The sequence below is a fragment of the Streptomyces sp. NPDC001828 genome (assembly GCF_042892175.1).
Taxonomy (GTDB): Bacteria; Actinomycetota; Actinomycetes; order Streptomycetales; family Streptomycetaceae; genus Streptomyces.
This window is the reverse complement of record NZ_JBIATV010000002.1, coordinates 856,720-913,064: the sequence shown is the minus strand read 5'-3', so window position 1 is coordinate 913,064 and position 56,345 is coordinate 856,720. Positions and strand designations below refer to the sequence as shown.

The 56,345-nt window shown below is 71.4% G+C and carries 51 protein-coding genes (2 of these 51 only partly in view); 26 read left to right on the top strand and 25 right to left on the bottom strand.

Features of this window, described 5'->3' with window-relative positions; genetic code table 11:
- Positions 1-289: the start of a c-type cytochrome gene (locus tag ACFYZA_RS11055; protein WP_382596544.1), read on the bottom strand. The gene continues 521 nt to the left of window position 1, outside the view; only the first 289 of its 810 coding nucleotides appear in the window; it begins with the start codon at positions 287-289; the stop codon falls past the left edge of the window.
- A 64-nt stretch (positions 290-353) separates the two neighbouring features.
- Positions 354-974, bottom strand: coding sequence for a heme-copper oxidase subunit III (locus tag ACFYZA_RS11050; protein ID WP_053727713.1), 621 nt, complete (start codon positions 972-974; stop codon positions 354-356).
- Between the two features lie 187 nt (positions 975-1,161).
- Here ACFYZA_RS11050 and ACFYZA_RS11045 point away from each other — a divergent pair, with 187 nt between their 5' ends.
- Positions 1,162-1,563, top strand: coding sequence for a hypothetical protein (locus tag ACFYZA_RS11045; protein WP_382596547.1), 402 nt, complete (start codon positions 1,162-1,164; stop codon positions 1,561-1,563).
- A gap of 2 nt (positions 1,564-1,565) precedes the next feature.
- On the opposite strand, the gene ACFYZA_RS11040 is transcribed toward ACFYZA_RS11045, so the two are convergent.
- The 4 genes from ACFYZA_RS11040 to coxB all read right to left on the bottom strand — a co-directional run bounded on the left by ACFYZA_RS11040 (position 1,566) and on the right by coxB (position 6,033).
- A complete protein-coding gene (locus ACFYZA_RS11040) occupies positions 1,566-2,819 on the bottom strand; it encodes an Ig-like domain-containing protein (RefSeq protein ID WP_382596549.1) in 1,254 nt (417 codons plus the stop codon).
- Positions 2,820-2,933: 114 nt separating this feature from the next.
- Positions 2,934-3,332 (bottom strand): cytochrome c oxidase subunit 4, encoded by a 399-nt coding sequence (locus tag ACFYZA_RS11035; protein WP_382596551.1) that lies wholly within the window; start codon positions 3,330-3,332, stop codon positions 2,934-2,936.
- On the bottom strand, positions 3,329-5,071 hold the full coding sequence (gene ctaD, locus ACFYZA_RS11030) for a cytochrome c oxidase subunit I (protein ID WP_100574650.1): 1,743 nt from the start codon (positions 5,069-5,071) through the stop codon (positions 3,329-3,331). The genes ACFYZA_RS11035 and ctaD overlap by 4 nt, the downstream gene beginning before the upstream one ends.
- A complete protein-coding gene (coxB, locus tag ACFYZA_RS11025) occupies positions 5,068-6,033 on the bottom strand; it encodes a cytochrome c oxidase subunit II (RefSeq protein ID WP_382596553.1) in 966 nt (321 codons plus the stop codon). The genes ctaD and coxB overlap by 4 nt, the downstream gene beginning before the upstream one ends.
- Before the next feature lie 273 nt (positions 6,034-6,306).
- Here coxB and ACFYZA_RS11020 point away from each other — a divergent pair, with 273 nt between their 5' ends.
- Entirely contained in the window at positions 6,307-7,686 is a 1,380-nt protein-coding gene (locus ACFYZA_RS11020) for a cysteine desulfurase/sulfurtransferase TusA family protein (RefSeq protein WP_388489285.1), read from the top strand.
- 3 nt (positions 7,687-7,689) lie between these two features.
- Here the strand turns inward: ACFYZA_RS11020 and ACFYZA_RS11015 are convergent, their stop codons facing one another.
- Entirely contained in the window at positions 7,690-8,664 is a 975-nt protein-coding gene (locus tag ACFYZA_RS11015) for a carbohydrate kinase family protein (RefSeq protein WP_388489283.1), read from the bottom strand.
- Positions 8,665-8,846: 182 nt separating this feature from the next.
- Here ACFYZA_RS11015 and ACFYZA_RS11010 point away from each other — a divergent pair, with 182 nt between their 5' ends.
- Entirely contained in the window at positions 8,847-9,053 is a 207-nt protein-coding gene (locus tag ACFYZA_RS11010) for a hypothetical protein (protein WP_382596559.1), read from the top strand.
- A gap of 115 nt (positions 9,054-9,168) precedes the next feature.
- On the top strand, positions 9,169-10,665 hold the full coding sequence (locus ACFYZA_RS11005) for a hypothetical protein (protein ID WP_388489280.1): 1,497 nt from the start codon (positions 9,169-9,171) through the stop codon (positions 10,663-10,665).
- An 89-nt stretch (positions 10,666-10,754) separates the two neighbouring features.
- On the opposite strand, the gene ACFYZA_RS11000 is transcribed toward ACFYZA_RS11005, so the two are convergent.
- Entirely contained in the window at positions 10,755-11,111 is a 357-nt protein-coding gene (locus ACFYZA_RS11000; RefSeq protein WP_030933606.1) for an iron-sulfur cluster assembly accessory protein, read from the bottom strand.
- 311 nt (positions 11,112-11,422) lie between these two features.
- Between ACFYZA_RS11000 and nadA the strand changes: the two genes are divergently transcribed.
- Positions 11,423-12,649: a quinolinate synthase NadA gene (gene nadA / locus ACFYZA_RS10995; RefSeq protein ID WP_382600038.1), complete on the top strand. Its 1,227-nt coding sequence runs from the start codon at positions 11,423-11,425 to the stop codon at positions 12,647-12,649.
- Positions 12,650-12,721: 72 nt separating this feature from the next.
- On the opposite strand, the gene ACFYZA_RS10990 is transcribed toward nadA, so the two are convergent.
- The 5 genes from ACFYZA_RS10990 to ACFYZA_RS10970 form a co-directional block, all read right to left on the bottom strand.
- Positions 12,722-15,841 (bottom strand): efflux RND transporter permease subunit, encoded by a 3,120-nt coding sequence (locus tag ACFYZA_RS10990; protein ID WP_388489277.1) that lies wholly within the window; start codon positions 15,839-15,841, stop codon positions 12,722-12,724.
- A gap of 205 nt (positions 15,842-16,046) precedes the next feature.
- Positions 16,047-16,736 carry a response regulator gene (locus ACFYZA_RS10985; protein ID WP_382600042.1) on the bottom strand — a complete coding sequence of 230 codons (690 nt, stop codon included), beginning with the start codon at positions 16,734-16,736 and terminating at the stop codon, positions 16,047-16,049.
- Positions 16,733-17,956, bottom strand: a complete 1,224-nt coding sequence (locus tag ACFYZA_RS10980) for a sensor histidine kinase (protein ID WP_382600044.1) — start codon at positions 17,954-17,956, stop codon at positions 16,733-16,735. Before ACFYZA_RS10980 ends, ACFYZA_RS10985 begins: the two co-directional genes overlap by 4 nt.
- 103 nt (positions 17,957-18,059) lie before the next feature.
- The gene (locus tag ACFYZA_RS10975; protein WP_382600046.1) at positions 18,060-18,338 is read right to left on the bottom strand and encodes a hypothetical protein; all 279 of its coding nucleotides are present in this window, start codon (positions 18,336-18,338) and stop codon (positions 18,060-18,062) included.
- 19 nt (positions 18,339-18,357) lie between these two features.
- On the bottom strand, positions 18,358-19,152 hold the full coding sequence (locus ACFYZA_RS10970) for a PspA/IM30 family protein (protein ID WP_382600048.1): 795 nt from the start codon (positions 19,150-19,152) through the stop codon (positions 18,358-18,360).
- Positions 19,153-19,416: 264 nt separating this feature from the next.
- Between ACFYZA_RS10970 and ACFYZA_RS10965 the strand changes: the two genes are divergently transcribed.
- From ACFYZA_RS10965 to ACFYZA_RS10955, 3 genes are all read left to right on the top strand, one after another.
- Positions 19,417-20,013 (top strand): DUF3043 domain-containing protein, encoded by a 597-nt coding sequence (locus ACFYZA_RS10965; RefSeq protein ID WP_388489274.1) that lies wholly within the window; start codon positions 19,417-19,419, stop codon positions 20,011-20,013.
- Between the two features lie 86 nt (positions 20,014-20,099).
- Positions 20,100-20,807 (top strand): class I SAM-dependent methyltransferase, encoded by a 708-nt coding sequence (locus ACFYZA_RS10960; RefSeq protein WP_382600078.1) that lies wholly within the window; start codon positions 20,100-20,102, stop codon positions 20,805-20,807.
- 142 nt (positions 20,808-20,949) lie between these two features.
- On the top strand, positions 20,950-22,047 hold the full coding sequence (locus tag ACFYZA_RS10955) for a S1C family serine protease (RefSeq protein WP_388489271.1): 1,098 nt from the start codon (positions 20,950-20,952) through the stop codon (positions 22,045-22,047).
- A 39-nt stretch (positions 22,048-22,086) separates the two neighbouring features.
- Here the strand turns inward: ACFYZA_RS10955 and ACFYZA_RS10950 are convergent, their stop codons facing one another.
- Positions 22,087-22,296 carry a hypothetical protein gene (locus ACFYZA_RS10950; protein ID WP_267053613.1) on the bottom strand — a complete coding sequence of 70 codons (210 nt, stop codon included), beginning with the start codon at positions 22,294-22,296 and terminating at the stop codon, positions 22,087-22,089.
- Positions 22,297-22,375: 79 nt separating this feature from the next.
- Between ACFYZA_RS10950 and ACFYZA_RS10945 the strand changes: the two genes are divergently transcribed.
- The 4 genes from ACFYZA_RS10945 to ACFYZA_RS10930 all read left to right on the top strand — a co-directional run bounded on the left by ACFYZA_RS10945 (position 22,376) and on the right by ACFYZA_RS10930 (position 27,267).
- Positions 22,376-23,572 carry a bifunctional adenosylcobinamide kinase/adenosylcobinamide-phosphate guanylyltransferase gene (locus ACFYZA_RS10945; RefSeq protein ID WP_388489269.1) on the top strand — a complete coding sequence of 399 codons (1,197 nt, stop codon included), beginning with the start codon at positions 22,376-22,378 and terminating at the stop codon, positions 23,570-23,572.
- 30 nt (positions 23,573-23,602) lie between these two features.
- Entirely contained in the window at positions 23,603-24,688 is a 1,086-nt protein-coding gene (gene cobT, locus ACFYZA_RS10940) for a nicotinate-nucleotide--dimethylbenzimidazole phosphoribosyltransferase (protein ID WP_382600055.1), read from the top strand.
- Between the two features lie 81 nt (positions 24,689-24,769).
- Positions 24,770-26,539, top strand: coding sequence for a phosphatidylglycerol lysyltransferase domain-containing protein (locus tag ACFYZA_RS10935; RefSeq protein ID WP_382600057.1), 1,770 nt, complete (start codon positions 24,770-24,772; stop codon positions 26,537-26,539).
- Complete coding sequence (locus ACFYZA_RS10930; protein ID WP_388489266.1) at positions 26,536-27,267, top strand: hypothetical protein; 732 nt, start codon at positions 26,536-26,538, stop codon at positions 27,265-27,267. The genes ACFYZA_RS10935 and ACFYZA_RS10930 overlap by 4 nt, the downstream gene beginning before the upstream one ends.
- Here ACFYZA_RS10930 and ACFYZA_RS10925 read toward each other — a convergent pair.
- Positions 27,216-27,971 (bottom strand): hypothetical protein, encoded by a 756-nt coding sequence (locus ACFYZA_RS10925; protein WP_382600061.1) that lies wholly within the window; start codon positions 27,969-27,971, stop codon positions 27,216-27,218. The two genes, ACFYZA_RS10930 and ACFYZA_RS10925, sit on opposite strands and share 52 nt — an antisense overlap.
- Positions 27,972-28,048: 77 nt before the next feature.
- Here ACFYZA_RS10925 and ACFYZA_RS10920 point away from each other — a divergent pair, with 77 nt between their 5' ends.
- Positions 28,049-28,834, top strand: a complete 786-nt coding sequence (locus ACFYZA_RS10920) for an adenosylcobinamide-GDP ribazoletransferase (protein WP_382600063.1) — start codon at positions 28,049-28,051, stop codon at positions 28,832-28,834.
- Between the two features lie 13 nt (positions 28,835-28,847).
- Here the strand turns inward: ACFYZA_RS10920 and ACFYZA_RS10915 are convergent, their stop codons facing one another.
- The 5 genes from ACFYZA_RS10915 to ACFYZA_RS10895 are packed head-to-tail and all read right to left on the bottom strand — an operon-like array spanning position 28,848 to position 35,347.
- Positions 28,848-29,669, bottom strand: coding sequence for an endo alpha-1,4 polygalactosaminidase (locus tag ACFYZA_RS10915; RefSeq protein ID WP_388489264.1), 822 nt, complete (start codon positions 29,667-29,669; stop codon positions 28,848-28,850).
- A complete protein-coding gene (locus tag ACFYZA_RS10910) occupies positions 29,666-30,283 on the bottom strand; it encodes a spherulation-specific family 4 protein (RefSeq protein WP_388489261.1) in 618 nt (205 codons plus the stop codon). Before ACFYZA_RS10910 ends, ACFYZA_RS10915 begins: the two co-directional genes overlap by 4 nt.
- A gap of 49 nt (positions 30,284-30,332) precedes the next feature.
- Positions 30,333-31,769, bottom strand: coding sequence for a hypothetical protein (locus tag ACFYZA_RS10905; protein WP_388489259.1), 1,437 nt, complete (start codon positions 31,767-31,769; stop codon positions 30,333-30,335).
- Positions 31,766-33,316, bottom strand: coding sequence for a GT4 family glycosyltransferase PelF (pelF, locus tag ACFYZA_RS10900; RefSeq protein WP_382600071.1), 1,551 nt, complete (start codon positions 33,314-33,316; stop codon positions 31,766-31,768). The genes ACFYZA_RS10905 and pelF overlap by 4 nt, the downstream gene beginning before the upstream one ends.
- A gap of 51 nt (positions 33,317-33,367) precedes the next feature.
- Positions 33,368-35,347 (bottom strand): hypothetical protein, encoded by a 1,980-nt coding sequence (locus ACFYZA_RS10895; protein ID WP_382600080.1) that lies wholly within the window; start codon positions 35,345-35,347, stop codon positions 33,368-33,370.
- 365 nt (positions 35,348-35,712) lie between these two features.
- Between ACFYZA_RS10895 and ACFYZA_RS10890 the strand changes: the two genes are divergently transcribed.
- From ACFYZA_RS10890 to ACFYZA_RS10855, 8 genes are all read left to right on the top strand, one after another.
- Positions 35,713-37,233, top strand: a complete 1,521-nt coding sequence (locus ACFYZA_RS10890) for a leucyl aminopeptidase (protein ID WP_382600073.1) — start codon at positions 35,713-35,715, stop codon at positions 37,231-37,233.
- Positions 37,234-37,566: 333 nt separating this feature from the next.
- Positions 37,567-38,955: a dihydrolipoyl dehydrogenase gene (gene lpdA, locus ACFYZA_RS10885; protein WP_199846390.1), complete on the top strand. Its 1,389-nt coding sequence runs from the start codon at positions 37,567-37,569 to the stop codon at positions 38,953-38,955.
- 55 nt (positions 38,956-39,010) lie between these two features.
- Complete coding sequence (gene sucB / locus ACFYZA_RS10880; RefSeq protein WP_388489255.1) at positions 39,011-40,798, top strand: 2-oxoglutarate dehydrogenase, E2 component, dihydrolipoamide succinyltransferase; 1,788 nt, start codon at positions 39,011-39,013, stop codon at positions 40,796-40,798.
- A 153-nt stretch (positions 40,799-40,951) separates the two neighbouring features.
- The gene (locus ACFYZA_RS10875) at positions 40,952-41,578 is read left to right on the top strand and encodes a GntR family transcriptional regulator (RefSeq protein ID WP_114035636.1); all 627 of its coding nucleotides are present in this window, start codon (positions 40,952-40,954) and stop codon (positions 41,576-41,578) included.
- A gap of 226 nt (positions 41,579-41,804) precedes the next feature.
- Positions 41,805-44,501 (top strand): pyruvate dehydrogenase (acetyl-transferring), homodimeric type, encoded by a 2,697-nt coding sequence (gene aceE / locus ACFYZA_RS10870; RefSeq protein WP_388489252.1) that lies wholly within the window; start codon positions 41,805-41,807, stop codon positions 44,499-44,501.
- A gap of 155 nt (positions 44,502-44,656) precedes the next feature.
- On the top strand, positions 44,657-45,430 hold the full coding sequence (locus ACFYZA_RS10865) for a VOC family protein (protein ID WP_388489250.1): 774 nt from the start codon (positions 44,657-44,659) through the stop codon (positions 45,428-45,430).
- A gap of 156 nt (positions 45,431-45,586) precedes the next feature.
- Positions 45,587-46,567: a helix-turn-helix transcriptional regulator gene (locus ACFYZA_RS10860; protein ID WP_388489247.1), complete on the top strand. Its 981-nt coding sequence runs from the start codon at positions 45,587-45,589 to the stop codon at positions 46,565-46,567.
- Positions 46,568-46,643: 76 nt separating this feature from the next.
- Complete coding sequence (locus ACFYZA_RS10855) at positions 46,644-47,555, top strand: FadR/GntR family transcriptional regulator (protein WP_382582639.1); 912 nt, start codon at positions 46,644-46,646, stop codon at positions 47,553-47,555.
- A 40-nt stretch (positions 47,556-47,595) separates the two neighbouring features.
- Here ACFYZA_RS10855 and ACFYZA_RS10850 read toward each other — a convergent pair whose 3' ends face one another.
- Entirely contained in the window at positions 47,596-47,823 is a 228-nt protein-coding gene (locus tag ACFYZA_RS10850) for a hypothetical protein (RefSeq protein ID WP_382582637.1), read from the bottom strand.
- 259 nt (positions 47,824-48,082) lie between these two features.
- Here ACFYZA_RS10850 and ACFYZA_RS10845 point away from each other — a divergent pair, with 259 nt between their 5' ends.
- Both ACFYZA_RS10845 and ACFYZA_RS10840 read left to right on the top strand, forming a co-directional pair.
- Positions 48,083-48,955: a winged helix-turn-helix domain-containing protein gene (locus ACFYZA_RS10845; RefSeq protein ID WP_382582634.1), complete on the top strand. Its 873-nt coding sequence runs from the start codon at positions 48,083-48,085 to the stop codon at positions 48,953-48,955.
- A 131-nt stretch (positions 48,956-49,086) separates the two neighbouring features.
- Positions 49,087-49,608, top strand: a complete 522-nt coding sequence (locus ACFYZA_RS10840; protein ID WP_382582718.1) for a DUF4240 domain-containing protein — start codon at positions 49,087-49,089, stop codon at positions 49,606-49,608.
- Positions 49,609-49,646: 38 nt separating this feature from the next.
- On the opposite strand, the gene ACFYZA_RS10835 is transcribed toward ACFYZA_RS10840, so the two are convergent.
- Positions 49,647-50,450 (bottom strand): SDR family NAD(P)-dependent oxidoreductase, encoded by an 804-nt coding sequence (locus tag ACFYZA_RS10835; protein ID WP_388489443.1) that lies wholly within the window; start codon positions 50,448-50,450, stop codon positions 49,647-49,649.
- Between the two features lie 111 nt (positions 50,451-50,561).
- Here ACFYZA_RS10835 and ACFYZA_RS10830 point away from each other — a divergent pair, with 111 nt between their 5' ends.
- The gene (locus ACFYZA_RS10830) at positions 50,562-51,248 is read left to right on the top strand and encodes a TetR/AcrR family transcriptional regulator (protein ID WP_388489244.1); all 687 of its coding nucleotides are present in this window, start codon (positions 50,562-50,564) and stop codon (positions 51,246-51,248) included.
- 9 nt (positions 51,249-51,257) lie between these two features.
- On the opposite strand, the gene ACFYZA_RS10825 is transcribed toward ACFYZA_RS10830, so the two are convergent.
- Both ACFYZA_RS10825 and ACFYZA_RS10820 read right to left on the bottom strand, forming a co-directional pair.
- The gene (locus ACFYZA_RS10825) at positions 51,258-52,523 is read right to left on the bottom strand and encodes an amidohydrolase (protein WP_388489241.1); all 1,266 of its coding nucleotides are present in this window, start codon (positions 52,521-52,523) and stop codon (positions 51,258-51,260) included.
- 44 nt (positions 52,524-52,567) lie between these two features.
- The gene (locus tag ACFYZA_RS10820) at positions 52,568-53,095 is read right to left on the bottom strand and encodes a GNAT family N-acetyltransferase (protein WP_388489239.1); all 528 of its coding nucleotides are present in this window, start codon (positions 53,093-53,095) and stop codon (positions 52,568-52,570) included.
- A 36-nt stretch (positions 53,096-53,131) separates the two neighbouring features.
- On the opposite strand from ACFYZA_RS10820, the gene ACFYZA_RS10815 reads away from it, so the two are divergent.
- Both ACFYZA_RS10815 and ACFYZA_RS10810 read left to right on the top strand, forming a co-directional pair.
- Positions 53,132-54,031 (top strand): TIGR01777 family oxidoreductase, encoded by a 900-nt coding sequence (locus ACFYZA_RS10815; protein WP_382582623.1) that lies wholly within the window; start codon positions 53,132-53,134, stop codon positions 54,029-54,031.
- A gap of 446 nt (positions 54,032-54,477) precedes the next feature.
- Positions 54,478-55,794: an NAD(P)/FAD-dependent oxidoreductase gene (locus ACFYZA_RS10810; RefSeq protein WP_382582620.1), complete on the top strand. Its 1,317-nt coding sequence runs from the start codon at positions 54,478-54,480 to the stop codon at positions 55,792-55,794.
- A 12-nt stretch (positions 55,795-55,806) separates the two neighbouring features.
- On the opposite strand, the gene ACFYZA_RS10805 is transcribed toward ACFYZA_RS10810, so the two are convergent.
- Positions 55,807-56,345, bottom strand: the 3' portion of a protein-coding gene (locus tag ACFYZA_RS10805; protein WP_382582617.1) for a regulator. 910 nt of this gene lie beyond the right edge of the window; the window shows 539 of its 1,449 coding nt (coding positions 911-1,449); its start codon lies off the right edge, out of view — the gene reads right to left on this strand; the stop codon is at positions 55,807-55,809.

Here is a 56,345-nt window from a genome sequence, read left to right as displayed (position 1 = left end):
GCGCCGGCATACGGCCGGTGCCGACCTGGAAGTCCACCGCTGCGGCGCCGACGCCGACCAGGGAGGGGCCGTCAGAGGTTCCCTGACCGCCGGTTCCGTGGCAGCTGGCGCAGCCGACGGAGTAGAGCTTCTTGCCCTCGTCAATGGCGAGGGACTGGGCGGTTTCGTCAGCCTGAGCCTTGCCCGCGGGCGCGAACGCGGCGTACAGCCCCCCGGTGGCCGCCAGCGCGAGGAGTAGGACGACGACCGCCGCCAGCGGATGGCGTCGTCGTGCGGAGAGCTTTTTCACGGATTACCCCGGTGTCAGGATCTTCTGCGTCGATGCTGGATGTGGTGCGGACCTACGGGCCCGGTTACTGGATCAGGTAGATCGTGGCGAAGAGGCCGATCCACACGACATCGACGAAGTGCCAGTAATAGGACACGACGATGGCCGCGGTCGCCTGCTCGTGGGTGAACCTCTTGGCCGCGTACGTCCTGCCCAGAACCAGCAGGAAGGCGATCAGGCCGCCCGTCACATGCAGTCCGTGGAAGCCCGTGGTCAGGTAGAACACCGAGCCGTAAGGATCCGAGGACAGCGAGAGGCCGTCCTTCTTCACCAGCTCGGTGTACTCGAAGACCTGGCCGCCGATGAAGATCGCACCCATCACGAACGTGATGATGAACCAGGTGCGGAGCTTCTTCACATCGCCGCGCTCCGCGGCGAAGACGCCGAGCTGGCAGGTGAGAGAAGAGAGCACCAGGATCGTGGTGTTGGTCGCCGAGAACGGAAGGTTCAGGGACGAGGCCATTTCGGACCAGTGCGCGGCACCCGTTACCGATCGCAGAGTGAAGTACATCGCGAAGAGGGCCGCGAAGAACATCAGCTCGGAACTCAACCAGATGATGGTTCCGACGCTGGTGAGGTTCGGCCGATTGACCGACGGGTGCGCGTGCCCGGTTTCTACTGTCGTTGCTGTCGCCACGACCGACATTATGTCGGTCGCTTATCCCGCCCTCACTCCGGGGGGTGCCGTTCGGTGTGTCAGCGGCGTATGCAGGGCCCGAACGGCCCATCGAAGGGCTGGCCGAACCGGTGTTGACGGGCAGTCGGACGGAGTAGCATCCGCGCATCGGTTCATGACCCAACGTCGGCGAAAGCGCCGGACTTTCGGAGGATCCATGCAGTCGAGCGCCACGGTTCTGGTCTACAGCGACGACGCGAACACCCGTGCCCAGGTGCGGCTCGCGGCCGGGCGCAGGCCCGCATCCGACGTGCCCCCCGTGGAGTTCCTGGAGTGCGCGACTCTGCCGGCGGTCCTCAAGGAGCTGGACCGCGGCGGCATCGACGTCTGTGTGTTCGACGGAGAGGCCGCCCCGGCGGGCGGCATGGGGGTCTGCCGCCAGATCAAGGACGAGGTCTTCCAGTGCCCGCCGGTGCTGCTCCTCATCGGCCGCCCGCAGGACGCCTGGCTGGCCACGTGGAGCCGTGCGGACGCCGCGGTGACCCTGCCGGTCGAGCCGGTCGAGTTCGCGGACGCCCTGGCCTCCCTGCTGCGCAAGCGGCTTGCCGTGGGTGCCTGACCTCACACTCCCGGCCGCAGCCGGGCGGAGTTGACCTTGCTCTGCCCGGCCTTGAGGTCGGCCTGCAGGACACTGCCCTCACGCCACTCGTCCCACGACACGTTCCAGTCGCCGAACCCGTTGTCGAAGGGCGTCATGTCCTCGCCGATGCTGTTGACGACCTTGACGATGTCGCCCTCGTTGATGTTCTCGAAGAACCAGGCGGCGTTGCCGGTGCTCATGCCCGTGCAGCCGTGGCTGACGTTCTCGGACCCCTGCGAGCCCACCGACCACGGCGCGGCGTGCACGTATTCACCACTCCAGGTGACCCGGGTGGCGTAGTAGACGGGCAGGTCGTACCCGTCGGAGCTGCTGGACGAGATGCCGACGGTCTCCCCGCGCATGCGTACGAAGTACTGCTTGCCCAGGACCACCTTGACGCCGTTGCGGGTGGAGAAGCCCGGCTTCCCGGTGGTGACCGGAATGGTGTTGATCACTTCTCCGTTGCGCTTGACCGTCATGTAGTGCCCGGCGGCGTCCGTGATGGCCTCGACGCGGTCGCCCGTGGTGATCCTCAGGGGCTTGCCGGGGCCGCCGTACAGCTTGTCGGCGATCTTCACGCCCTCCAGGTTGGAGTGCACGTCGATGGTGGCGTGGGCGGGCCAGTACTCCTTCGGGCGGTAGTGCAGGACCTTGTCGTTCACCCAGTACCAGGCGCCCTCCACCGAGGGCGTGGACTGGACCTTGAGGGCCCGCTCGACGACCGAGCGGGCCGCCTTGTCCTTGACCGGCTTGCTGAGCTGGGCCGTGATGGGCTGCCCGACGCCGTACTTGCCCGCGTCCGGGCCGAATTCGACCTCCACGGCGTCCTTGGCCGCCGCCGTGTCGAACGTCAGCGTGCGCAGCCCTGGAGAGCCGTCCTCGTTCTCCGTGGAGACCTTGACGGTGTAGTGCGCTCCGGCGACCAGAGGGGCCGTGGAGTGCCAGCGGCTGCCGTCGGCGGTCAGTTCGCCCGCCAGGTAGCGCCCGTTGCCGTCGACGGCCGTGACGTCCGTGAGACGGCCGTCCTTGCTCTTGGCGGTGATCTCCAGGGGCTTGTCGGGATCGGCCTTCTGACTGCCCGCCGGGCCGTTGTACGCGACCTGTCCGGCCGCGTCGTAGGGCTTCGCCGAAAGGGGATTGCCGTCGGACCCGCCGCACCCCGTGGCCCCCACACCGAGGGACAGGACAAGGAGGGTGCAGCTCACTACGGTGCGGATGCGCGGTGCGTGGCTCATGTTCACACGGTATGAAGACTCGTCAGATTCGGCGCGCGGTGTGACTGCAAACGAGGGGCCCTCCGTCTCTGAACGAGACGAAGGGCCCCTCTTGGCGCAGTGCGGCGTGCGGAACTACTGGTTCTGGTTCTCGCCGCGGTAGTACTCGAAGACCCAGCCGTAGAGACCGACCAGGATCAGCGGCGCCGAGAAGTACAGCAGCCACCAGCCCATCGCGATCGCGAGGAAGGCCAGCGCGCCGCCGATGCCGAGCGAGAGCGGCTGCCAGGAGTGCGGCGAGAAGAAGCCGACCTCACCGGCGTCGTCCGCGACATCGGCCTCCTTGTTGTCCTGGGCGCCGACGTCGACCCGCCGGGCCGTGAAGGCCAGGTAGAAGCCGATCATGACGCTCAGGCCGAAGGCCATGACGAGCGCGGTGGTGCCCGCCGCTTCCTTCGACCACACGCCGTAGACGATGGCCATCACGAGGATGAAGGCGGACAGCCACAGGAACATCTTGCCCTGGATCTTCACTTCCCGGCCTCCTTGCCACCGGACAGCATGTGGTCACCGTGGACGTCGCCGTGGTTCTCGAGCTGGTCGAGAGCCGCGATCTCCGGGTGGTGGAGGTCGAAGGCCGGCGATTCGGAGCGGATGCGCGGCATGGTGACGAAGTTGTGCCGGGGCGGCGGGCAGGACGTCGCCCACTCGAGCGAACGGCCGTAGCCCCACGGGTCGTCGACCTCGATCTTCTTGCCGTACTTGGCGGTCTTCCAGACGTTGTAGAAGAACGGCAGGATCGACAGACCGAGCAGGAACGAGGAGATCGTCGAGATCGTGTTGAGGGCGGTGAAGCCGTCCGCCGCCAGGTAGTCGGCGTAACGACGCGGCATGCCCTCGACACCCAGCCAGTGCTGCACCAGGAACGTGCCGTGGAAGCCCACGAACAGCGTCCAGAAGGTGATCTTGCCGAGCCGCTCGTCCAGCATCTTTCCGGTGAACTTCGGCCACCAGAAGTGGAATCCGGAGAACATCGCGAAGACCACGGTGCCGAAGATGACGTAGTGGAAGTGCGCGACGACGAAGTACGAGTCGGAGACGTGGAAGTCCATCGGCGGCGAGGCCAGGATGACGCCGGTCAGACCACCGAAGGTGAAGGTGATCAGGAAGCCGATGGCCCACAGCATGGGTGTTTCGAAGGACAGTGAGCCCTTCCACATCGTGCCGATCCAGTTGAAGAACTTCACGCCCGTCGGTACGGCGATGAGGAACGTCATGAAGGAGAAGAACGGCAGGAGCACGCCACCGGTGACGTACATGTGGTGCGCCCACACGGTCACGGACAGGCCCGCGATCGCGATGGTGGCGCCGATCAGACCGCTGTAGCCGAACATCGGCTTGCGACTGAACACTGGGATCACTTCGGAAATGATTCCGAAGAATGGCAACGCGATGATGTACACCTCTGGATGGCCGAAGAACCAGAAGAGGTGTTGCCACAGCAAGGCGCCGCCATTACTGGCGTCGAAGACATGGGCACCGAACTTGCGGTCCGCCTCCAGGGCGAACAGCGCGGCCGCGAGGACCGGGAAGGCCAGCAGGACCAGCACACCGGTCAGCAGGACGTTCCACACGAAGATCGGCATCCGGAACATCGTCATGCCGGGAGCGCGCATGCAGATGATCGTGGTGATGAAGTTGACCGAGCCGAGGATCGTGCCGAAGCCGGAGAAGGCCAGACCCATGATCCACATGTCGGCGCCGACGCCCGGCGAGCGGACCGCGTCCGACAGCGGGGAGTAGGCGAACCAGCCGAAGTCGGCCGCGCCCTGCGGGGTGAGGAAGCCACCGACCGCGATGGTCGAGCCGAACAGGTAGAGCCAGTAGGCGAACATGTTCAGCCGCGGGAACGCCACGTCGGGCGCGCCGATCTGCAGCGGCATGATCCAGTTCGCGAATCCGGCGAACAGCGGCGTCGCGAACATCAGCAGCATGATCGTGCCGTGCATCGTGAACGCCTGGTTGAACTGCTCGTTCGACATGATCTGCGTGCCGGGACGGGCGAGTTCGGCGCGCATGAAGAGCGCCATGATGCCGCCGATGCAGAAGAACGCGAACGACGTGACCAGGTACATCGTGCCGATCGTCTTGTGATCAGTGGTGGTCAGCCACTTGATGACGACGTTTCCCGGCTGCTTGCGCCGGACCGGCAGCTCGTTCTCGTACGAGTCGTCTGCTGCCGCGGCACCCTGAGATTCGTTGAGGATGCTCACAGTTTGTTCGTCTCCGCGTTCTTGGCGGGGTCGGTCTGGGCGATGCCCGCCGGCACGTAGCCGGACTGGCCCTTCGCCGCCAGCTCCTTGAGGTGCTGCTGATAGCGCTCCGGGGAGACGACCTTCACGTTGAAGAGCATGCGCGAGTGGTCGACGCCGCAGAGTTCGGCGCACTTGCCCAGGAAGGTGCCTTCCTGGTTCGGCGTGACCTCGAACGAGTTGGTGTGCCCCGGGACGACGTCCTGCTTCATCAGGAACGGCACGATCCAGAAGGAGTGGATGACGTCGCGCGAGGTCAGCACGAAGCGGACCTTCTCGCCCTTCGGCAGCCACAGGGTCGGGCCCGGGTTTCCGGTCTGCGGGTTACGGGTGCCGGGGATGCCGACGTCGTAGACACCGCCCGCGTTCGCGGGGAAGTCCTTCTTGAACCGGTCCGGAATCGCTTCCAGGTTCGGGTCCGTCTTGGCGTTGCCCTTCACACCGGGCACGTCCTCGACGTAGTTGAAGCCCCAGCTCCACTGATAGCCGACCACGTTGACCGTGTGAGCGGGCTTCGGGGTGAGGGCCAGGAGCTTCGATTCGTCGCGTGCCGTGAAGTAGAAGAGCACGGAGACGATGATGAGCGGGACCACGGTGTACAGCGCCTCGATGGGCATGTTGTACCGGGTCTGCGGGGGTACCTCGACCTTGGTGCGGCTGCGCCGGTGGAAGATGACGCTCCACAGGATCAGGCCCCAGACCAGCACGCCCGTGGCGAGCGCAGCCGCCCACGAGCCCTGCCAGAGGGACAGGATCCTGGGAGCCTCTTCCGTCACCGGAGTGGGCATACCAAGTCGAGGGAAGTCTTTCCAGTTGTACGAGCAACCGGATGCTGTCGCCAGGACCAGGCCCGCAGTCAGCACCTGCGGCAGCTTCCGCCGCATCGGGCGCCGCGACGAGCGGTCGGAGCCGTTGGGACTCACGTAGCGCCTTCCCGAGAGTCTCGCCCGCGGTGGTCGGCTACGGCCGTCTCGCTGGTCGGTCGCCGCCCTGGCACACGGGCAGGGGTTTGGATGTTTATGCGGACCAAACCCTACTGGACGCTATTTGGGGTCGCGCGGGGAGGGTGCCCAACGCGCCGTCCGAGTCCCCGAAGGGGTGGAGTCGCGGTGGAATCCCGCCCTCCGGGCGTCATCTGACGGCCCCTCGCCCCGTCACCCGCCGCTCGTGCGCCGCGCCGGGGTTAGCGTGGCCGCGTGCCCTATTTCGACGCCGCCTCCTCGGCCCCCCTGCACCCCGTCGCCCGCCAGGCGCTGCAAGCCTCCTTGGACGAGGGCTGGGCCGATCCGGCCCGCCTCTACCGGGAGGGAAGGCGGGCCCGGCTGCTGCTCGACGCGGCGCGCGAGGCCGCCGCGGAGGCCGTCGGCTGCCGCCCGGACGAGCTCAGCTTCACCGGTTCGGGGACCCAGGCGGTGCACTCCGGAATTTACGGATCCTTGTCCGGGCGTCGGCGTGTCGGCCGGCACCTGGCGGTGTCCGCGGTCGAACACTCCTCGGTCCTCCATTCGGCCGCCTCGCACGAGGCGGCCGGCGGTTCGCTGACCGAGGTCGCGGTGGACCGTACGGGCCGGGTCTCCCCCGAGGCGTACGCCGGGGCCCTGCGTCCCGACACGGCCCTCGCCTGTCTCCAGTCCGCCAACCACGAGGTGGGCACGCTCCAGCCGGTGGCCGAGGTCGCCGAGCTGTGCCGGGCGGCGGAGGTGCCCCTGTTCGTGGACGCGGCCCAGTCGCTGGCGTGGGGGCCGGTCGAGGGTGCCTGGTCGATCCTTGCGGCGAGTGCGCACAAATGGGGCGGTCCGGCAGGAGTCGGGCTGCTCGCGGTGCGCAAGGGTGTCCGGTTCGCGCCCCAAGGGCCGCCGGACGAGCGGGAGTCGGGGCGGGCGCCCGGCTTCGAGAACATCCCGGCGATCGTGGCGGCGGCCGCCTCGCTGCGGGCCGTACGGGCCGAGGCGGAGGCCGAATCGGTGCGGCTGCGGGCCCTGGTGGACCTGATCCGCGCCCGGGTCGTGGAGCTGGTGCCGGATGTGGAGGTGGTCGGCGATCCGGTGCGGCGGCTGCCGCATCTGGTCACCTTCTCCTGTCTCTATGTCGACGGAGAGACCCTGCTGCACGAACTCGACCGGGCGGAATTCTCGGTTTCATCCGGTTCGTCCTGTACGAGCAGCACCCTGACGCCCAGCCATGTGCTGCGCGCGATGGGGGTGCTGAGCGAAGGGAACGTCCGGGTGTCGCTGCCGTTCGGCACCCCGGCGGAGGACGTCGACCGGTTCCTCGACGTGCTGTCCTGGGTGGTCACGGCCGTACGGACCAAGCTGGGGGCGCCCGTCGCCGTCGCCGGGCCGGGCGACGCCGAGGAGTTCACGGTGGACTCGCTGGGGAAGCTCTGCCCGGTCCCGGTCATCGAACTCGCCAAGGCGATCGGGAGCGTGCCGGTCGGCGGGGTCGTGACGGTCCTCGCCGACGACGAGGCGGCCCGCCTCGACATCCCCGCGTGGTGCGAGATGCGGGACCAGGAGTACCTGGGCGAGCACCCGGTGGACGGCGGGACCGCCTACCGGGTGCGCCGCAGCGGCTGAGCCCTACCGCAGGTGGGCCCGCACCTCGGCCGCGGCCTCGTCGCCGTACGCCTTGGTGAAGCGGTCCATGAAGTTGACCCGGCGCAGGGTGTACTCCTGGGTGCCCAGGGTCTCGATGACCAGGGTGGCCAGCATGCAGCCGAGCTGGGCCGCGCGCTCGTGGCCGACGCCCCAGGACAGGCCGGTCAGGAAGCCGGCCCGGAAGGCGTCGCCGACGCCCGTCGGGTCGACCTTGGCGTCCTCCTCGGGGCAGCCCACGACGATCGGCTCGGCGCCCACCTTGTCGATGCGCACGCCGCGCGAGCCGAGGGTGGTGACCCGGTAGTCGACCTTGGCGAGGATCTCCTCGTCGCTCCAGCCGGTCTTGCTCTCGATGAGCCCCTTCTCGTACTCGTTGGAGAAGAGGTACGTCGCGCCTTCGAGCAGGGTGCGGATGTCGTCGCCGGACATGCGGGCGATCTGCTGCGAGAAGTCGGCCGCGAAGGGGATGCTCCGCGCCTTGCACTCCTCGGTGTGGCGGAGCATCGCCTCGGGGTCGTCGGCGCCGATCAGCACGAGGTCGAGGCCGCCCACCCGGTCGGCCACCGACTTCAGCTCGATCTGGCGGGCCTCGCTCATCGCGCCCGTGTAGAAGGAGCCGATCTGGTTGTGGTCGGAGTCGGTGGTGCACACGAAGCGGGCCGTGTGCAGGACCTCGGAGATCCGCACCGAGCCGGTGTCGACGCCGTGCCGGTCGAGCCAGGCGCGGTACTCGTCGAAGTCGGAGCCGGCCGCGCCGACCAGGATCGGCCGGCCGCCGAGCTGGCCCATGCCGAAGCAGATGTTGGGACCGACACCGCCACGGCGCACGTCGAGGTTGTCGACCAGGAAGGAGAGGGAGACCGTGTGCAGCTGGTCGGCGACCAGCTGGTCGGCGAAGCGGCCGGGGAAGGTCATGAGGTGGTCGGTGGCGATGGAGCCGGTGACTGCGATACGCACGGCGAGGGCGCTCCTGATGAGAAAGAGGAGGGGCGCGCAAAGCGCTCCGATAAGGGTGGTGGCGGGAGACGGGTGGGCGTTGACAGTTCACGCTACCGGGTCGGCCCTGCTGGGCCGACCGGCGGAAACTACCCAATAGTAGGTCTTACTGCGCATGCTTCCTGATGCGTACGGTGCGAAGCATGGAAACCAAGCTGAACAGCGGGCACGGGGTGGCGGCGGGTCAGGGTCTGGAGGAGCTGCGGGGCGACTGCGCGCGGATGGCACCGCACTGGGTCGTCCCCGCGACGAGCCGTCCGGAACCCGTGCCGCCGTCCCTGATCCACGGTGTGACGATTCCGTCCGCATCGGTACGGCTGATCGCGGACATGTCCGATTACGGAGACTGAAAAGGCCTGATCGCGCGGGTGCGGCGCACGGGATGGAACCGTGCGCTCCCCCGCTCCGTCCAACCGGCGTCCCTCGTAAGGGGGATGCGGGATACGACTGGACAGGAGCGATCTGGTGAGCAGCGAGCACACGCAGGACGAGCCCCGGCAGCGGCGTTCGCGTCGGACTCCCTTGATCCTCGCCGCGGCGACCCTGGCCGTACTGGCCGTGGGGGGCGGTGGGGCTTACTGGGCCACGACGGCGTCCTCGGGCGGCGACGGCAAGCCCGGCGCGGACGGCGCACCTCCGCCGCTCGCCCTCGACAGCGCCGCCGGCACCCCGGGCGCCCCGACCGGCGGCAGTGGCGGCAGCGGCGGCGGCAACGGGATCGCCCCGGGCGAGCCCGACCCCAACGGGGTGGTCTACCGGGCGTCGGTCAAGCTGCCCGAGGGCCCCGGCAAGGCGGCCGTCCATCAGCCGCGCGGCACGGTGAGCGAGGCCGATGTGAACCGGCTCGCCCGGGCGCTGGGCATCGACGGGGCCGCGCGTCTGGAGGGCGACAGCTGGAAGGCCGGCGCCACGAAGGACGGCTCGGGTCCGACTCTGACGGTCACTCAGAAGGCGCCCGGCACCTGGACGTTCGCCCGTTTCGGCAGTGGCGGCACGGACAACTGCCCCAAGGGCAAGATGTGTCCGATGCACACCACCGGCGCGGACACCGGCGCCGGAGCCGGGGCGAGCGGCCCGATCGGCGAGCAGGCGGCGAAGGCGGCCGCGGCCCCGGTCCTCAAGGCGCTCGGCCAGGACGACGCCAAGCTGGACGCCTCGGAGATCCTCGCCTCGGCCCGGGTGGTGAACGCCGACCCGGTCGTCGACGGGCTTCCCACGTACGGCTGGACGACCGGCATCCAGGTCGGCTCCGACGGCCAAGTGGTGGGCGGCAGCGGCCAGTTGAAGACGCCGGACAAGGGCGACACCTATCCGGTGATCAGCGCGGACAAGACGCTGGCCCAGCTCAACAGCCACCGCGTGCGGCCGAGGACGAAGGACTGCACCGGCCCGGTGCCGCTCGACGGACAGCCCACCAAGGGGCGGCTGCCGAGCGATCCGCAGGGCAACATCAAGCCCTGCGGGCAGCCCACCCCCTCGACCGTGACGATCGACGGGGCCACCTTCGGGCTCGCCACGCAGTTCGTCGGCGGCACGCCGGCCCTGGTGCCGTCGTGGCTGTTCCAGGTGAAGCCGGACGCGGGGCAGCCGTTCACCATCACCGCCCCGGCGCTGGCCCCCGAGTACATCGCCAAGCCGCCGAGCGGCGCGCCCGTACCGACACCGTCGGGCTCGGCCACCGCGCCGGGCGCGCACGGGCAGTCGCTCGAGTCGTACGCCCTGGCGCCGGACGGGCGGACCCTGAACGTGACGTTCTGGGGCGGGGTGTGCAGCACGTACACGGCGACCGCCGACGAGAGCGGCGACGGCGTACGGGTCAAGGTGACCGGGCAGGTCACCGACCCGAAGAAGATGTGCGTCGCCCTGGCCAAGCAGCAGACGGTCTCCGTGGAGCTGCACCAGGCGCTCGGGGCCCGCAAGGTGCTTGACGCGGACACCGGCAGGGAGCTGCCGAAGAAGTAGCGGCCCCGCGCGGGCCGCGAGGCGGCGGACATGACGAAGGCGGGCGCCCCCGGTGATCACCGGGGGCGCCCGCCTTTCGGCCGCGCGGCTTAGCTGAAGGAGTCGCCGCAGGCGCAGGAGCCCGTCGCGTTCGGGTTGTCGATCGTGAAGCCCTGCTTCTCGATGGTGTCGACGAAGTCGATCGAGGCGCCGCCCAGGTACGGGGCGCTCATGCGGTCGGTGACGACCTTGACGCCGTCGAAGTCCTTCACGACGTCGCCGTCGAGCGAGCGCTCGTCGAAGAACAGCTGGTAGCGCAGGCCGGAGCAGCCGCCGGGCTGAACGGCGACGCGCAGCGCCAGGTCGTCCCGGCCTTCCTGCTCAAGGAGGCCCTTGACCTTGGCCGCGGCGGCGTCGGACAGGAGGATGCCGTCGCTCACGGTGGTGGTCTCGTCCGATACGGACATCTGCTTCTCTCCCGGGTTGTACGGAGACTGCTTGCCGACGGTTGCAACCGGCGGGGCCCCGGAATCATTCCGGGTTCTTCCTCTTTCATGCTCGCACACACGGGGCCGGGCGGGAAAAGGCCTGTGGACAACTCCGGGCGGGGACGGGCACCGAGCGGACGCGGACCGGGTGCGTCACATCGACGCTATGGCCATCGTCAAAGTGACGTGAAGCGGTTATGATAGATAGCGTCATTTAGACGAAAACCCCCGCGTGCAAGCACCTGGGGCCACTGGAGCGGCTCCGCCGCACCGCTCAGGAAACAGAAAGGGTGCGTGACGTGACCACCGCCCAGCCCCGTCAGGACCTCGCCGGCCGCGTCGAGCTCGACGTACAGCCGACGCCGCTCGCGCTGCTCCTGCTCGGCCGCGAGGCCGACCCCAAGAGCGAGCGCGGCGTGGAGTGCCCCGGCGACCTTCCTTCGCCCTCCGACCCCGACCTGGTGGCGCGGGCCCGCGCGGCCAAGGAGAAGCTCGGGGACAAGGTCTTCATCCTCGGGCACCACTACCAGCGCGACGAGGTCATCGAGTTCGCCGATGTGACGGGCGACTCGTTCAAGCTGGCCAAGGACGCGGCCGCCAGGCCCGAGGCCGAGTACATCGTGTTCTGCGGTGTGCACTTCATGGCCGAGTCGGCGGACATCCTGACCGGCGACGACCAGAAGGTCGTCCTTCCGGACCTCGCCGCCGGCTGCTCCATGGCCGACATGGCCACCGCCGAGCAGGTCGCCGAGTGCTGGGACGTACTGACCGAGGCCGGCATCGCCGAGCAGGTCGTGCCCGTCTCGTACATGAACTCCTCGGCCGACATCAAGGCGTTCACCGGCAAGCACGGCGGCACCATCTGCACCTCCTCCAACGCCGAGCGCGCCCTGAACTGGGCCTTCGAGCAGGGGGAGCCCAATTCAACAAAGGTGCTCTTCCTGCCCGACCAGCACCTGGGCCGCAACACCGCCGTGCGCGACCTCGGCATGTCTCTCGAGGACTGCGTGCTCTACAACCCGCACAAGCCCAACGGCGGCCTCACCGTCGAGGAGCTGCGGAACGCCAAGATGATCCTGTGGCGCGGCCACTGCTCGGTGCACGGGCGCTTCTCGCTCGACTCGGTGAACGACGTGCGCGAGCGCATCCCGGGCGTGAACGTCCTGGTGCACCCCGAGTGCAAGCACGAGGTCGTGGCCGCGGCGGACTACGTGGGCTCGACGGAGTACATCATCAAGGCCCTTGAGGCCGCCCCGCGCGGCTCGAAGTGGGCGATCGGCACCGAGCTGAACCTGGTGCGCCGCCTGGCCAACCGGTTCGCCGCCGAGGACAAGGAGATCGTCTTCCTCGACAAGACGGTCTGCTTCTGCTCGACCATGAACCGCATCGACCTGCCGCACCTGGTGTGGACCCTGGAGTCGCTCGCCGAGGGCAAGCTGATCAACCAGATCCAGGTCGACCGCGAGACCGAGAGCTTCGCGAAGCTCGCCCTGGAGCGGATGCTGGCGCTGCCGTAGCCGCTCCCCGCCGGAACGACGGAAGGCCGCCCCCTGTGGAGGGGGCGGCCTTCGTCGTACCTGCGGGCCGGGTCAGGCGTTGGCGGGCTCCCGCTCGTCGGAGTCGTCCGACGTCGTGGGCCCGTCCGCCTTCTTGGCGCGCTTGGCCGCCTTCTTCCTGGCCTTGCGCTCCTTGCGGAGCTCGACCATCGCGTAGAGGGTCGGGACCAGGAGCAGGGTGAGCAGCGTCGACGTCACCAGACCGCCGATCACCACGACCGCGAGCGGCTGGGCGATGAAGCCGCCCTCGCCCGTGACGCCGAGCGCCATCGGGAGCAGCGCGAAGATCGTCGCGAGTGCCGTCATCAGGATCGGGCGCAGGCGGTGGCGGCCACCCTCGACGACCGCCTCGACCACGCCGAGGCCCTGCTTGCGGTACTGGTTGATCAGGTCGATCAGGACGATCGCGTTGGTCACCACGATGCCGATCAGCATCAGCATGCCGATCATCGCCGGAACGCCCATCGGGGTGCCGGTGATGATGAGCAGGCCGATCGCGCCGGTGGCCGCGAACGGGATGGCGACCAGCAGGATCAGCGGCTGGATCAGGGACTTGAACGTCGCGACCAGGAGCATGAAGACGATCGCGATCGCCGCCAGCATGGCCAGACCCAGGTTCTTGAACGCGTCCGACTGGTCCGAGGAGACACCGCCGATGGAGGCGGTGGCGCCGGACGGCAGCTTCAGGTCCTTGATCTTGGCCTGGAGGTCGGTGCTGACCTTGCCGGTGTTGTCGCCGACCGGCTTGGCGGTGATGGTCGCCGAGCGGGCGCCGTCGATCCGGGTCATCGAGACCGGGCCCGCCACCAGCTTCACATCGGCGATGTCACCGAGCTTGACCGGGCCGAGCGGGAGGTTCTTGAGCTGGTCCACGGTGGTGGCCGGGTCGGGCGAGGTGATGTACACATCGCGCTCGGAGTCGCCCATGATCGCCTTGGTGACCTGGGTGCCGTGCACCTGCTGGGCGACGGCCATGCCGAGCGTGGTCTGGTTGAAGCCCGCGTCGGCCGCCTTGTCGTTGGGCTGCACCGAGACCCGGGGCACGCTCTGCGCCAGGTCGCTCTGGACGTCGCTGACGTCCTTCAGGCCCCCGACGGCCTGGCGCACCTGCTCCGCGGCCTTCTTCAGGACGTCCCCGTCGGCCGCCTTGACGACCACGCTCAGGTCCTGGCTGCCGAAGCCGCCGTTGGACGAGATCGCGGGGTGGCCCGGCTGGTTCTTGAGGGCCGCCTCAAGACGGTCGTGCGCCTTGTCGTAGTCGCCCGCACTCTTGAGCGTCACCGTGTACGAGGCCTGGTTGGCGCCGGTGCCGCCGCCGAAGGCCGCCATGAAGCCGGAGGAGCCGACGGTGACCTGGTAGCTCTTGACCGCCGGGTCGGCGGCGAGGATCTGCTCGACCTTCTTGGAGGCGGCGTCCGCCGCGTCCAGGCTGGTGCCGGGCTCCAGCTCCTGCTTGATCGACAGGGTGTCCTGCTCGCCCTGGTCGAAGAAGTTGGTCTTCAGGAGACCGGCCATGCCGAAGGTGCCGATCAGGATGACGACCGCGATCAGCACGCTGGTGAGGCGGCGCCGGGTCGCGAAGCGGAGCACCGGGACGTACAGGCGCTGGAGGCGGGACTTGTTCTCCTTCTCCTCCGCCTTGCGGCGCGCCTCGTCCGGGTCGATGCCCGCGATCGACTTGGGCGCGCGCAGGAACCAGTACGAGAGCACCGGGACGACGGTCAGGGAGACGAGCAGCGAGGCGAGCAGGGCCGCGGTGACGGTGAGGCTGAACGAGCCGAACAGCTCGCCGACCATGCCGTTCACGAAGGCGATCGGCAGGAAGACCGCGACGGTGGTGAGCGTCGAGGCGGTCACCGCGCCGGCGACCTCCTTGACCGCCGCCAGGATCGCGGAGTGGCGCTCCTCGCCGTAGCCGAGGTGGCGCTTGATGTTCTCCAGGACCACGATCGAGTCGTCGACCACCCGGCCGATCGCGATGGTCAGCGCGCCGAGCGTGAGCATGTTGAGCGAGAGGTCCTGCGTCCACAGCACGATCAGCGCGAGGACCACGGACAGCGGGATGGACACCGCGGTCACCAGCGTCGAGCGGATCGAGGCCAGGAAGAGCAGGATCACGATCACGGCGAAGAGCAGGCCGAGCGCGCCCTCGGTGGTCAGGCCGGAGATGGCCTTGGAGACCTGCGGGCCCTGGTCCGAGACGACGGTGAGCTCCGCGCCGGAGCCGAGGTCCTTCTTCAGGTCGGGCAGCTTGTCCTTGACGGCCTGGGAGATCGCGACGGCGCTGCCGTCGTGGTCCATGGTGGCCATCACGGCGAGGCTGGGCTTGCCGTTGGTGCGGGTGATGGAGACCCGCTGCGCGGGCTGCTGCTTGACGGTGGCGATGTCACCGAGGCGGACCGGGGCACCCTGCTGCGGCTTGATCCGCAGGTCCTCGATCTGCTTCAGGGAGGTGTAGGGGGAGCCGACCTGGACGGTACGGCTCTTGCCGTCCTCGGAGAAGGAGCCGCCGGGGATCGTCGCGCCGCCGGCCTTCAGGGCGTCGCCGAGCGTCATGGTGCTGAGACCGGCCGCCGCGAGCTTCTTCGCGTCGGGCGTGACGTTGACCTGGAGGTCCTGGACGCCGTCGACGCTGACGCGGCCGACGCCCTTGATGTCCTCCAGGGCCGGGACGACCGTGCGGTCCAGCTGGTCGGCGAGCGCCTGCTGGTCCTTGTCGGAGGTCACCGCGAGCACCACGGTCGGCATGTCGTCGGTGGAACCGGCGACGACCTGCGGGTCGACCTCGGTGGGGATCTGGGTGCGGGACCGGTTGACGGCCTGCTGGATGTCGGCGACGAGCTGCTTCGTACCGGTGCCGAAGTCGAAGGTCGCCATGATCACGGCGTTGCCCTCGGAGGCCGTGGACGTGATGCCCTTGACTCCGCTGACGGCCTTGATGTTCTTTTCGAGCGGCTCGACGACCTGCTTCTCGACCACGTCGGGGGAAGCGCCCTGGTAGGGGGCGAGCACCGACACCATCGGCAGTTCGATGGTGGGCAGCAGTTGCTGCTTGAGCTGCGGAATGGCGATCGCCCCGAAGACGATCGCGACGATCGACATCAGGCCTATCAGGGCCCGTTGTGCGAGGCTGAATCTGGACAGCCAGGACATGGGTGGAGTCTCTCTTCTGTGGCGTGCGAGCGGCGATACCCAGCAGGAGGGCAGGCGGACCGGCCCGTGATCGCGCGGCGCGTCACCCGGGATGACCCGGCCCCCGCCTACAACCCTCGGCCATGGGGCGGGTTCAATTCCTCGCTCCCAGGTCCCTTTCCTTATCCCGCGCATACCGCAGCCGCAGTACGCCGCGCTCCACCCTTCAGTCCACCCGTGGGCGGACAAGGCCTGATTCGTAGGCGATTACCACCAATTGGGCCCGGTCGCGGGCGCTCAATTTGGCCATCGCCCGGTTGACGTGGGTCTTGACCGTGAGCGGGCTGACGGCGAGGCGCTCGGCGATCTCGTCGTTGGAGTGGCCGCCCGCGACCTGGACCAGGACCTCGCGCTCGCGGACGGTCAGCGCGGCGAGCCGCTCGCCGTGCCGGCGCGGGTCCTGCCCGCCGGCGTCCCAACTGCCGCCCTGGGCAAGGAAGGTGGTGATCAGGCCCTTGGTCGCGGCCGGCGACAGGAGTGCCTCACCGGCCGCCGCGACCCGGATCGCGCCGAGCAGTTCCTCGGGCTCCGCCCCCTTGCCGAGGAAGCCCGAGGCGCCCGCGCGCAGCGACTGCACCACGTACTCGTCGACCTCGAAGGTCGTCAGCATCACCACGTGGACGGTGGCGAGGGCCGGGTCGGCGGTGATGGCACGGGTGGCGGCGAGGCCGTCGGTGCCGGGCATCCGGATGTCCATCAGGACGACGTCCGGCAGGGTCGCGCGGACGACGTCGACGACCGCGGCCCCGTCGGCCGCCTCGCCCACGACCTCCATGTCCGGCTCGGAGTCCACCAGGACCCGGAAGGCCGAGCGCAGCAGCGCCTGGTCGTCGGCGAGTACCACCGTGATGGTCATGACGTGCCTTCCCCCGGGGCCCCGGTCTCCGCGGCCTTGACCGGCAGTATCGCCTGTACGCGGAAGCCGCCGCCGTAGCGGGGTCCCGCGGTGCAGCTGCCCCCGAGCGCGGTGACCCGCTCGCGCATGCCGAGCAGGCCGTGGCCGCCGCCGTCGCCGGGCGCGCTGCCGGTGCCCGTGCCGTTGTCGATGACGGTGATCTCGGTGTTCGGCCCGACCCGCACGACGCTCACCTCGGCCTTGGCGCCGGGCCCCGCGTGCTTGCGCACATTGGTGAGCGCCTCCTGGATGACCCGGTACGCGGCCAGGTCGACGGCGGCCGGCAGCGGGGCGTCGTCGGTGCGGGCGAGTTCCACGGGCAGGCCCGCGCGCCGGAAGCCGCCGAGCAGATCGTCCAGGACGGCGAGGCCGGGGGCGGGCTCGGTGGGGGCGGCGGGGTCGCCGGACTGGCGCAACAGGCCGACGGTGGAACGGAGTTCGTTCAGGGCCGAGCGGCTGGCCTCGCGCACATGGGCGAGCGCCTCCTTGGCCTGGTCGGGCCGCTTGTCCATGACGTGGGCCGCGACACCGGCCTGCACGTTGACCAGCGCGATGTGGTGGGCCACCACGTCGTGGAGGTCGCGGGCGATGCGCAGCCGCTCCTCGGCGACCCGGCGCCGGGCCTCCTCCTCACGGCCGTGCTCGGCCCGTTCGGCGCGCTCGCGGATCGCGTCGATGAAGGCGCGCCGGCTGCGCACGGCGTCGCCCGCGGCCGCGGCCATGCCGGTCCAGGCGAAGATCCCGAGGTGTTCCTGGGAGTACCAGGGCGGGGTGCCGAAGAGCATGGCAGTGCCGGTGAGCACGACGATGGTGAGCACGCCGACCCGGTAGGTGGTGGGGCGGTCGGTGTGGGCGGCGACCGTGTAGAGCGCGACGACCGCGCTCATCGCCACGGGCGCGGGCGGGGCGCCCAGGCTCAGCTCGACCATGGTGAGCGCGCCGGTGCAGCCCAGTACGGCCATGGGCCTGCGCCGCCGCAGGACGAGCACGGCCGCGCCGAGGAACATCAGGACGAGGGAGCGCAGACCCGGCGTACGGGTGCCGAAGGTCGGTCCGTTCGGCCCGTGCGGGTCGGCGAAGGAGCCGAGGACCATGCAGAGCAGGACGCCGAGGGCGAGTGCGGCGTCCAGGGCCAGCGGATGCGCCCTGAGCCAGGGGCGGGCACGGTCGATGGGGGTCACGGTCACCTACCGTAACGGCCCCGCCCGTGGGGCCGCCGCCCGTCGTGGGTGACGCCGTGAAGGGCCCGCCCCGGCCTTCTCGGCGGCCCGGACCCCGCTCCCGTCAGCCCGGGATGAGGCCGTCGTCGCTGAGCATCTCCCGGACCTCGTCCAGACTCGCGTCGGGGCTCGGAAGGATCAGCTCGGACGGCTCGAGGGAGTCGTCGGGAAGCGGCTCGCCGAGGCGGCGCACCGCGTCCAGGAGGGCGCCCAGGGTGCGGCGGAAGCCGTCCTCGTCGCCCTCCTCCATCTGGGCGAGGAGGGCGTCGTCGAGCTTGTTGAGCTCGGTGAGGTGGCTGTCCGCCAGCCGCACCTGGCCCTCCCCCATGATCCGGACGATCATGAACGTCTCCTGCCGGTCGTCACTGCTTGTCGAAGCGCGGGCTCTGCTGCGGGGCCTTGTCCTGAGGAGCGGCGGTGCCGCCCTCGATGGCCTGCTTCCCGGCGGACCCGCCGCCCGTCAGCTCGGCCTTCATCCGCTGCAGTTCCAGCTCTACATCCGTACCACCGGACAGCCGGTCCAGCTCGGTCTGGATGTCGTCCTTGGCGAGGCCCGACTGGTCGTCGAGAGCGCCGGAGGCAAGCAGTTCGTCGATCGCGCCGGCCCGCGCCTGGAGCTGCGCGGTCTTGTCCTCGGCCCGCTGGATGGCCATGCCGACGTCGCTCATCTCCTCGGAGATGCCCGAGAAGGACTCGGCGATCCGGGTCTGCGCCTGGGCCGCCGTGTACGTCGCCTTGATCGTTTCCTTCTTGGTGCGGAAGGCGTCGACCTTGGCCTGGAGGCGCTGGGCCGCAAGGGTGAGCTTCTCCTCCTCGCCCTGCAACGTCTGGTGCTGCGTCTCCAGGTCGGTGACCTGCTGCTGCAGCGAGGCGCGGCGGGACAGGGCCTCGCGGGCCAGGTCCTCACGGCCCAGCGAGAGGGCCTTGCGCCCCTGGTCCTCCAGCTTGGAGGACTGGCTCTGCAGCTGGTTGAGCTGCAGCTCAAGGCGCTTGCGGGAGGTCGCCACGTCGGCGACGCCCCGGCGCACCTTCTGGAGCAGCTCAAGCTGCTTCTGGTACGAGTAATCGAGGGTCTCGCGAGGGTCCTCGGCCCGGTCAAGGGCCTTGTTCGCCTTCGCGCGGAAGATCATCCCCATACGCTTCATGACACCGCTCATGGGCTTCGCGCGCCCCCTTCTGACGGACTCCAGCTCCAGCTGCTGCAACAGAACCCACAGTACGGGCCCTGCATCCATTACCGCACTGTTCGGGCGCCGATGCGCTCATCCCCAAGGACGACTACGCCCGCCGTTGATCCGGCGCAGGGAGTAGGTGAACCTCGGGGGAACGGCGCGTCGCCCGCCTTCAGGGACGCAAGGCGTTGTGGGATCGTTCCCCACCGGCCTGGGGTCCATGCCGGGTACCCCGTACCCTTGGGGATTGTGTTCCGTAGCCGTTCCAACGCAGAGAAGGCCCCCACCGACAAGGTGACGGCGGACCTCTCCAAAGCGCCCCGCGACCCCGAGGCCCCCAAGGGGCGCCCCACTCCCAAGCGGAGTGAGGCGCAGACCCAGCGGCGCCGTGCCTCGACCGTGCCGACCGACCGCAAGGAGGCCGCCAAGCGCCAGCGCGAGGCCCGCCGGGTCGACATGGCCAAGCAGCGCGAGGCCCTCGCCAATGGTGACCAGCGCTATCTGCCGGCCCGTGACAAGGGCCCGGTGCGCAAGTTCACCCGCGACTTCGTCGACTCCCGGTTCTCGGTCGCCGAGATGTTCCTGCCGCTCGCGGTGATCATCCTGGTGCTCTCGATGATCCGCATCGGCAGCCTGCAGAACCTGTCTCTGCTGCTGTGGCTCGTGGTGATCGTGCTCATCGTGCTCGACTCGATCGGCCTCGCCTTCCGGCTGAGGAGGGCGCTCGCCGCCCGCTTCCCGGACGAGCCGAAGAAGGGCGCCGTCGCCTACGGCCTCATGCGCACGCTCCAGATGCGCCGACTGCGGCTGCCCAAGCCGCAGGTCAAGCGCGGAGAGCGGCCCTGAGCGGGAAGCCGTCCGGGTTCACCGGCGCCTCCGGCGCCTGGCTGAAGGGTCTCGGCGGGCTGCGCAACGTGGTCCGCCAGGAACTCGTGGCCCGTCATCTCGACGAGCAGATAGCCGGGCGGTTCCCGGTGGGCCAGCGCCTGCGGATCCTGGACGTCGGCATGGGCCAGGGCACCCAGGCCCTGCGCCTGGCCCGCGCCGGGCATTCGGTGACCGGGCTCGAATCCGACCCCGAGATGCTGAAGGTGGCCCGCGAGGCGCTGGTCACCGAGCCCGAGGGCATCCGTGAGCGGGTCCGCCTGATCGAGGGCGACGGCCGCGAGACCGGCGTGCACTTCCTGCCGGGCTCCTTCGACGTGGTGCTCTGCCACGGCGTCCTGATGTACGTCGAGGAGCCCGACGCCATGCTCGCGGGCCTGGCCCGGATGCTGGCTCCCGGCGGGCTCCTCTCGCTCCTGGTGCGCAACGCGGACGCGCTCGCCGTGCGGCCCGGGCTCGCCGGCGACTGGGCGGGCGCCCTGACCGCCTTCGACTCGAACTCGTACACCAACCGGCTCGGCCTGCCGGTGCGGGCCGACCGGCTCGCCGTGCTGACCCGCACGCTCGACGGGATCGCCGCGCCGCTGCACACCTGGTACGGGGTGCGGGTGTTCACCGACAACGTCTCCAACGACGCGGAGCTTCCGGCCGCCGACGAGCTGGAGCGGCTGCTCTCCGCCGAGGACCGGGCGGGCCGCACCGACCCCTACCGCCACACCGCCGCGCTGCTGCACCTCTTCGGCGTACGGGGCTGAGGTTCCGGGCGTACGGGGCCTGGTTCCCCGGCGTACCGGGCCGTGGCAGGGGTATCCGCCGAACGGGCCCCGGCCCGGGACCCCGGTACCTGATCGGGCCCACCGACAGGCCGTCATATCGGACCAAAGGGATACTCCTGCCATGGATGCATCTCTTCGCCCCGGCCGGGTGCGCCGTGTGGCGGCGCCGCTGACCGCCGCCGTCGCCACCGCCGTTCTGCTCGGCGGCTGTTCGGGCGGCGCGACCGCCACGGCGCCCAAGTCGGCGAATCCGTCCGCCAGTTCACCGGCCGCCCAGCGCAACGGCTCCGGCGTGACCGACAGCCTGCAGAGCGACTACCAGCGGGTCATCAAGAACGTGCTGCCCTCCGTCGTGCAGATCGACGCGTCCAACAGCCTCGGGTCCGGGATCGTCTACGACGACCAGGGGCACATCGTCACCAACGCCCACGTGGTCGGCAACGAGCGCACGTTCAAGGTGTCGACGTCCGGCAGCGGCTCGGCGATCACCGCGCGGCTCGTGTCGTCCTACCCCGAGCAGGACCTGGCCGTCATCAAGCTCGACTCGATGCCGAACGGGCTCAAGGCGGCGCGGTTCGGCGACTCGGCCAAGGTCGAGATGGGCCAGATCGTGCTGGCGATGGGCTCTCCGCTGGGCCTGTCGTCCAGCGTCACCCAGGGCATCGTGTCCGCGACCGGACGCACCGTCTCCGAGGGCAGCGCGGGCGGCGGGACCGGCGCCACCATCGCGAACATGGTGCAGACCTCGGCCGCGATCAACCCGGGCAACAGCGGCGGCGCACTGGTGAACCTGGACAGCGAGGTCATCGGCATTCCGACGCTCGCCGCGACCGACCCGGACATGGGCGGCAGCGCGGCCCCCGGCATCGGCTTCGCCATTCCGGTGTCGATGGTCAGGACGGTCGCCGACCAGATCATCAAGAGCGGCAAGGTCACCGACTCGGGCCGGGCGGCGCTCGGCATCACCGGCCGCACGGTGGTGAACGGCGGCTACCAGCCCGCCGGGGTCGCGATCGTGCAGGCCCCGGCGAACGGGGCGGCCGCCAAGGCCGGCCTGAGGGCGGGCGACATCATCACCAGGCTGAACGACACCGACATCGCGACCATCACCTCCCTGACGGAGGCGCTGGCCGCGGACAAGCCCGGCCAGAAGGTCACGGTGACCTACACGCGCGACGGCGCGAAGAAGACCGCCGAGGTCACCCTCGGCGAGATCTGAGCGGGGCCGGGGGCGTCGCGTGCGCCCCCGGCCGGACCCTCAGACCTGTTCGGCGTGCAGACTCATCGGGCCGTAGATCTTCGTGCCGTCCTCGAAGAGGAACACCTGGTCGGCCCCGCCTTCGAGCAGGTCCTTCCACACCTCACCGATCCAGGACTCCGCATCGCCCTGGGTCGTGAACTCCTCCGGCGCCACCGCCGGCTCGACCTCCGTACCGTCCGACTTCTCGAAACGCCACGTCCACGCCATGTCCGCCTCCTGGGTCACGTTGCTGCCCGCAGCGTAACCGGGCGCGCAAGAGGGCCGTCGACGCGGGAGGATCGTGCGTGTGGAACTGACTCTCCTCGGCACCGGGGCCCCCGCCGGCCTGCCGCGCCCCGACTGTCCCTGCGCCGCGTGCGCCCTCGCCCGTGGCAAGGACGCCCGCGCCGCCACCGCCCTGCTCGTCGACGGCGCGCTGCTGCTCGACCTCACCCCGGGCGCGGCGCTCGCCGCGGCCCGCGCCGGGCACTCCCTCGCCGGGGTGCGCCAGGTGCTGCTCACCCATCCGCACGACGGGCCCCCCGTGGAGCTGCCCGCCGGTCTTCCCGCGGCGGGTCGGGTGCCGGACGGCCGCAGGCTGACGCTGATCAGCGGGCACCGGGTGCGCGCCGTGCCGCTGGACTCGCCGGGCACCGGGTACGAGGTGACGTCGCCCGAGGGAGAGCGGCTCCTCTACCTGCCGCCCGGCGGCGCCCCGGCGGGCCCCGCCGAAGTGCGGCCGTACGACATGGTGGTGGCCGATGTGTCCGGGCGGCCGGACGCGCTCGCGCGGCTGCGGGCGGCCGGCGGCATCGGCCCCGCGACCGATGTGATCGCGGTGCACATCGACCACGACGTGCCGCCCGGGCGGGAGTTGGAGCGCCGGCTCGCCGCCCTCGGCGCGCGTGCGGTGCCGGACGGCACGACGCTGATCGTCGGCGAGTACCACGCGGTGCCCGACCTGCCGCGCCGCACGCTCGTCCTCGGCGGGGCCCGCTCGGGCAAGTCGCTGGAGGCCGAACGGCGCCTCGGCGGCTTCCCCGGCGTCGTGTACGTGGCGACGGGCGGCGGCCGGGACGGCGACGCGGAGTGGGCGGCGCGGGTCGGGCTGCACCGCGAACGGCGGCCGGCCTCCTGGCGCACCGAGGAGACCTGCGAACTCGCGCCGCTGCTCGACGAGCCGGGACCGCCGCTCCTGATCGACTGTCTGGCGCTGTGGCTGACCGACGCGATGGACCGGGTCGGCGCCTGGGACGACGAGAAGTGGGCGGCGGGCGGCGAGCGCGCCCTGAGGGAGCGTACGGAGGAACTCGTCGCGGCGGTGCGGTCCACCGCGCGGACGGTGGTGGCGGTGAGCAACGAGGTGGGCTCGGGCGTGGTCCCCGCGACGTCGTCGGGAAGGCGGTTCCGGGACGAACTCGGGCGCCTGAACGCGGCGTTCGCGGCCGAGTGCGAGCAGGTGCTGCTCGTCGTCGCGGGCCAGGCGCTCACGCTGCGCGGCTGATGTCCACTCGCTGGCGGTACTGTTCGGCAAATGAGCAGGCTGAACCTGGACGACTTCTCCGATCTGATCGAACGCCCCGACAACGGTGTGCGGCGTGACGCCGAGGAACGCCGGGAGCGGCTGACCGTGCCGCCCGGCGCGCTCGGCCGGCTCGACGAGCTGGCCACCTGGCTGTCGGCGGCGCAGGGCGCCAGCCCGGTACGGGCCGTGGAGCGCCCCCGCGTGATCCTCTTCGCGGGGGACCACGGCGTGGCCGGGCTCGGCGTCTCGGCCCGCCCCGCCTCCTCGGCGCACACCCTCGTACGCTCCGTCCTGGAGGGCGAGAGCCCCGTCGCGGTGCTCGCCCGCCGCCAGGGCGCCTCGGTCCGCGTCGTCGACGCCGGCCTGGACTGCGACCCCGCCCTGCTGCCCGAGGACGTCGTGCGCCACCGGGTGCGGCGCGGCAGCGGCCGGATCGACGTCGAGGACGCCCTGACCGTCGAGGAGGCGGAGGCGGCCGTGCGGCTCGGCGTGAGGATCGCCGACGAGGAGGCGGACGCCGGCACCGACCTGGTGGTGCTCGGCGACCTCAGCGTGGGCGGCACCACCCCGGCGGCGGTCCTGATCGCGGCCCTGTGCGGCACGGACGCCTCGGTGGTCACCGGCCGCGGCGGCGCCGCGATCGACGACCTGGCCTGGATGCGCAAGTGCGCCGCGATCCGCGACGCGCTGCGCCGGGCGCGGCCGGTTCTCGGCGATCAGCTCGAACTTCTGGCCGCGGTGGGCGGCGCGGACCTTGCCGCCGCCACCGGTTTCCTGCTGCAGTGTGCGGTGCGCAGACTGCCGGTGATCCTGGACGGGGTCGTCTCGTCGGCCTGTGCGCTGGTGGCCCAGCGGGCGGCCTTCCGGGCTCCGGACTGGTGGCTCGCGGGCCAGTTGAGCGGCGAGCCGGGCCAGGCGAAGGCGCTGGACCGGATGGCACTCAACCCTCTGCTCGATCATGGCGTCACAGTGGGCGAAGGAACCGGGGCATTGCTCGCTCTTCCCCTCGTACAAGCCGCGGCCGATCTGGCCGCGGAGCTGCCCGAGCGCACTGACCAGCGCGCGGAGAGCGGCGAGGAGAGCGGCGACGCGTGAGCCACGGCAGAGCCGGGGGGCCTCCCCCCGGCTCGGCCTGCGGCCGCTGTGAAACGCTTTGCCCCCATATCATCGCGTTTCATGGGAGAAGTCCGCTTGAGCACCACTGAAGGAACGAACCGGAGCACCCCCCGCTCGCGGACCGGCGCGGCGTTCGCCGTCTGGTACCTGCGCGTGGTGACGTTCATCAACTTCCTCAGTGCCGTGTGGGTGACCCTCGGCCAGGGGCTGCGGCGGCACAACACGGACGACTACTTCACGCCGTACCTGCTCGAAGCCGGCTTCACCTCCGGTCTCGTCACGCTCTTCCTCGCCGTCACCATGCGCCGCCGCAAGCGGGCCGCCTGGATCCTCAACATGGTGCTCGGCGGGCTCTTCCTGATGCTGTTCGCGTTCGCCATGTCGTACGCGGAGATCCACCGCTACGCCCAGAACTGGATCTCGCTCGCCCTCACCGCGGCGTTCGTGCTCGCCCTCCTGGTGGGCCGCCGCGAGTTCTACGCCAAGGGCGACCGCTCCAACCCGCTGGCGGCGATCGCCACCGCCGTCGGCGGCCTGCTCGTCACCTCGCTCATCGCGGCGGTCCTGGTCAGCGCCACCAACACCTATGACGGCACCGACCAGTCGACGTTCCTGCGGCGCTGGCGCTACGGCGTGATGCGCCTGGTGTTCCTGGTCCCCGACGACCGGCACACCCAGGGCGTCACCACCCCCGGCTGGGTCAACGTCACCATCAACGTGCTGGCCACGCTGCTCCTGCTCGCGGTCATCTTCGCGGCCTTCCGCAACCGCAGGGCCGTCGACCCGCTCACCGTCGAGGACGAGGAGAGGCTCCGCGCGCTCCTGGACAAGCAGGGCGAGCGCGACTCCCTCGGCTACTTCGCGCTGCGCCGCGAGAAGGCCGTCATCTGGTCCCCGACCGGCAAGGCCGCCGTCACCTACCGGGTCATCAACAGCGTCTCGCTGGCCTCCGGCGACCCGATCGGCGACCCCGAGGCCTGGCCGGGCGCGATCGAGCCCTGGCTCGCCGAGGCCCGCGCGCACGGCTGGATCCCGGCCGTCACCGGCGCCAGCGAGGAGGCCGGGCAGATCTACGCCCGGCACGGCCTCGACGCCCTGGAGATGGGCGACGAGGCGATCGTGGAGACCGCCGAGTTCACCCTGGACGGCCGCGCGATGCGGACGGTGCGCCAGGCGTACAACCGGGTGAAGAGGGCCGGGTACGAGGTGCGGATCCGCCGTCACGCGGACATTCCTGCCGAAGAGATGAACGAACTTCTGCGCAAGGCCGACGACTGGCGCGACGGCGCCACCGAACGCGGCTTCTCCATGGCGCTCGGCCGGCTCGGCGACCCCGCCGACGGCCAGTGCATGATGCTCGAATGCTTCGACGGCGACGGCGAGTTGAGGGCGCTGCTCAGCTTCGTCCCCTGGGGCCCCGAGGGGCTCTCGCTGGACCTGATGCGGCGTGACCGCGACTCCGAGAACGGCCTGATCGAGTTCATGGTGATCGAACTCCTGCAGCGCGCCAAGGAGATCAAGATCACTCAGGTCTCACTGAACTTCGCGATGTTCCGTTCCGTCTTCGAGCGCGGCTCGAAGCTCGGGGCAGGACCCGTGCTGAGGCTGTGGCGCTCGCTCCTCAGCTTCTTCTCCCGCTGGTGGCAGATCGAGTCCCTCTACCGGTCCAACGCCAAGTACCGGCCGATCTGGGAGCCGCGGTTCACCTTGTTCGAGAAGAGTGCGGACCTCCCGCGCATCGCCATCGCGTCCGCGCGCGCCGAGGGATTCCTGGAGGCACCGGGCCTGCCCAAGTGGCTGCACCGCAGACACCTGGAGTCCGAGAGATGAGCGGTGGGGCACGGAACTGGGTGCTCCGGTTCGCCGAGCGCGAATGGGGGCCCCTGTTCAAGACCGTGAAGTACGCGCTGCGCACGCAGCGCTGGCGGGCCATCTGGCTGACGCTCTCCGCGGTCGCCCTCACCTCGGTCTTCCAGGCCATCCAGAACCAGTCCTGGGGCTTCAGACCGATCCAGATCATCGGTTCCGTGAAGGCCGACTACCCCCTGTGGATCTCGCTCCTGCGCACCCCGTTCTCGCTCTTCGTGCCCGCCCTCGACCTGCCGGTGTGGGGCGCGCTGGCCCAGGTGCTGCTCGTGTTCGGCATCGCGGAGATCTGCATCGGGCGGGGCCGGATGCTGCTCATCGCCTACGCCGCGACGCTGGCCGGCACCCTGTACGCGCGGGTCGGCATCCGGATCGGCCCCGACAGCGTCTTCGGACTGCCCGCCTCCGCCGCCGACATGGTCGACACCGGCCCCTCGGCGGCCGTCGTCGCCCTCGCGGTGTACGTGTGCTGGCGCTACCGGGCGTACTGGACGGCCGGGGTCGTGGTGGGCTCGATGGTCGTCGAGGTCGTGCTCAAGAACAACCTGGCGGGCAAGGAGCACATCGCGGCCCTGATCGCCGTCGCCGTGATCTGCTGGATCACCTGGGCGCGGCGCAAGAGGCGGCGGGACCGCCATGATCAGGGGCGGCGCACCGGAAGCTTGTCGGGTGCGCCGCCGATCCAGTCCTGAAGGCGGCGGCGCGGCATGGACCAGCGCCGGTCGTGCCGGTAGGCCCGCAGCCGGGACCGGGCCCTGGCGCGCGGCCGTTTGCGGTAGAAGCGCTGGGCCCACGGGGAACCCGGCCGGGCGAGCCTGATCGCGCCGAACAGGGCCACGAACGGCACGAAGATGCCGAGCACCGCCACCCGCACCTTGCCCTTGAACAGCGCGATCAGCACGAAGCAGAAGTTGATCGCGATCGTGGTGATGAACGAGGCGCGGTCCTGCCGCTCCCCGGGGCTCACGTCATTGACGCCGAGCGGTGAGAAACCGGCGAGCACCAGCGTCATGAGGGCGGCGGTGAGCACCACCATCTCGACGCTCTTGCGCCCGTTCTCGCTCCAGTACACGTCGTCCAGGTGCAGGATCAGCGCGAACTCGTCGAGGACCAGCCCCGCGCCCATCCCGAACAGGACGGCGAAGACGGCCGCCGCGATGCCGTGCCGGCCGCTGCCGACCGCGCCGAAGCCGCCGATGATGACGAGGATGACCCCGGGCACCACGTGGTGGATGTGCAGACCGCCGGGCCTGATGTTCCGGAAGGGGCCGCGACCGGCCCTGATCAGCCGGGTGATGGAGCGTGTGACCACGAACGTCACGACGAACGCGGCCAGTGCGAGCAGCATGGGGAGCTTCCCCGGCTCGGTGATGTTGCGGTAGAACCAGTGACCCATCCCACCCGCTCCTGTTTGCTCCGATATGCGCAATTTACCGTCGGAGGCGGCCGGAGTGCTCGGGATAGCCTGCGCCGGTGAAACCAAGCAAGGCCCTGCACGGCGTACGTTTCGCCTTCGGCACCCTCACCGTCTTCCCCGCCCGCATCACCCGGTGGGACCGCTCCGCCGCCCGCGCGGGCATGACGCTCGCCCCGCTGGCCGGGCTCGCCGTCGGCCTGTGCGCGGCCGCCGCGGGCGCGGGGCTCTGGGCGCTCGGGGCCGGGGCACTGCTCGCGGGCGTGGTGAGCGCGGCCGCGCCCGCCCTGCTGACCCGGGGTCTGCATCTGGACGGGCTCGCCGATGTCGCCGACGGGCTCGGCAGCGCCAAGCCGGCCGAGGACGCGCTGCGGATCATGAAGCAGAGCGACATCGGCCCGTTCGGCGTCGTCACGCTGCTGTTCTGCCTCCTCGCCCAGATCGCGGCCCTGGCCCATCTGTACGAGCGGGACGGCTGGGCCAGGGGCGCGGTGGGCGCCGTCGTGGCGGCCGTGGCCGCCCGCACCGCGCTGACCCTGGCCTCCCGGCGCGGCGTCCCGGCGGCCCGCCCCGACGGGCTCGGCTCGGTGGTGGCGGGCACGGTGCCGGGCCCTCGCGCCCTGGTGGTCGCCGCCCTGGTCACGGCGGCCTGCGCGGCGGCGGGAGGGCTGTTCGGGCCCTGGCCCGCGCTGCACTTCGCGCTCGCCGCCGCGGCCGGGCCGGCGGCTGCTCAGCTGCTCCTGCGGCGCTGCGTACGGCGGTTCGGCGGGGTGACGGGCGATGTGTTCGGGGCGGTCGCGGAGGCCTCGGCGACCGTGACCCTGGTGGCCCTCACGCTCGGCTGACGGGCGCGGAGCCTCAGCAGGGGTCGCGCCACACCTGGAGGTCGTACTTCTTCGCCATCGAGCTGAGGCCCAGCTTCTTGGACTGGGCGCAGAAGCGGGCCGGGGGCAGCTCGTACTCCACGTGGAAGACGGCCTTGCCCGCCTCGACGAACGGCGTGAGCCTGTCGCACTCGTGGTACTGGGCGCACTGCTCGTTGACCGCGAAGTCGAAGTGGGCCAGCAGTCGCGGGATCTGGTCGAGGTCGTTCTTGAGCCCCACGGCCAGGCCCCGGTCGTGGGCCAGCCGGGCGATCAGCTCGTTGTAGCGGAGCTGGTCGGCGGCCTTGAGGGGGAAGCCGGTGTCGTTGTTGTAGCCGTCCATGTTGTCCGGCTCGACCGCGTCGAAGCCCTTGGACCGGCACAGGTCGAAGCGCTGGGCGATCAAGGGCTCCAGGACGTCGGTGCGGCGGATGTCGAGCCACTTCTCGCCGTCCCAGCCGTTGCCCTTGCCGAGCACCTCCTTCGGGAACCGACCCGCGTCGGGCCGCCAGTTCTCCCAGGCGCCCGTCGAGACGTAGCAGATGACCTTGCGGCCCCTGCGGTGCAGATCGGCCACGGCCGCCGCGCTCTGGTCGAACGCGTCGATGTCGTAGACCTGGGCGTCGACGGCCGGGTCGAGCCTGCCCTTGAGCTGCCACTGCCAGGTGAGGCCCGGCCGGGGCTGCCAGTGCGGGCCCGAGGGCGCCGGGGGCGCGGTGTCCCGGCCGTCCCCGTCCCCGTCGCCGGGCCCGTCCGGGGAACCGGTGCAGGCGGCCAGCAGGAGCAGCGGGAGCAGCGGCCACAGTGCGCGTCTCACCGGGCGGGCTCCAGGCGGTGCGGCAACGTGCCCCAGGGATGCGGCAGTTGACCGGGTACGAGGCAGTGGACCGGGGCCTGCGCGACCGCGTCCGGCGGGGCCTCGTACACCAGGTGGCAGGTGTCGGGCCCGGTCGGCCCGGCCGGCCGGTACGCCGACCAGGGCCCCTCGAAGGTGACCAGGAGGTCGGCGATCCGGCCGTAGCCGGGGTGCGGGACCGCCCCGTGGTTCAGGACCAGCGTGACGTACGTGTCGTAGGTCGCGGCGAGCGCGGTGCGCAGGTCGGCGTAGTAGGGCAGTTGGCGGGCGGAGGTGGCCGCCTGGTCGAGGAAGAGCCCGTGCACCCCGTACCAGTCGTGGTGGCGGGCCGCCTCGCGCACCACGTCCTGGGGAGGGCGCCCGCCGTAGGCGGTGTCCACGTAGCCGAGGACCCGCACCCCCGCCGAGCGCAGCCGGCCGGCCACCGCCGCGAACGCCTCGTCGGGTGAACTCCCGGCGCCGTTGGCCGGGTTGAGGACGACCCCGTACAGCGAGGGCGCGGCGGCGATCAGCGCGTCCCAGGCGTCGGGGCGCTCGGCCGGGTGCTCGTAATAGGGCACCAACAGCTTGCTCATGTGCTTCCTCGCAGCGTGCTCGGGATACTCGGGGCGCTCCGCGTCGGTGTCATGGGCGGTGGGCGGTCGCCCTTCCCAGTAGGACACAGACCAGGGCGGCCAGCAGCGCGGCCGCGGTCCCCGACACCACCGGGCCGGCCGTCGGCGGCGCACCCAGGACGAGCGCCAGGGTCTGGGCGACGGCCGCCGCGCAGCACACCAGGGCCGCGCCGGGCGCCGCCCCGAACGACTGGAGCAGCAGCCCGGTCCAGAGCACCGCGCCGATCAGGAGCAGGGTCGCGAGGCGCGCCCCGCCCAGGGCCGGGGCGCCCGGCCACAGCCGGGTGCCCGCCTCGGCGAGCGCGGCGAGCACCAGCAGGTAGACGCCGAGGCATCCGGTCACCGTGGTGACGACCGAGCCGCGGAAGCCCCGGGCGCTCCGGGTGGCCCGCAGGCCCGTGACGCTCCGGGCGCGGAAGCGGTGCAGCAGCCATTCGGCGGGGCCCATGCTGAGCGTGAGGGCGACCGCGGACGGCCCGGCGACGGTGCCCGTCGAGCCGTGCCGGAAGATGTCGCCGAGGGCGGCGTACAGCACGAGCACTCCGGTGCCGAGCCCGAACAGGCCGTACGGGACGGAGGCGGCGAGCCGGGGCGAGACGGCGCCGTGCGGCCCGGCCCCGGCCTCCTCGCGGCGCAGGGTGAGGACGGCGAGCGTGACCGCGGCGATCAGCGAGACGAGCAGGAGCAGCGGTCCGACGACGCTGGGGAGCCCCGGCACGACTCCCGGCGTCAGCGGCAACAGGGCCCAGAACAACAGGCGTTGACGGCCGAGCACCAGCAGGGCGGTGGCCGCCGACAGATAGCAGCACTGGCCGGCGGCGAACGCGGCGGCGGACAGTTCGCCGGGGCCGGTCACGGCGACGGCGGACAGCGCGCTGAGGGCGGCCCCGAGCGGGGCCCCCAGACGCAGGGCGCGGACGGCGGCCGGGCGGTCGGCGAGGCTGAGCCAGGAGTGGGCGCGGTGCGAGAGCGACTGGTTCCACACCCAGCCGGTGACCGTGCCCGCGAGCAGCGGAATGGTTCCGGCGGGCAGTCCGAACGTGGTGCGGGGCCCGGCGAGCAGGGGCGCCCCGAGAACGTAGGCGAGTCCGGGGAGGGCGAAGACGAGGCCGCGCAGGAGACACGAGCCGAGCTGGGCGTGCCAGGGCTCGGGGGGCGGGGCGACAGTCGCGGGATAGCGGCGCTCGACGCGGCCGTAGAGCTCTTCGGCGAGCGCGAAGGAGTCGGGGTGCCCGTAGCGGGCGCTTATCTGGGCGTCGGTCATGCCGTCGGACTCGATGACCGCGGCTATCTCGTCCGGGTGGACGGCCACGGCTATCAAGTCGTCCAGGCGATGGGCGAGTTCGGATACCGGGTCGTCCTCGCGCGGTCCGGCCGGCCGCTGGCGCGGGATGAAGGGCAGGGTGTCCCGCCCCTCGTCCCCGCCGATCCACAGGGAACCGCTCACCGGGCGGCCCCGCCGAGGGTGGCGGCCGGGGGCTCCTGGGACAGCTCGCGGCACCAGGGGCCCACGAGCCGCAGCGTCCAGTCGTCCTCGGGCGTGAACTCGGCTGCCGTGAGGCCGACTTCGGGGTTTCCGGCCAGTTCCCGGTAGATCCGGCGGAAGCCGTCCACCGAGCGGTGCAGGGTGAACTTGTCGATCACGCGCTGCCGGGCGGCGGCGCCGAGCCGGGCCCGCCGTTCGTCGTCGCGGAGCAGCCCGACGGCCGCCTCGGCCATCACGGCCGGCTCCCGTGGCGGCACCACGAGCCCCGCGTCGCCCGCAGCCTCGCGTACGCCTCCGACGTCCGTGGAGACGGTGGCGCGGCCGCAGGACATCGCCTCGATCAGCGAGAACGGGAAGCCCTCGCTGATGCTGGACAGCATCACCACACTGCCCGAGGCGTACGCGCTCGCCACGTCGGTGACGCGGCCCTCGTAGGAGATGCCGTCGGCGACGCCGAGTTCGGCGGCCAGCTTCTCCAGTCGGGTCTTGTAGTCCTCGCCGCCGGCCGGCACTCCCCCGTACAACCGCAGCCGGGTGTCCGGGAGTTCGGCGCGCACGATGGCGTACGAGCGGATCAGGGTCTCCAGGTCCTTGATCGGGTCGATGCGTCCGCACCAGGTCAGGGTGGGGACGGCCGGATCGGGTCCGGCGTGCGGGAACAGGTCGGGGTCCACGCCGTTGTAGACGGTGCGGATGCGCTCGGCGGGGGCGCCTCCGCGCTCCTCCCAGCGGCGGTTGTACTGGTTGCACGGCGTGATGAGGTCGGCCCTGCGGTAGCCGAGCGTGTTGAGCTCCCGGTAGAAGCCCAACAGGACCGCTTTCACCGGCCAGTTCTGCTCGCCGGTGCGGTAGCCGAGGTAGCGCTCGCGCAGGTAGATGCCGTGTTCGGTGAGCAGGAACGGCACCCCGTCGAAGTACTGCGCGGCGAGTGCGGGCAGCGTGGCGAGGCCGCTGCTGACCGCGTGCGCCACGCTGTCCGCCGGAATGCGGGCGGACAGCGGGCGCAGTGCGTGTTCCAGGAGGTCGGTCACGGTCAGGGCGTCGTGCACGGTGGGTTTCGCCCTGGACAGTGCCAGGTGCGGCATGGTCCAGATCCACATCAGCGACTTGAGGGCCGCCTCGGAGCGGAGCGCCGCCGAGAGCCGCCCGTCCCGGGCCAGTTCCGCCAGGCCGTAGAGGGCCGAGGCGAAGTCACAGCCGGACTCCGGGTCGAGCATGGCGAGCAGGAAGCGCTCGTAGGTGTCGGTGAACCGGCGCCTCTCCTTGCCCAGGAGCGGCCGCCGCCTGCCGGGCTGCGGCCCCCACAGGGGGAAGGCCGTGTGCCGGTAGACGTTGGCCGGGAGCTCCCAGGCGACCGGCTCACGGCCGCTGCCGGTGAGGGCGACGACGTTGAAGTCGACCTCCGGCATGCCGCGTACGAGCTGGTCGCACCAGGTGCTCACACCCCCGTGCATATGCGGATATGTGCCTTCCGTGAGCATGGTGACATGACGGCCACTGCTCGGCATGGTTGTCCCCCCAGGACAAGCGGTCGTGCGTTACCGGCGATCAGGCGCTGGTCAGGCCGGCAGCTTCAGCGTGATCGCCGACTGGAGCAGCTCGGGCGACGACCAGTCGGAGCGCTCGCCCGCGTAGGGCGTCCCGAACGCGGCGGTGCCGATGAGCAGTTGCTTGAGCGTGCCCGACGGTGCCGTGATCGGTGCGGCCACCCCCTTCGGGGCCTGCACGGTCACCGCGGTGCCGATCCGGTAGGCGGTCACCGAACCGGAAGCCAGCGCCTTGTCCCAGGACGCGCGGCGGCTGAACTCGGTTCCCGCGTCCTTCTCGCGCAGGTTCACGATGGGCGCGCTGTCCGCGTACAGCGCCTTGTAGTCGCCGAGCACCTTGTCGAGGACCGGGTAGAGGATCCGCTCCTCGGCCAGGTTCGACTGGTGGACGTAGTGCGGCCGCGGGTCGTTCCACAGGACGTGGCTGAGCGCCGTCTTGGCCTCGCGGGGAACGATGTACGACTGGTAGCCGGTGGCGGTGTCCAGCGGCGCGGTCATGCAGGTGGAGGCCGGGTTGTCCTCGCAGATGCCGCTTCCGCCGTTGGCCTTCGAGGTGTACAGCCAGTTGTACTCGTCGGTCATCTCGGCGGCCTTGCCGACGTTGTAGTACACGTTCATCGGGTGCCGCGGCACCGTGAGGGCCGCGCCGACGGCGCGCTGGTTCGGCTCGCGCGAGGAGTCGCTGCCGGCCCACTTGATCCCGTTGTCGGCGAAGGCGCCCGCAAGGTTCGGGTTGTCGTCGGGCTGCTGCGGCAGCACCTTCATGCCGGAGTGCTCACCGGTGACGATCTCGCTCTTGTCGACCGGGAGGCCCTTCTGGACGGCCCAGTTGTAGTTCTGCGAGATCTGCGAGGAGATGTCGGCCCGGCTCATCCACTGGGTGGAGCCGTCGGCGTTCTTCTTGCACACCCACGGCACGACGGTGTTGTCCTGCACACAGCCCAGGAACTCGTGCGTGTACGTGTGGTTCATCCAGCGGAACTTGGCCTTGTCGGCGAGCAGTTGGGCCGCGAGGGCGTCGGTGCCGCCGTTCTCGGTCTTCCACTCCTCGCCCGAGCCCGCGTTGAAGACCATGTCGAGCGTGAACCCGTTGGTGGCCTCCCACTGCGCCGCGTACTGGGCGTCGGCCGCGGTCATGCGGATGTCCGTGCTCGCGGTGCCGCCGTCGGGGCAGTCGAAGTCGCCCGGGGTGCAGTTGTTGACGCTGTCCCAGCGGGCGTCCGGCGCGAACACGTCGTCGACGTGCACCGAGAAGTAGTTGCGGCTCTGGCCGAGGTGCACCCCCTGGGTCACCCACTCCACCATGCCCTTGGCCAGCGCCTGGAACTGCTGCTGGTACTGGTTGTAGGCGAAGGTGACGACCAGTTCGCTGCGGCCGTCGTGGGTGTACTGGCCGAGCATGGAGCCGCCCGACGGGGCGTCGAGGTAGCTGGTGAAGCCGTCCCGGGGACGGGCCGCGTAGCCGTAACTCTCGGGCACCGCCGGGTCGTTGTCCTCGAAGGTGAGCGGGCCGTCGAGGTACCCGAAGGGCCCCGCCTTGCCGGCCGCGCTGACCTGCGTCTTCACGCCGTCCAGGGGTCCGGAGAAACCGCCCGGCTGGTCGGTGTAGTCGAGCCCGACCTCGGGGTGGGCCCAGGTGTACGCGTCGATCTGGCGGATCCCGAAGGTCTTCTCGTACGCGGCGAGCGCGGCCTGCTCGGGGGCCGCTGCGCTGCCGAACGGGATCTCGTTGGGCGCGACGACGCCCTGGAACTTGGCGTGCGGACGGCCCGCGATGGTGTCGCTGAGGAACGCGGCGTTGATCGTCGGCCGCCCCGCGGCGCCCAACGCGACCGTCTGGTACGGCACTCCGGTGTTCTTCAGCTCGGCGACGACGGCACCGACCGCGCTTCCGCCGTCGTCGAGTACCAGCACCTTCAGATCGATCCGCGGCAGCACCGTGGCCGCCGCGTTGGCGGCCGGTATGGCCGTCGCGAGCAGTCCGGTGGCCATCAGCGCCGTGAGCGCAAGCCGCGATCTGCCCGTTTTCAAGGCCTTCGCCTTCATATGTCCCCCCTCGTAGGGTCCTCCGTACGCGGAGTGCGCATGGAGAACCTGTGGTGATGATGCAAAGGGGCGCGATGCCCCTTGTCCCGATTGAGGCGAGTGTGACGGAGCTCTCAGCGAGCGTGCGGGCCAAACGTGAAAGAGACACCACGGATGAGTGAATTACGGCCACCGCTATCGAACGTCGTCACCCCGCGTAGGCTCGTGGCTGGTGGTCGACCCGCCCGAAATACGATGTACCGGGTCCCGGCCGGCCCATCCGACGGTCGAACAAGCCACCAGGCTTCTCAAGGAAGAGAGATCTCACCACCGTGACTGCTCTGACTCTCAGCACTGCCGGTGCGGCGACGCTGCGCGCCGACGCCCTCGTCGTCGGCGTCGCCAAGGCCGCAGGACCCAAGGGTGGGCTGGTCATCGCGCCCGGCGCCGAGGCCGTGGACAAGGCGTTCGGCGGAAAGCTCGCCGCGGTCCTGGAGACCCTCGGCGCCCGGGGCGGCGAGGGTGAGGTGACCAAGGCCGTGTCGCCCTCCGGCCTCAAGGCCCCCTTCGTGCTCGCCGTGGGCCTCGGCACCGCCCCCGCCGAGGACGAGGCGTACGACGGCGAAGTGCTGCGCACCGCCGCGGGCAACGCGGCCCGCGCCCTGCACGGCGTCAAGAAGGCCGCGTTCGCGCTGCCCATCGAGGCCGCCGAGGACATCGAGGCGATCGCCGAGGGCGCCCTGCTCGGCGCCTACGCCTTCACCGCCTACCAGGACCGCGGCCCGGACGCCAAGGGCCCGCTCGCCGAGGTGACGCTGCTCGGCGCCAAGCCGCGCGACAAGGCCCACAAGGCCGCCGTCGAGCGCTCCCTGGCGCTGACCGAGGAGATGAACCGCGCCCGCGACCTGATCAACACCCCGCCGAACGACCTGACCCCCGAGGCCTTCGCCGCGGTGGTCTCGGCCGCCGGCAAGGAGCACGGCCTCAAGGTCCAGGTGCTCGACGAGAAGGCCCTGGAGAAGGGCGGCTTCGGCGGCATCCTCGGCGTCGGCGTCGGTTCCGAGAACCCGCCGCGCCTGGTGAAGATCACGTACACGCACGCCAAGAACGCCAAGCACCTCGCGCTCGTCGGCAAGGGCATCACCTACGACTCGGGCGGCATCTCGCTCAAGCCGGCCGGCCACAACGAGACGATGAAGTGCGACATGAGCGGCGCCGCCGCCGTGTTCGCCGCCGTCGTCGCGGCCGCGCGCCTGGGCCTCGAAGTGAACGTCACCGGCTGGCTCGCGCTCGCCGAGAACATGCCGTCGGGCTCCGCCACCCGCCCCGGCGACGTGCTGCGCATGTACAGCGGCAAGACCGTCGAGGTCCTCAACACCGACGCCGAGGGCCGGCTCGTCCTGGCCGACGCGCTGTGGAAGGCCTCCGAGGAGAAGCCGGACGCGATCGTCGACGTGGCGACGCTGACCGGCGCGATGGTGCTCGCCCTCGGCGACCACACCTTCGGCATCATGGCCAACGACGACGCCTTCCGCACCGCGATCCACGAGATCGCCGAGGAGTCCGGCGAGCAGTCCTGGCCGATGCCGCTGCCCGCGAACCTGCGCAAGACCATGGACTCCCCCACCGCCGACCTCGCCAACATGGGCGTGCGGATGGGCGGCGGCCTGGTGGCCGGCCTGTTCCTCAAGGAGTTCGTGGGCGAGGGCATCACCTGGGCCCACCTGGACATCGCGGGCCCCGCCTACAACGACGGCGCACCGCACGGCTACACCCCCAAGGGCGGCACCGGCTCCTCGGTGCGCACCCTGGTCCGGCTCGCGGAGCGCACCGCCTCGGGCGACCTCGGCTGACAGCCCGTCCACAGCCGACACACAGGGCGGCCCCGGGCACAAGCGCCGGGGCCGCCCGTGTTCACGCTCCGTACCGTCACGCTTCGGCCGGATTTCGCTGTAGATGAAATCCGTACGTCTTCGCGTGGCGGTGGAGTGACGTCTGAGAGGCGCTGAGCCCGACGATCAGCCGTCTCAGACCCCGGCCCCGCGTCCCGCCTTCCGTCAACAAGTGCGAAGATGGGTTCTCGGCAGGACAGGGCCCCCACCACAGGGCCGAAGATAAGCGGCCGAACACCAGCCGCCGCCGGTCATCGACGACCGCGCCCGGCGCACATGCATGGAGGACGTGACGTGGCGAACGACGCCAGCACCGTTTTCGACCTAGTGATCCTCGGCGGTGGCAGTGGCGGCTACGCCGCGGCCCTGCGCGGAGCGCAGCTGGGCCTGGACGTCGCACTGATCGAGAAGAACAAGCTCGGCGGCACCTGCCTGCACAACGGCTGCATCCCCACGAAGGCCCTGCTGCACGCCGGCGAGATCGCCGACCAGGCGCGCGAGGCCGGCCAGTTCGGTGTCAAGGCGACCTTCGAGGGCATCGACATCAACGCGGTCCACGCGTACAAGGACGAGGTCATCTCGGGCCTGTACAAGGGACTGCAGGGCCTGGTCGCCTCCCGCAAGGTGACCTACATCGAGGGTGAGGGACGCCTGTCCTCCCCGACCTCGGTGGACGTCAACGGCCAGCGCGTCCAGGGCCGCCACGTCCTCCTCGCGACCGGCTCCGTGCCGAAGTCGCTGCCGGGTCTGGAGATCGACGGCAACCGGATCATCTCCTCCGACCACGCGCTGACCCTGGACCGCGTCCCGCAGTCCGCGATCATCCTGGGCGGCGGCGTCATCGGCGTCGAGTTCGCCTCGGCGTGGAAGTCCTTCGGCACCGACGTCACCGTCATCGAGGGCCTCAAGCACCTCGTGCCGGTCGAGGACGAGAACAGCTCCAAGATCCTTGAGCGCGCGTTCCGCAAGCGCGGCATCAAGTTCAACCTGGGCACCTTCTTCCAGAAGGCCGAGTACACCGCCAACGGTGTGAAGGTCACGCTGGCCGACGGCAAGGAGTTCGAGGCCGAGGTCCTCCTCGTCGCCATCGGCCGCGGCCCGGTCTCCCAGGGCCTCGGTTACGAGGAGCAGGGCGTCGCGATGGACCGCGGCTACGTCCTGGTCGACGAGTACATGCGCACCAACGTGCCCACCGTCTCCGCCGTCGGTGACCTCGTCCCGACGCTCCAGCTCGCGCACGTCGGCTTCGCCGAGGGCATCCTGGTGGCGGAGCGTCTGGCCGGTCTCAAGACCGTCCCGATCGACTACGACGGCGTGCCCCGGGTGACGTACTGCCACCCCGAGGTCGCCTCCGTGGGCATCACCGAGGCCAAGGCCAAGGAGATCTACGGTGCGGACAAGGTCGTCGCTCTGAAGTACAACCTCGCGGGCAACGGCAAGAGCAAGATCCTCAAGACCGCGGGCGAGATCAAGCTCGTCCAGGTCAAGGACGGCGCCGTGGTCGGCGTCCACATGGTCGGTGACCGTATGGGCGAGCAGGTCGGCGAAGCCCAGCTGATCTACAACTGGGAGGCGCTGCCGGCCGAGGTCGCGCAGCTCATCCACGCGCACCCGACGCAGAACGAGGCGCTCGGCGAGGCCCACCTGGCGCTGGCCGGCAAGCCGCTGCACTCCCACGACTAACAGCCCCTCGGGCGCGACGACCACTACCGCAATTTCGTAAGGAGCAACCGAAACCATGTCGGTTTCCGTAACCCTTCCGGCGCTCGGCGAGAGCGTCACCGAGGGCACCGTCACCCGCTGGCTGAAGGCCGAGGGCGAGCGCGTCGAGGCCGACGAGCCGCTGCTCGAGGTCTCGACCGACAAGGTCGACACCGAGATCCCCGCCCCCGCCTCCGGCATCCTGGCCTCCATCAAGGTGGCCGAGGACGAGACCGTCGAGGTCGGCGCCGAGCTCGCCATCATCGACGACGGCACCGGCGCCCCGGCGGCCGAGGCCGCTCCGGCCGCCGAGGCCCCGGCGCAGCAGGCCCCGGCCCAGGAGGCGCCCGCGCCGCAGGCCGCGCCCTCCACCGAGACCGAGACCCCCGCCCCGGCCCCCACGGCCGAGGCCGCCTCCGGCGGTGGCTCCGCCGAGGGCACCGACGTCGTCCTCCCCGCGCTCGGCGAGAGCGTGACCGAGGGCACCGTCACCCGCTGGCTCAAGGAGGTCGGCGAGGAGGTGGCCGAGGACGAGCCGCTGCTCGAGGTCTCCACCGACAAGGTCGACACCGAGATCCCGGCTCCGGTCGCGGGCGTGCTGCTCGAGATCGTCGTCGGTGAGGACGAGACCGCCGAGGTCGGCGCCAAGCTCGCCGTCATCGGCGCCCCGGGTGCCGCTCCCGCCGCGGCCCCGGCTCCGGCCGCCCCGGCCCCCGCGGCCGCCCCGGCTCCGGCTCCGGCTCCGGCCGCTGCCCCGGCGCCCGCTCCGGCCCCGGCTCCCGCCGCCCCGGCCCCGGCCGCCGCTCCGGCCGCCCCCGCCGCTCCGGCTCCGGCCCCCGCCGCCGCTCCGGCCCCGGCTCCGGCCGCCACCCCGGCGCCCGCTCCCGCCGCCACCTCCGGTGACGACGGCGCGTACGTCACGCCGCTGGTCCGCAAGCTCGCCTCCGAGTCCGGTGTGGACCTGGGCGCGGTCAAGGGCACCGGCGTCGGCGGTCGCATCCGCAAGCAGGACGTCATCGCCGCCGCCGAGGCCGCCAAGGCTCCGGCTCCGGCCGCCGCCGCTGCCCCCGCCGCGAAGGCCGCCCCCTCCCTGGAGGCGTCCCCGCTGCGCGGCCAGACGGTCAAGATGACCCGCATGCGCAAGGTCATCGGCGACAACATGATGAAGGCCCTGCACTCGCAGGCGCAGCTCACCAGCGTCGTCGAGGTGGACATCACCAAGCTGATGAAGCTGCGCGCGGCCGCGAAGGACTCCTTCGCCGCCCGCGAGGGCGTCAAGCTGTCCCCGATGCCGTTCTTCGTGAAGGCGGCGGCCCAGGCGCTGAAGGCCCACCCGGTCATCAACGCCCGGATCAACGAGGACGAGGGCACCATCACGTACTTCGACTCGGAGAACATCGGCATCGCCGTGGACTCCGAGAAGGGTCTGATGACCCCGGTCATCAAGAACGCGGGCGGTCTCAACCTCGCCGGCATCTCGAAGGCGACCGCGGAGCTGGCCGGCAAGGTCCGCGCCAACAAGATCACCCCGGACGAGCTGTCCGGCGCGACCTTCACGATCAGCAACACCGGCTCGCGCGGCGCGCTGTTCGACACGGTCATCGTGCCGCCGAACCAGGTCGCCATCCTGGGCATCGGTGCCACCGTGAAGCGTCCCGCGGTGATCGAGACCGCCGAGGGCACCGTCATCGGCATCCGTGACATGACCTACCTCGCGCTCTCCTACGACCACCGTCTGGTGGACGGCGCCGACGCGGCCCGCTACCTGAGCGCGGTCAAGGCGATCCTGGAGGCCGGCGAGTTCGAGGTCGAGCTCGGCCTGTAAGGCTCCGAGAGGCACCGTGGGACGGCTGTAAGACTCGTCTCACCAGCGGCCGCGCCCCCGCCCGGGCTCTTCCCGGGCGGGGGCGCGGCCGTATTGTTTGGACGTCGTCGCTCGCTTTCGTCTGGACGTCGTCGCTCGCCCGAAGGAGCCCCCATGACCGTGCCCGTCGTCCACTCGCTGCGCGAGCAGATCCGCGAGCACATCGTGGAGGGCATCGTCAGCGGGCGCTGGAAGCCCGGTGAGCGGATCGTGGAGCGGCGCATCGCGGTGGAGCTCCAGGTCAGCCAGACGCCCGTGCGCGAGGCGCTGCGCGAGCTGGAGAGCCTGCGCCTCATCGAGTCGGCGCCCAACAAGGGCGTACGGGTGCGGAACCTGAGCGCGGCCGACCTGGAGGAGAGCTATCCGGTGCGGGCCGGTCTGGAGCAGATCGCGGCCGAGCTGGCGGCCGGGCGCCTCGCCGAGGACTGCTCGGCCCTGGAGCCGCACGTGGCGGCCCTGTACGAGGCGGACCGGGCGGCCGACGGCACCGCGCAGGTGCGGCACACGGTCGGTTTCCACCGGGAACTGGTCCGGGCGGCCGACAACAGTGTGCTGTTGCACACATGGGAAGGCCTCGGCATCGAGGTGTTCACGGCGCTCTCGATCCGCTGGCTCGGCACCGTACAGAAGTCGTACGCCGAGGAGCACGAGGACCTCGTGGCGGCGTTCCGGCGGCGGGATCCGGCCATCGGCGCCCTGGTGAAGGCCCATGTCCTGGGGTGCGCGCCGCGTAGCGCCTGACCTGCGCGGCAGGCTGCGGGGCGCCGGACCGTCCAAGGCACCCGGTGCCCATTTTGGCGGCACCCTGTGCCGACTTTCCCGATTCGAAGAAGTTTTTGGCTCAACGCTTTGATCGATCATCGATCGTCGGCATACAGTCAACGGCGGACTCACCGGTCCAAGGCCCCGTCCTGCCAGACAAAGGCCCCTATTTCTCCACCCCCCTCCTGTCCGGAAGGCGGCGATCATGATCGACCCCGTAGCCAAGTTTCCGAGCGAGCTCGACCAGCTCCCGGACCGTGACACCGAGGAGACCGCCGAATGGGCGGCCTCCCTCGATGCCGTCGCCAAGGCCGCCGGCCCGCACCGGGCCGCGTATCTGATGCGCCGCACGCTGCAGCACGCCGAAGGCGCGGGCCTCGCCCTGCCGAAGCTGCTGGAGACGGACTACGTCAACACCATTCCCTCCTCCTCCGAGCCCGTCATCGACGGCGACGAGGAGATGGAGCGCCGGATCACCGCGTGGAACCGCTGGAACGCGGCGGCCATGGTGACCCGGGGCTCGAAGTACGGCGTCGGCGGCCACATCGCGACCTTCGCGTCCGCGGCCTGGCTGTACGAGACCGGCTTCAACCACTTCTTCCGCGGGAAGGAGGGCGACGGATCCGGCGACCAGCTCTACATCCAGGGCCACGCCTCGCCCGGCATCTACGCCCGCGCCTTCCTCGACGGCCGCCTCACCGAGGCGCACCTCGACAAGTTCCGCCAGGAGTCCGGCGGCGACGGCCTGCCCTCCTACCCGCACCCGCGCCGCCTGCCCTGGCTGTGGGAGTTCCCGACCGTCTCCATGGGACTCGGCCCGCTCTCCGCCATCTACCAGGCGCGCTTCAACCGGTACCTCACCAACCGGAACATCAAGGACGTCTCCAACTCCCACGTGTGGGCGTTCCTCGGCGACGGCGAGATGGACGAGCCCGAGTCGACGGCGGCCCTCGCGCTCGCCGCCCGCGAGGGTCTGGACAACCTGACCTTCGTCATCAACTGCAACCTGCAGCGCCTCGACGGCCCGGTCCGCGCCAACTTCAAGATCGTGCAGGAGCTGGAGGCCCAGTTCCGCGGCGCCGGCTGGAACGTCGTGAAGTCGCTGTGGGGCGGCGCCTGGGACGAGCTCTTCCAGCTCGACACCACCGGCGCCCTGGTCCGCCGTCTGCGCGAGGTCCCCGACGCCCAGGTGCAGACGTACCAGACGCGGGACGCGGCCTACATCCGCGAGGACTTCTTCGGCAAGGACCCGGCGCTCGTCGAGATGGCGAAGCTGCTCTCGGACGACAAGATCCTCGAGTGCTTCCACCTCTCCCGTGGTGGCCACGAGCCGCGCAAGGTGTACGCCGCCTACAAGGCCGCCCTGTCCCACAAGGGTGCGCCCACCGTCATCCTGGCGCAGACCGTCAAGGGCTTCACCCTCGGTGAGGGCTTCGCGTCCAAGAACGCGAACCACCAGATGAAGAAGCTCACCAACGACGAGTTCAAGAACATGCGTGACCTTCTTGAACTGCCCATCTCCGACGCGCAGTTCGTCGACGGCCAGGTCCCCTACGGCCACCCCGGCGCCGAGTCCCCCGAGGTCCGCTACCTCCAGGAGCGCCGCGCGGCGCTCGGCGGCCCGGCTCCGGCCCGCCGCAGCCACGCGGTCGCCCCGCTGCCGGCCCCGGCCGACAAGTCGTTCGCGGCCTTCGACAAGGGTTCCGGCAGCCAGTCCATGGCCACCACCATGGCGTTCGTGCGGCTGATGAAGGACCTGATCCGCGACAAGACGACCGGCAAGCGCTGGGTCCCGATCGTCCCGGACGAGGCCCGCACCTTCGGCATGGAGTCGCTGTTCCCCTCGCTCGGCATCTACTCGCCGAAGGGCCAGACGTACGAGCCGGTCGACCGCGACCAGCTGATGTACTACCGCGAGGCCAAGGACGGCCAGATCCTCAACGAGGGCATCACCGAGGCCGGCTCGATGGCCGACTTCATCGCCGCGTCGTCCGCGTACGCCACGCACGGCGAGCCGATGATCCCGTTCTACATCTTCTACTCGATGTTCGGCTGGCAGCGCACGGCCGACCAGATGTGGCAGCTCGGCGACCAGCTGGGCCGCGGCTTCCTGGTGGGCGCCACCGCCGGCCGTACGACCCTGACCGGTGAGGGCCTCCAGCACGCGGACGGCCACTCCCCGGTGATCGCGGCGACCAACCCGGCGGCCCTGTCCTACGACCCGGCCTTCGCCTACGAGGTCGCGGCCATCGTCAAGGACGGTCTGCGCCGGATGTACGGCGAGGCGGCCCCGGGCGAGGACCGGGACGTCTTCTACTACCTCACGGTCTACAACGAGCCGATGCCGCAGCCGGCGAAGCCCTCGGGCATCGACGAGGGCATCATCAAGGGCCTGTACCGCTTCAACACGGCCGAGACCGCGGGCGTCACCGTCCCGGTCAACGCCTCCCGCATCCAGCTGCTCGGCTCCGGCACCGCGATCCACTGGACCCTTGAGGCCCAGAAGCTGCTCGCCGAGGAGTGGGGGGTGGCCGCCGACGTGTGGTCCGCCACCTCCTGGACCGAACTGCGCCGCGACGCGCTGGAGGCGGACGCCGCCCTGCTGCGCGGCGAGGAGCGGATTCCCTTCGTGCGCAAGGCACTTGAGGGCGTGGACTCCCCCGTCCTCGCGGTGTCCGACTACATGCGTCAGGTCCCGGACCAGATCGCGCAGTGGATCGAGCAGGACTACTCCTCGCTCGGCGCGGACGGCTTCGGCCTCTCCGACACCCGCGAGGCGGCCCGCCGCCACTTCGGCGTCGACGCCCAGTCGATCGTCGTCGCGGCCCTGGCCCAGCTCGCCAAGCGCGGCGAGGTCCCGGTCACGGCCGTGAAGGAAGCGCGCGAGCGCTACGGCCTGTAGGCCGAAGGGGTCCTGTCCCGGCTCCGGTGCGCGAGCGCCGGGGTCCGGACCCGTGGACCCGGAGGTCACCCACGCGTGCCCCGTCCCGATTGCCGGGCCGGGGCACGCGTGCGTGAATGGTCGCCCGGGGGGCGGCACGACTCCGGGAGCAGCACGTGAAGATCTCCAACCGCCCGTCCGCCCCCGCCTGGGCCGACCTCTCGACGACCGACGTCCCCGCCGCCAAGGCCTTCTACGGGGACCTGTTCGGCTGGCAGGGCGCGGACGTGCCGATGGAGGAGGCCGGCGGCTACGGCATGTTCCTGCTCGGCGACCGGTACGTGGGCGGGTACGGGCCCCGCACGGAGCAGCCGGTCGCGTGGCTCACGTACTTCCAGGTCGAGTCGGCCGACGCGACGGCCGCGGCGGTGACCGGCAACGGCGGCTCGATCGTCGCGGGCCCCATGGACGTCTTCGAGTCCGGCCGGCTCGCGGTGTTCACCGACCCCGAGGGCGCGGTCTTCGGCGTCTGGCAGCCCGAGCGGCACGCGGGCTTCGGCGTCGTGGACGAGCCGGGCAGCATGTGCTGGTTCGAGCTGCTCACCCGCGACAGCGACCGGGCGAAGACGTTCTACCGGGCGGTCTTCGGCTGGGACGCCCGGGAGAGCGACCCCTACGGATCGTCCTCCTCGTACACGGAGTGGAAGCTCGACGGGGAGAGCTTCAGCGGCATGATGCGGATGGGCTCGGACTTTCCGCCGGAGGTACCGGCGCACTGGATGGTGTACGTGCAGGTCGATGACTGCGACGCGGTGGCCGCGCGGGCGCGGGAGCTGGGCGGCGAGGTCCACGTCCCACCCACCTCGATCCCACCCGGCCGCTTCGCCCTGCTCCGCGACCCGCAGGGCGGGGTGTTCTCGGTCATCGCCCTCACCGACCAGCACGGCTAGGCGCGGCCCACACGGCTCGGGTACGGCCCGGCCCCGGGCTACGGGGCACTTGCTCGGTACGGGCCGGCCCCGGGCCCCTGGAGGGCAGGCCCGCGCAGACACCGAGAGCCCGCGCCGCGAACCCGCAGCGGAGTGCGGCCCATGCATCATGGCCCCATGCGCGCTGCCCGGCTCATCAAGATGGTGCTGCTCCTCCAGGCGAGGCCCGCCATGACCGCCGCCGAGCTGGCGCGTGAGCTGGAGGTCTCCGAGCGGACCGTCACCCGGGACGCGCAGGCGCTCGCCGAGGCGGGGGTGCCGGTGTACGCGGACCGGGGGCGGGCCGGCGGCTACCGCCTCGTCGGCGGGTACCGCACCCGCCTCACGGGCCTGGCCCGTTCCGAGGCCGAGGTGCTCTTCCTGTCCGGAGTGCCGGGCGCGCTGCGGGAGATGGGCCTGGAGGACGCCGCCTCGGCCGCCCGCCTGAAGGTGTCGGCCGCCCTGCTCCCCTCCCTCAAGGACGCCCCCTCCGCCGCCGCCCAGCGCTTCCACCTGGACGCCCCCGGCTGGTGGCAGGAGCCGGAGACGCCCGAACTGCTGCCCGCCGTGGCCGAGGCGGTGTGGGACGACCGGAGCGTACGGGTGGGCTATCGGCGCCCGGACCGCCGCGAGGTGGAGCGGGACCTGGAGCCGTACGGCCTGGTCCTGAAGGCGGGCGTCTGGTACCTGTGCGCCCGGGCCGCCGAAGAGGGCGGAGACTTCCGGGTGTACCGGCTCGACCGGTTCACGGCGGTCGCGGCGGGCGAGGACCGCTTCGTACGGGACGCGGACTTCGACCTGCCGCGCTTCTGGGAGGCGCGGGCCGAGGAGTTCGCGCGCACGGTGCTCAGGGAGACGGTGGTCGTACGGGTCTCACCGGCCGGAGCCGCCCTGCTCCCCCACACCACCGGCGACCGGGGCCTCGTGCGCGAGGCCCTGGAGAAGGCCGGGGCGGCGGACCCGGACGGCTGGCTGACGCTCACGCTTCCGGTCGAGTCGCAGGACGTCGCCTACAGCCAACTGCTGGCGGTGGGGCCGGAGTTGGAGGTTCTGGAACCCAGCGGTCTGCGCGCGCGGTTGGCCGAGGCCGCTCGCGATCTGCGTCAACTCTACGAATAGCGGCGACCATTGGCGGACACGGGCAGTTTCCGGCAGACAACTCGCCGTCATTGGCAGGCCGTTGTAGGCTTGCGATGTGCCTGGAATCAGCGCTTCTACCGAGGGACAGCGTCGTCCACGGGATGTGGTCGCCGACGGCCTGCGTGCCCTCATCTCCGGCGGGGAGCTGCGGGTCGGTGAGCACCTCCCGACCCAGGCGGAGCTCTGCGAGCGCTTCTCGGTGCCGCGCGGCGCGGTCCGCGGCGCCGTCGAGCTCCTGGAGCGCGAAGGCCTGATCAGGCGGGCCCAGCAGGGCACCCCGCCGACCGTGGCCCGCCCGGCCGCGGGCCCGGCCCCCGGGGCCCGGCGCGAGCCGCCGGGGCCGCGCCGCCATTCGCCGAGGCCCGCCGGCGTCTTCCTGGGCGAGCGGGTGGCGCAGTGCTTCCGCCAGGACGAGGTGACCATCGACGCGTACTGCCTCAATGGCGAGACGCTGGCATCGGCGCTGGCGGGGCCGCTCGTCGCCGTGCAGGCCGAGGGCTCGGGCCCGCGCCGGGTCGCGGTGCGCATCCTGCTGCCCGACGCCGAGGCGCCGCTCGCGCTGCCGCAGGTGATCGGCGACCTGGGCAACGTCCGGCCGCGCGAGCGGCTGCGGATCACCAGCAACCACATCTACGGCTCGCTGCGCCACTCGCTGCGCATGCTGAAGGTCCGCGACCTGGTCCCGGACGTGACGGTCGAGGCCCGCAAGGTGTCGATCACGCCGACGCAGAAGGTCTACATCCTCAACGGCCGCGAAGTCCTCGCCGGGCACTACCAGGTGACCGAGCGCACGGTGGACCTCGACCGGAACCCGATCGAGATCTACGACATGCTCGGCGTGGAAGGCATGCTCTTCCGGCACACCGTGGTGGACGACGACCAGGTCACCCGCAGCTACGTCGAGCAGACCCAGCAGTGGTTCGACTCGCTGTGGAACACCATCGCCCGCCCCATGGATCCGAACTGAGCCGGATCCGGAGCGGGCGCCGCTCGCCGTGAACTCCCGCTCAGCGGGCGGCGATCAGCAGGATCACCACGAGCACGGCCGCCACGCACACCAGGTTGGTCCGCGGTCCGGACGGGACCGTCGCCGGCCGCTCGCGGTCCGCGCCGCCACCCTTGGCGAGCAGCACGCCCAGGGCGAGCACCAGCAGGCCCGACGGGCCGAGCAGGGACACCACACCCACGTTCGACAGCAGTTCGAGGACGATTTGCACGCGTGTCTCCAGTCCCATGGAACACCTCCTCCGGTTGTCGCCGCCGCGGACCGCGTGGAGTGACGCTCGGTACCCTCATTGGCAGGCGATTGTGTGCCCTCTTCCTACCCGGACTGAATGGCTGCCATCTATGGTCGACCGACTGCATATCGAGCAACACGACTATGCCAATGGCGAGTTGACCGGCCAAGCGGCACAACCAACCGGTCAACGAGGTCAGTTGACCGGTCGATGCAGCCATCTGTCCTGTCCTGACCGCGAGTTGTAGCCTCGGCGGGTGACGACCCACATCAACGGGGCCGACCGGGACGACGCCGGGGAGATCCCCCGCTACCGATTGGTCGCCGACGCGCTGCGCCAGGACATCCAGAGCGGCGTGCCGGCGCCCGGCGAGGGGCTGCCCAAACAGGAGCAGCTCATGCGCCGCTTCCGCTGCGGACGCGGCACCGTACAGAAGGCGCTCCAGCTGCTGCGCGACGAGCAGCTCCTGGAGGAGGGGGTCTCGGGCCGGGGCGCCCGGGTGGCCCGGCAGGCTGCCATCGGGCGGCCATTGGTCTACTACGTCTCCCGCGCCTTCGAGGCCCCGCACGTCTCCCTCGACGTCTGGTCGCTGCACACCGAGGAGCTGTCCCGCGCGGTCCAGCAGCAGGCCGAGCTGATCCGGCTCGGCGACCGGGCGGCCCCCCGCTCGATCCGGGTACGGGTCCTGGTGCCGGACCTGGACACCCACCACCCCTATCCGCGCCACCTCGACGACCCGGGCGACCCGCGCCCGCTGCGGCGGCTGCGGCGGGTCATCCGGATGTACGCGGAGGCGCTGCACCACTCGCTCACCCAGCTGGCCGAGGAGGGCACGGTGGGCTCGGTGTCCGTGGAGATCCGGGGGCTGCCGACGGTGCCCGGCGAGAAGCGCTACCTCATCAACGGCACCCAGATGCTGACCGGCTACTACTTCCTGCGCAGGACCCGCATCCTGGTGGACGCCGCGTCCATAGAGGTCCTCGAACTGCACAGCGACACCCTGTTCCCGGCCACCTTGGAGGGCAACGGGGCACGGCCCCTGGAGCGCGCGGAGTTCCAGCAGGCGCAGGCCTGGTTCGACTCGCGCTGGGAGATGGTGGCGACCCCGCTGCGCGCGCTCGACGAATAGCCGGCGCGGGCCCCGCCGCACCCCTCGACGCGGGGCGGAAGGGGCCGTCGGGAGCGTCCGGGAGCGGCAACCGGACGAAAAACGCCGCTCCGCGTGCGCCGCCCTGCCCTACCCACGATGCTGGTTCCGTGATGGACGAGACGGAGTTCTGGGAGATCGTCGACCGTACTCGCGAGGCCGCGGAAGGCGACCCCGAGGAACAGGCCGACCTGCTCGTGGACCGGCTGCTGCAGTACGACCCCGACTCCGTGCTCGACTTCGCCCGGCACTTCGAGGCGCGCTACAACCGCGCCTACCGCTGGGACCTGTGGGGAGCGGCGGCCGTGCTGCTCGACGGGGCGAGCGACGACGCGTTCGACTACTTCCGCTGCTGGCTCATCGGCCAGGGCCGCGAGGTCTTCGAGGGCGCGCTGCACGACCCCGACGCGCTCGCCGGCCTCCTCGGCGAGTTCGACGAGGAGGTCGACGGCGACGGCGAGGAGCTCGGCTACGCCGCGGACGAGGCGTACGAGCAGCTCACGGGTGTCGAGGCGCCGGACCTCGGCATCCCGTCCCAGCCCGAGGAGCCGGAGGGCACCCCGCTGGACTTCGAGGACGAGTCCGCGCTCGCCGATCGCTACCCCCGCCTGTGGGAGCGCTTCGGCACCGGCTGAGCACGCGGGGCCGGCCGGTCAAGGGCGCGGGCCGGCGGTCAGAAGTGCGTGCCGCCGTCGACGCGGATCTCGGTGCCGGTGATGAAGCGGCCGTCGTCGCTGGCCAGCATCGCGACCACCGAGGCCACCGTCTCCGGGCCCGCGAAGCCCTGGCCGATGGCCGGGGCCAGCTTCATGAAGAGCGACATGTCGGCGTCGGCGGGCAGGCCGGGGCCCACGCTGGAGCGGGACGCGCCGGTTCCGTCCGTCATGCCGGAGGAGATCGAACCGGGCTGCACGGCGGTGAAGCGGATGCCCTGCTTGGCGTACTCGGCGGCGAGCGCGTGCGTCATCGACTGGATGCCGCCCTTGCTGGCCGCGTACGCCGCCATGTAGGGGTGGGCGAACGCCGCCGAGGTCGAGCTGAAGTTGACGACGGCCGCGCCGTTGCCTTCGAGCAGCGCCGGGATGGCCTCGCGGATCATCAGGAACGTGCCGGTCAGGTTGACCGCGACGACCTGGTTGAAGTCGGCCAGGCTCGTCTCGTGGGTGTGCGAGGAGCGCAGGATGCCGGCCGCGTTGACCAGCACGTCCAGGCCGCCGAGCGCGGAGACCGCGGCGGCCACGCCCTCGGTGACGGACGCCTCGTCGGCTATGTCGACGACGAGGGTGGTGAGCCGGCCGATGCCCGCGCCCGCCTTGTCGGCGGTGTCCTTCAGGCCCGCCTCGCTGACGTCCGCGGCGACGACGTGGGCGCCCTCGGCGAGCAGGCGAAGGACGGTGGCCTGCCCGATGCCGGAGCCGCCGCCGGTGACCAGGGCGCGGCGTCCTTCGTAGCGGTCGGTGACGGTGTTCACGCTCATCGCGGGTCCAGCTTTCTCGATGTACTCGATGTGTCCGACGGCTGCCGGGGTGCGGCAGCTTTCGACGTCCACCGTACGCCTGGATGGCACGTTTTGCCATGACGTCAATCCATGCACACCCGGAGGTCCCGGGCGTACGCTGGCGAAGTGACCCACCCCGCACCGCAGCCCGCCTCCCCGCCCGCCCCCTCGCTCACCGAGCGCCGCAAGGCCGCGACCCAGCTCGACATCGCCCGCGCGGCGGCCGCGCTCTTCGCCGAGCACGGGCCCGACGGGACCACCGCCGAGGCCATCGCCCGGCACGCCGGGGTCGCGCTGCGCACCTTCTACCGCTACTTCCGCTCCAAGCAGGACGCGGTCGGCCCGCTGCTCTCGGGCGGCGCCGAACGCTGGCGGGCGCTGCTCGAAGCCGCCGGGCCGGGCCCCCTCGCCAAGACCCTTGAGGTCGCCGTGCGCCAGGCACTCGCGGTGCCCGACGCGGCCGCCGCCGAGCAGCTGAGGTGGACCAGGGGGCTGCTGCGCGCGGCCGAGCACGACGCGGCGCTGCGCGCGGTCTGGTACCGGGTGAACCAGGAATCCGAGGAGCGCCTGCTGCCCGCGCTCACCCGGCTCGCGGGGCCGGGGGCCGACGCCCTGGAGGTACGCCTCGTGGCGGCGGCGGCCACCGACGCGATCCGGGTGGCCCTTGAGGCCTGGGCCGCCACCGACGCCCCGGCCTCGGGCGCCGGCTCCCCCGCCGAGCTCGCGGTGCGCTGTCTGCGCGAACTCACCGGGGGAATGCGCCTGTTGGGCCGCTGAGACGGCCGGCTACCGCGCGTCGAGCCAGGCGAGCGCGGCCGTGGTGAGGGCCGTGACACCGGTGGTCAGGGTGGGCTCGATCACCGGGGCGAAGAAGGGCGAGTGGTTGGAGGGGACGTCCCTGTCGACGGTTCCCGCGGCGAACGCGGCGCCGTACGCCTCGGGGTCCGTACCGCCGAACAGCCAGTAGCAGACGGGGACTTGGGCCACGGTGCCGAACAGGCCGACGTCCTCGCTGCCCGTCACGGGCCCCGGGTCCAGCACGTGGTCGTCGCCGATGACCGCGCCGACGGCGGCCATCGTGCGGGCCACCGCGTCGGCGTCGTTGACCAGGACCGGGAACGAGTCGATCCCGGTGATGTCGGGCTCGCGCTCGGCCCCCGCGACGGCGGCCTCCCCGCGCACGATCCGCTCGACGGCGGCCAGCACCTTGGTGCGCACATCCTCCTTGTACGTACGGATGTTGAGCTTGAGCTCGGCCTCGTCCGGGATGATGTTGTCCTTGGTCCCGGCGTTGAGCGAACCCACGGTGACGACCGCCGTCTCGCCGCCGGGGATCTCGCGCGAGACGATCGTCTGGAGCCGCATCACGGTCGCGGCGGCCATCACCACCGGGTCGACGGACGCCTCGGGCCGCGAACCGTGCGCTCCCTTGCCGTACATGACGACCTTGAGCGCGTCGGTGGCGGCGAAGGCGGGGCCCGCGTGCGCGCCGATCAGCCCGGCCGGGAACGGCCCGACGTGCTGGCCGAGCACCACGTCGGGGGTGCCGAACCGCTCGTAGAGGCCGTCGTCGACCATGGCCCGCGCCCCCTGTCCGACCTCCTCGGCGGGCTGGAAGACGCCGAGGACGGTGCCGCTCCACAGCGAGCGGGCGTCCGCGAGCAGCTTGAGCGCGCCGAGCAGACAGCTGACGTGCATGTCGTGCCCGCAGGCGTGCATGACGCCCTCGGCGGTGGAGGCGTAGTCGAGGCCGGTCCGCTCGGTGACCGGCAGGGCGTCGAAGTCGGCCCGCAGCAGCACGGTGGGCCCGGGCCCGTTCGCAAGCACCGCGACGACACCGGTGCGCCCGACCCCGGTGGTCACCTCGCACCCGAACTCCCTTGCCCTGCGCGCGACTTCGGCGGCGGTGCGGTGCTCGGCGAAGGACAGCTCGGGGTGGGCGTGCAGATCGCGGTAGATCGCGGCGAGCTCGTCGCGGACCGCGTCGAGCCCCCGCAGGGCTATGCGGGCGGTGTCGGCCGCGGCCTTGGCGGAGGGGGTGGGGTGAGACACGGAGCTGCCCTGCTTTCGGGGGTCGGGGAATTCGGTGTCGGTGGTCAGCGGTCGATCAGCGTCCGGCCCATCAGGACGTCGTCCACGAAGGCGCCGTCGAGGAGGAACTCCCCCGGCAGTACGCCCTCGACGGCGAAGCCCTCCGCCTCGTACAGGGCGCGGGCCGGGGCGTTGTGGCCGAGGACGCGCAGGGTGATGCGGGTGGCGCCCTGCCGCCGCGAGGCGTCGTACGCGGCGTGCAGCAGGGCCCGCCCGACGCCCCGGCCGCGCGCGGCCTCGGCGACTTCGAGCCCCTGGATCTGGCGGACGTGGCGGTTGCACGCGAGCGGGGTGGCGGGCACCAGCCGGATGAACCCCACGACCTGGCCGTCCGCCTCGGCGACGAGATAGTGCGCGGGCTCGTGCCGCTCGTCGAAGAAGGGCTCGTACGGAGGGACCGGGCGCGGCTGCACGGAGTGCAGCGGGGACCAGGCCTCGCGGGTGAGCGCCCCCAGCGCCTCGGCGTCCGAGCGCCGGGCGGGCCGTATGAGCGAGGGAGCGGGAACACTGGGCTCGGTGTACGACTCGGGCATGCGGCCACTGTGCCATGCGGGCCGGAGCGCGCGAGGATGGACTCCATGAAGATCGCGGTGACGGGTTCGACAGGACTGATCGGTGCGGAGCTGGTGCGCTCGCTGCGGGCGGACGGGCACGAGGTACTGCGTCTCGTACGGCGCCGGGCGGACGCGCCCGACGAGGTCGCATGGGATCCGGCCCGCCAGCACGTGGACGCGGCGGGCCTGGCCGGCTGCGAGGCGGCGGTGCACCTGGCCGGGGCGGGGGTGGCCGACCACCGGTGGACCGACGCGTACAAGAAGGAGATCCGGGACAGCAGGGTGCTCGGCACCGCGGCGCTGGCCGAGGCCCTGGCCTCCCTGGACACCCCGCCGAAGGTGCTGGTCAGCGGGTCGGCGATCGGCTACTACGGCGACACGGGCGGCCGCGGCGTCGACGAGTCGGCGCCCCCGGGCGACGGCTTCCTCTCCCGGGTGTGCGTGGAGTGGGAGGAGGCGGCGGCCCCGGCCGAGGAGGCGGGCATCCGCACGGTGTTCGCCCGCACGGGTCTGGTGGTGTCCCGCGAGGGCGGCGCGTGGGCGAAGCTGATCCCGCTGTTCCGGGCGGGCCTCGGGGGGCGGCTCGGCAGCGGGCGCCAGTACTGGTCCTTCATCTCGCTGCACGACGAGGTGGCGGCGCTGCGGTTCCTGCTGGACACGGAGGGGCTCTCCGGGCCGGTGAACCTGACGGCGCCGGAGCCGGTCACGAACCGCGAGGTGACGGCGGCGATGTCCCGGGTCCTGCACCGCCCGGCCCTTTTCCCGGTCCCGGCCCCCGCCATGCGCCTGGCCCTCGGCGAAGCGGCCGGGGACGTCCTGTCCAGCCAGCGCGTCCTCCCGTCCCGCCTGCTGTCGGCGGGCTTCGGCTTCGCGTTCCCGACCATCGAGGGGTCGATCGGCGCGGCCGTGTCCTGACCCCGGGGATTTCCCCACCCCGCCCCTTCCCGTAACCCTCCGGGGGGAGGGGGGCGTTGGGTGCGAGTTCGACTGCGGATCGCGGGGGCCGTTCGCGCCCACGCGGCGGAGCCGCAAACGTCACAGCCCCGCGCCCCCGGGTCCGGTTTCGTCCTTGCACCGTGCGTGGCTGGTCGCGCGGTTCCTCGCGCCCCTGGGCGGTGCTGGTGTTGGTCGGCGCTGCATCGCCAGCCTGCTTCCCCCGGCCCTAGAAGCGCCGGGTACGGGGGCCCGGGGGCGGAGCCCCCAGGAAGGGGCCCGTGCGCCCGCCGTGCGCCCACGCCCACCCGCACGCGCGCAGCGCGAACCCGGGGAACATACCTACTCTCTCCCCGAACTGCGGCATTCCGTGGGCCAGTTGGGGGCATGAGGCCTCCACCGACCGCGCCTACTCCGGGGAGGGCCACGTGCTCAGTACCGCACACCATGCGGACGTACTCATCGTGGGGGCCGGGCTCGCGGGCCTGTCAGCGGCTCATCAGCTGACCGGCGCGGGAGTCACGGTCAGCGTCCTGGAGGCAGCCCCGGATGTGGGCGGTCGCATGTCGACCGCCCGGATCGACGGCTTCCGCCTGGACCGCATCGGCCAGCTGCTTTCCACCTCGTATCCGGAACTGACCCGCACCCCGGGCCTCGAGGACCTGCCGCTGCGCCCGTTCTCGCCCGGCGCCCTCGTGCACAGCGAGGGCCGCCGCTACCGGGCCGGCGTCACCGGGAGCGCGCGGGGCGCACTCGCCGCCGCGCGCGCCCGGGCGAGCGCCCCTCGTGGCACGGCCACCCCGCTCGGCGGGGCCCTCGACCAGGCCCGGCTCGGCAAGGCGCTGGCCCGGCTCGCCGCGACGCCCGTCGAGCGAATAACCGCCCGGCCCGAACTCCCCATCGGACAGGCCCTGTTGAGCCGAGGACTGCCCGCCCGCACCCTCGACGGCTTCGTCCGCCCGCTGCTCTCCGCGCTGCTCTGCGACCCCGGCCTGACCACGTCCAGCCGCTGCGCGGACCTCGCCCTGCGCGGCTTCGCGCGGGGCCGGCTGTGCGTCCCGGCGGGCGGCGCGGCCACCCTGCCCGAGCTGCTCGCCGCCGCGCTGCCGCCCGGCACGGTGCGTACCGGCGTGAAGGTCACATCGGTGGCCACGACCTCGGTGACCACCGCCGACCACGGCGTGCTCGGCTGCCGCTCCCTGCTCCTGGCCACCGACGCCCCGGCCGCCGCCGAACTGCTGCCGGGCCTCAGGGTCCCCGGCTTCCATCCGCTCACCGTGCTGCACCACAGCGCCCCGCGCTCCCCGCTCGCCGACCCCGCACTGCTCCTGGACGCGGACCGCAGCGGCCCGGTGGCGTACACCTCGGTGATGAGCGAGGTCGACCCCAGCCGCGCGCCGCACGGCCGGGCGCTCATCACCTCGACCGTGCTCGGCACCCCGCCGGCCGACCTGGAGGACGCGGTACGCCGCCAACTGGCGCGCCTGTACGCCACGTCCACGGACGACTGGGAACTGCTCGCCGTGCACCACACCCCGCAGGCCGTGCCCTCGATGCCCGCCCCGCACGATCTGCGCCGCCCGGTCCGGCTGCTCGCCGGCCTCTACGTCTGCGGCGACCACCGCGACACCAGCACCGTCCAGGGCGCCCTGTACTCCGGCCGCCGCGCCGCCCGGGCGATCCTCGCCGACCTGGGCGTCCCGTCCTGGCGGGCGACGGCGGAGGTGGTCCACAAGGCGGCCTGACGCCCGCCGCCCTCAGCCGAGCGCGGCCACCCGGTCCCGATAGGTGCGCACCGCCGCCGCGTCCCGGTACGGCTCCAGGCGGCGCTCGAAGTCGCGTACGTACTCGACCGCGCGCGCCGACCGCATCTCGCTGGCCTGCTGGGCCGCCTCCGCGCCCAGCGCACAGGCCTGGTCGAGCTCGCCGAGGCCGAGCCGGGCGGTGGCGAGCACGACCCGGCAGAACAGCCGGGAGCGGGCGTAGCCCGGCGCGCGCAGTTGCAGCGAGCGCTCCGCGTGCTGGGCGGCCGCCCGGTACTGCTGGAGGTCGCGGTGGCAGTGGCCGAACTCGTCGGCGAGCTGCGCCTCGTCGAAGAACCGGCCCCAGTGCGGCACGTCGTCGCCGGGCCGGGCGCTCTCCAGGGCCCGCTCGGCCCGCGCCAGCGATGCCGTGCACGCACGGACCTCGCCCAGCACCCCGTGCCCGCGCGCCTCGACCGCGTTGAGGAGCGACTGCACGACCGGCGGCGCCGCGGAGCCCACGCCCTGCTGGGCGACCCGGGCCAGCTGCACCG

What these genes read in the sequence shown, in the direction of transcription:
- ACFYZA_RS11050 (WP_053727713.1), bottom strand. Translation starts at nt 974, where the DNA reads ATGTCGGTCGTGGCGACAGCAACGACAGTAGAAACCGGGCACGCGCAC.
- ACFYZA_RS11045 (WP_382596547.1), top strand. Translation starts at nt 1,162, where the DNA reads ATGCAGTCGAGCGCCACGGTTCTGGTCTACAGCGACGACGCGAACACC.
- ACFYZA_RS11040 (WP_382596549.1), bottom strand. Translation starts at nt 2,819, where the DNA reads ATGAGCCACGCACCGCGCATCCGCACCGTAGTGAGCTGCACCCTCCTT.
- ACFYZA_RS11010 (WP_382596559.1), top strand. Translation starts at nt 8,847, where the DNA reads ATGGAAACCAAGCTGAACAGCGGGCACGGGGTGGCGGCGGGTCAGGGT.
- ACFYZA_RS11000 (WP_030933606.1), bottom strand. Translation starts at nt 11,111, where the DNA reads ATGTCCGTATCGGACGAGACCACCACCGTGAGCGACGGCATCCTCCTG.
- ACFYZA_RS10990 (WP_388489277.1), bottom strand. Translation starts at nt 15,841, where the DNA reads ATGTCCTGGCTGTCCAGATTCAGCCTCGCACAACGGGCCCTGATAGGC.
- ACFYZA_RS10985 (WP_382600042.1), bottom strand. Translation starts at nt 16,736, where the DNA reads ATGACCATCACGGTGGTACTCGCCGACGACCAGGCGCTGCTGCGCTCG.
- ACFYZA_RS10975 (WP_382600046.1), bottom strand. Translation starts at nt 18,338, where the DNA reads ATGATCGTCCGGATCATGGGGGAGGGCCAGGTGCGGCTGGCGGACAGC.
- ACFYZA_RS10970 (WP_382600048.1), bottom strand. Translation starts at nt 19,152, where the DNA reads ATGAGCGGTGTCATGAAGCGTATGGGGATGATCTTCCGCGCGAAGGCG.
- ACFYZA_RS10955 (WP_388489271.1), top strand. Translation starts at nt 20,950, where the DNA reads ATGGATGCATCTCTTCGCCCCGGCCGGGTGCGCCGTGTGGCGGCGCCG.
- ACFYZA_RS10950 (WP_267053613.1), bottom strand. Translation starts at nt 22,296, where the DNA reads ATGGCGTGGACGTGGCGTTTCGAGAAGTCGGACGGTACGGAGGTCGAG.
- cobT (WP_382600055.1), top strand. Translation starts at nt 23,603, where the DNA reads ATGAGCAGGCTGAACCTGGACGACTTCTCCGATCTGATCGAACGCCCC.
- ACFYZA_RS10935 (WP_382600057.1), top strand. Translation starts at nt 24,770, where the DNA reads ATGGGAGAAGTCCGCTTGAGCACCACTGAAGGAACGAACCGGAGCACC.
- ACFYZA_RS10930 (WP_388489266.1), top strand. Translation starts at nt 26,536, where the DNA reads ATGAGCGGTGGGGCACGGAACTGGGTGCTCCGGTTCGCCGAGCGCGAA.
- ACFYZA_RS10925 (WP_382600061.1), bottom strand. Translation starts at nt 27,971, where the DNA reads ATGGGTCACTGGTTCTACCGCAACATCACCGAGCCGGGGAAGCTCCCC.
- ACFYZA_RS10910 (WP_388489261.1), bottom strand. Translation starts at nt 30,283, where the DNA reads ATGAGCAAGCTGTTGGTGCCCTATTACGAGCACCCGGCCGAGCGCCCC.
- pelF (WP_382600071.1), bottom strand. Translation starts at nt 33,316, where the DNA reads ATGCCGAGCAGTGGCCGTCATGTCACCATGCTCACGGAAGGCACATAT.
- ACFYZA_RS10895 (WP_382600080.1), bottom strand. Translation starts at nt 35,347, where the DNA reads ATGGCCACCGGACTGCTCGCGACGGCCATACCGGCCGCCAACGCGGCG.
- sucB (WP_388489255.1), top strand. Translation starts at nt 39,011, where the DNA reads ATGTCGGTTTCCGTAACCCTTCCGGCGCTCGGCGAGAGCGTCACCGAG.
- ACFYZA_RS10875 (WP_114035636.1), top strand. Translation starts at nt 40,952, where the DNA reads ATGACCGTGCCCGTCGTCCACTCGCTGCGCGAGCAGATCCGCGAGCAC.
- aceE (WP_388489252.1), top strand. Translation starts at nt 41,805, where the DNA reads ATGATCGACCCCGTAGCCAAGTTTCCGAGCGAGCTCGACCAGCTCCCG.
- ACFYZA_RS10860 (WP_388489247.1), top strand. Translation starts at nt 45,587, where the DNA reads ATGCGCGCTGCCCGGCTCATCAAGATGGTGCTGCTCCTCCAGGCGAGG.
- ACFYZA_RS10850 (WP_382582637.1), bottom strand. Translation starts at nt 47,823, where the DNA reads ATGGGACTGGAGACACGCGTGCAAATCGTCCTCGAACTGCTGTCGAAC.
- ACFYZA_RS10840 (WP_382582718.1), top strand. Translation starts at nt 49,087, where the DNA reads ATGGACGAGACGGAGTTCTGGGAGATCGTCGACCGTACTCGCGAGGCC.
- ACFYZA_RS10835 (WP_388489443.1), bottom strand. Translation starts at nt 50,450, where the DNA reads ATGAGCGTGAACACCGTCACCGACCGCTACGAAGGACGCCGCGCCCTG.
- ACFYZA_RS10830 (WP_388489244.1), top strand. Translation starts at nt 50,562, where the DNA reads ATGCACACCCGGAGGTCCCGGGCGTACGCTGGCGAAGTGACCCACCCC.
- ACFYZA_RS10820 (WP_388489239.1), bottom strand. Translation starts at nt 53,095, where the DNA reads ATGCCCGAGTCGTACACCGAGCCCAGTGTTCCCGCTCCCTCGCTCATA.
- ACFYZA_RS10815 (WP_382582623.1), top strand. Translation starts at nt 53,132, where the DNA reads ATGGACTCCATGAAGATCGCGGTGACGGGTTCGACAGGACTGATCGGT.